Origin of the sequence: Nocardia sp. NPDC005998 (assembly GCF_040614395.1) — a bacterium.
GTDB lineage: Bacteria > Actinomycetota > Actinomycetes > Mycobacteriales > Mycobacteriaceae > Nocardia.
The window spans coordinates 1-42995 of the sequence record NZ_JBEXUI010000057.1; the positions used below are offsets into that span (position 1 = coordinate 1).

38 protein-coding genes and 1 pseudogene are annotated in these 42995 nt (G+C 66.7%); 30 read left to right on the forward strand and 9 right to left on the reverse strand.

Annotation, left to right across the window (positions count from 1 at the left end; all coding sequences use genetic code 11):
- The 8 genes and pseudogenes from ABZ293_RS39275 to ABZ293_RS39310 form a co-directional block, all read left to right on the forward strand.
- Positions 1-216 (forward strand): annotated as a pseudogene (locus tag ABZ293_RS39275) (cytochrome ubiquinol oxidase subunit I); the annotation flags it as partial.
- A 136-nt stretch (positions 217-352) separates the two neighbouring features.
- Positions 353-1576 carry a phosphoserine phosphatase SerB gene (gene serB, locus ABZ293_RS39280; RefSeq protein WP_355189321.1) on the forward strand — a complete coding sequence of 408 codons (1224 nt, stop codon included), beginning with the start codon at positions 353-355 and terminating at the stop codon, positions 1574-1576.
- A gap of 108 nt (positions 1577-1684) precedes the next feature.
- Entirely contained in the window at positions 1685-2494 is an 810-nt protein-coding gene (locus ABZ293_RS39285) for a peptidyl-tRNA hydrolase (protein ID WP_355189323.1), read from the forward strand.
- 396 nt (positions 2495-2890) lie between these two features.
- The gene (locus ABZ293_RS39290) at positions 2891-3724 is read left to right on the forward strand and encodes an ABC transporter ATP-binding protein (protein ID WP_354955820.1); all 834 of its coding nucleotides are present in this window, start codon (positions 2891-2893) and stop codon (positions 3722-3724) included.
- Positions 3725-3832: 108 nt separating this feature from the next.
- Positions 3833-4603 carry an NUDIX hydrolase gene (locus ABZ293_RS39295; RefSeq protein ID WP_355189384.1) on the forward strand — a complete coding sequence of 257 codons (771 nt, stop codon included), beginning with the start codon at positions 3833-3835 and terminating at the stop codon, positions 4601-4603.
- An 18-nt stretch (positions 4604-4621) separates the two neighbouring features.
- On the forward strand, positions 4622-5398 hold the full coding sequence (locus tag ABZ293_RS39300) for an enoyl-CoA hydratase-related protein (protein WP_355189325.1): 777 nt from the start codon (positions 4622-4624) through the stop codon (positions 5396-5398).
- Between the two features lie 803 nt (positions 5399-6201).
- The gene (locus ABZ293_RS39305; protein ID WP_355189327.1) at positions 6202-7179 is read left to right on the forward strand and encodes a class I SAM-dependent methyltransferase; all 978 of its coding nucleotides are present in this window, start codon (positions 6202-6204) and stop codon (positions 7177-7179) included.
- On the forward strand, positions 7179-8339 hold the full coding sequence (locus ABZ293_RS39310) for a class I SAM-dependent methyltransferase (protein WP_355189329.1): 1161 nt from the start codon (positions 7179-7181) through the stop codon (positions 8337-8339). Before ABZ293_RS39305 ends, ABZ293_RS39310 begins: the two co-directional genes overlap by 1 nt.
- 77 nt (positions 8340-8416) lie before the next feature.
- Here ABZ293_RS39310 and ABZ293_RS39315 read toward each other — a convergent pair whose 3' ends face one another.
- Complete coding sequence (locus tag ABZ293_RS39315) at positions 8417-9778, reverse strand: PQQ-binding-like beta-propeller repeat protein (RefSeq protein ID WP_355189331.1); 1362 nt, start codon at positions 9776-9778, stop codon at positions 8417-8419.
- A gap of 298 nt (positions 9779-10076) precedes the next feature.
- Here ABZ293_RS39315 and ABZ293_RS39320 point away from each other — a divergent pair, with 298 nt between their 5' ends.
- On the forward strand, positions 10077-10826 hold the full coding sequence (locus ABZ293_RS39320) for an acyltransferase (RefSeq protein ID WP_355189333.1): 750 nt from the start codon (positions 10077-10079) through the stop codon (positions 10824-10826).
- Between the two features lie 120 nt (positions 10827-10946).
- Positions 10947-11492, forward strand: coding sequence for a DUF1697 domain-containing protein (locus ABZ293_RS39325; protein WP_355189335.1), 546 nt, complete (start codon positions 10947-10949; stop codon positions 11490-11492).
- Between the two features lie 211 nt (positions 11493-11703).
- On the opposite strand, the gene ABZ293_RS39330 is transcribed toward ABZ293_RS39325, so the two are convergent.
- From ABZ293_RS39330 to ABZ293_RS39340, 3 genes are read right to left on the reverse strand one after another with little or no spacing between them, the layout of a single operon-like run.
- The gene (locus tag ABZ293_RS39330) at positions 11704-12957 is read right to left on the reverse strand and encodes a glycosyltransferase family 4 protein (RefSeq protein WP_355189337.1); all 1254 of its coding nucleotides are present in this window, start codon (positions 12955-12957) and stop codon (positions 11704-11706) included.
- Positions 12954-14501, reverse strand: a complete 1548-nt coding sequence (locus ABZ293_RS39335) for a glycoside hydrolase family 57 protein (protein WP_355189339.1) — start codon at positions 14499-14501, stop codon at positions 12954-12956. Before ABZ293_RS39335 ends, ABZ293_RS39330 begins: the two co-directional genes overlap by 4 nt.
- Positions 14498-15301: a class I SAM-dependent methyltransferase gene (locus ABZ293_RS39340; protein ID WP_355189341.1), complete on the reverse strand. Its 804-nt coding sequence runs from the start codon at positions 15299-15301 to the stop codon at positions 14498-14500. Before ABZ293_RS39340 ends, ABZ293_RS39335 begins: the two co-directional genes overlap by 4 nt.
- A gap of 192 nt (positions 15302-15493) precedes the next feature.
- Here ABZ293_RS39340 and ABZ293_RS39345 point away from each other — a divergent pair, with 192 nt between their 5' ends.
- The 5 genes from ABZ293_RS39345 to ABZ293_RS39365 all read left to right on the forward strand — a co-directional run bounded on the left by ABZ293_RS39345 (position 15494) and on the right by ABZ293_RS39365 (position 19943).
- Positions 15494-16279 (forward strand): electron transfer flavoprotein subunit beta/FixA family protein, encoded by a 786-nt coding sequence (locus ABZ293_RS39345; protein WP_355189343.1) that lies wholly within the window; start codon positions 15494-15496, stop codon positions 16277-16279.
- Between the two features lie 32 nt (positions 16280-16311).
- Positions 16312-17268, forward strand: a complete 957-nt coding sequence (locus ABZ293_RS39350) for an electron transfer flavoprotein subunit alpha/FixB family protein (protein WP_355189345.1) — start codon at positions 16312-16314, stop codon at positions 17266-17268.
- A 217-nt stretch (positions 17269-17485) separates the two neighbouring features.
- On the forward strand, positions 17486-18106 hold the full coding sequence (locus tag ABZ293_RS39355) for a PadR family transcriptional regulator (protein WP_355189347.1): 621 nt from the start codon (positions 17486-17488) through the stop codon (positions 18104-18106).
- Between the two features lie 56 nt (positions 18107-18162).
- Complete coding sequence (locus tag ABZ293_RS39360) at positions 18163-19185, forward strand: ATP-binding cassette domain-containing protein (RefSeq protein WP_355189349.1); 1023 nt, start codon at positions 18163-18165, stop codon at positions 19183-19185.
- Complete coding sequence (locus tag ABZ293_RS39365) at positions 19182-19943, forward strand: ABC transporter permease (protein WP_355189351.1); 762 nt, start codon at positions 19182-19184, stop codon at positions 19941-19943. The genes ABZ293_RS39360 and ABZ293_RS39365 overlap by 4 nt, the downstream gene beginning before the upstream one ends.
- A 60-nt stretch (positions 19944-20003) precedes the next feature.
- Here the strand turns inward: ABZ293_RS39365 and ABZ293_RS39370 are convergent, their stop codons facing one another.
- Positions 20004-20861 carry a LysR family transcriptional regulator gene (locus ABZ293_RS39370; protein ID WP_354955793.1) on the reverse strand — a complete coding sequence of 286 codons (858 nt, stop codon included), beginning with the start codon at positions 20859-20861 and terminating at the stop codon, positions 20004-20006.
- Positions 20862-20972: 111 nt separating this feature from the next.
- Between ABZ293_RS39370 and ABZ293_RS39375 the strand changes: the two genes are divergently transcribed.
- The 4 genes from ABZ293_RS39375 to ABZ293_RS39390 all read left to right on the forward strand — a co-directional run bounded on the left by ABZ293_RS39375 (position 20973) and on the right by ABZ293_RS39390 (position 25338).
- Positions 20973-22244 (forward strand): NAD(P)/FAD-dependent oxidoreductase, encoded by a 1272-nt coding sequence (locus ABZ293_RS39375; protein WP_355189353.1) that lies wholly within the window; start codon positions 20973-20975, stop codon positions 22242-22244.
- A 24-nt stretch (positions 22245-22268) separates the two neighbouring features.
- On the forward strand, positions 22269-22769 hold the full coding sequence (locus ABZ293_RS39380) for a hypothetical protein (RefSeq protein ID WP_355189355.1): 501 nt from the start codon (positions 22269-22271) through the stop codon (positions 22767-22769).
- Positions 22770-23011: 242 nt separating this feature from the next.
- Positions 23012-24550 (forward strand): FAD-dependent monooxygenase, encoded by a 1539-nt coding sequence (locus tag ABZ293_RS39385; RefSeq protein WP_355189357.1) that lies wholly within the window; start codon positions 23012-23014, stop codon positions 24548-24550.
- A gap of 146 nt (positions 24551-24696) precedes the next feature.
- Entirely contained in the window at positions 24697-25338 is a 642-nt protein-coding gene (locus ABZ293_RS39390; RefSeq protein WP_355189359.1) for a TetR/AcrR family transcriptional regulator C-terminal domain-containing protein, read from the forward strand.
- A gap of 51 nt (positions 25339-25389) precedes the next feature.
- Here the strand turns inward: ABZ293_RS39390 and ABZ293_RS39395 are convergent, their stop codons facing one another.
- Positions 25390-26163 carry an alpha/beta fold hydrolase gene (locus tag ABZ293_RS39395; protein ID WP_355189361.1) on the reverse strand — a complete coding sequence of 258 codons (774 nt, stop codon included), beginning with the start codon at positions 26161-26163 and terminating at the stop codon, positions 25390-25392.
- Positions 26164-26173: 10 nt separating this feature from the next.
- Entirely contained in the window at positions 26174-26938 is a 765-nt protein-coding gene (locus ABZ293_RS39400; RefSeq protein ID WP_355189363.1) for an aldolase, read from the reverse strand.
- A gap of 124 nt (positions 26939-27062) precedes the next feature.
- Between ABZ293_RS39400 and ABZ293_RS39405 the strand changes: the two genes are divergently transcribed.
- The gene (locus ABZ293_RS39405) at positions 27063-27983 is read left to right on the forward strand and encodes an acetamidase/formamidase family protein (RefSeq protein WP_355189364.1); all 921 of its coding nucleotides are present in this window, start codon (positions 27063-27065) and stop codon (positions 27981-27983) included.
- Between the two features lie 6 nt (positions 27984-27989).
- On the opposite strand, the gene ABZ293_RS39410 is transcribed toward ABZ293_RS39405, so the two are convergent.
- The gene (locus ABZ293_RS39410; RefSeq protein WP_355189366.1) at positions 27990-28550 is read right to left on the reverse strand and encodes an XRE family transcriptional regulator; all 561 of its coding nucleotides are present in this window, start codon (positions 28548-28550) and stop codon (positions 27990-27992) included.
- Positions 28551-29007: 457 nt separating this feature from the next.
- Between ABZ293_RS39410 and ABZ293_RS39415 the strand changes: the two genes are divergently transcribed.
- The 9 genes from ABZ293_RS39415 to ABZ293_RS39455 all read left to right on the forward strand — a co-directional run bounded on the left by ABZ293_RS39415 (position 29008) and on the right by ABZ293_RS39455 (position 40709).
- Complete coding sequence (locus ABZ293_RS39415; RefSeq protein ID WP_354955789.1) at positions 29008-29835, forward strand: GNAT family N-acyltransferase; 828 nt, start codon at positions 29008-29010, stop codon at positions 29833-29835.
- A gap of 5 nt (positions 29836-29840) precedes the next feature.
- Positions 29841-30887, forward strand: a complete 1047-nt coding sequence (locus ABZ293_RS39420) for a lysophospholipid acyltransferase family protein (RefSeq protein ID WP_355189368.1) — start codon at positions 29841-29843, stop codon at positions 30885-30887.
- A 524-nt stretch (positions 30888-31411) separates the two neighbouring features.
- Positions 31412-32875 (forward strand): MDR family MFS transporter, encoded by a 1464-nt coding sequence (locus tag ABZ293_RS39425; RefSeq protein WP_355189370.1) that lies wholly within the window; start codon positions 31412-31414, stop codon positions 32873-32875.
- Between the two features lie 182 nt (positions 32876-33057).
- Positions 33058-34284: a cysteine desulfurase family protein gene (locus ABZ293_RS39430; RefSeq protein WP_355189372.1), complete on the forward strand. Its 1227-nt coding sequence runs from the start codon at positions 33058-33060 to the stop codon at positions 34282-34284.
- Positions 34284-35402 (forward strand): tRNA 2-thiouridine(34) synthase MnmA, encoded by a 1119-nt coding sequence (mnmA, locus tag ABZ293_RS39435; RefSeq protein WP_355189374.1) that lies wholly within the window; start codon positions 34284-34286, stop codon positions 35400-35402. Before ABZ293_RS39430 ends, mnmA begins: the two co-directional genes overlap by 1 nt.
- Positions 35403-35589: 187 nt before the next feature.
- Positions 35590-36588: a methionine synthase gene (locus ABZ293_RS39440; RefSeq protein WP_355189386.1), complete on the forward strand. Its 999-nt coding sequence runs from the start codon at positions 35590-35592 to the stop codon at positions 36586-36588.
- A 105-nt stretch (positions 36589-36693) separates the two neighbouring features.
- Positions 36694-38793 (forward strand): NAD-dependent DNA ligase LigA, encoded by a 2100-nt coding sequence (gene ligA / locus ABZ293_RS39445; protein ID WP_355189388.1) that lies wholly within the window; start codon positions 36694-36696, stop codon positions 38791-38793.
- 105 nt (positions 38794-38898) lie between these two features.
- Entirely contained in the window at positions 38899-39597 is a 699-nt protein-coding gene (locus ABZ293_RS39450) for an SDR family oxidoreductase (protein WP_355189376.1), read from the forward strand.
- A complete protein-coding gene (locus ABZ293_RS39455; protein ID WP_355189378.1) occupies positions 39594-40709 on the forward strand; it encodes an S-adenosylmethionine:tRNA ribosyltransferase-isomerase in 1116 nt (371 codons plus the stop codon). The genes ABZ293_RS39450 and ABZ293_RS39455 overlap by 4 nt, the downstream gene beginning before the upstream one ends.
- Here the strand turns inward: ABZ293_RS39455 and ABZ293_RS39460 are convergent.
- The gene (locus ABZ293_RS39460; RefSeq protein WP_355189380.1) at positions 40696-41061 is read right to left on the reverse strand and encodes a hypothetical protein; all 366 of its coding nucleotides are present in this window, start codon (positions 41059-41061) and stop codon (positions 40696-40698) included. The two genes, ABZ293_RS39455 and ABZ293_RS39460, sit on opposite strands and share 14 nt — an antisense overlap.
- A 201-nt stretch (positions 41062-41262) precedes the next feature.
- Here ABZ293_RS39460 and ABZ293_RS39465 point away from each other — a divergent pair, with 201 nt between their 5' ends.
- Positions 41263-42486 (forward strand): ATP-binding protein, encoded by a 1224-nt coding sequence (locus tag ABZ293_RS39465; RefSeq protein WP_355189382.1) that lies wholly within the window; start codon positions 41263-41265, stop codon positions 42484-42486.
- The last annotated feature ends 509 nt before the right edge of the window (positions 42487-42995 follow it).

Below are 42995 nucleotides of genomic sequence, written 5' to 3' on the forward strand. Positions count from 1 at the left end.
GATCCGTGGGGTTACGGCAACTCGCTGGAGTGGGCCACCAGCTGCCCGCCGCCGCGGCACAACTTCTACGAGCTGCCGCGGATCCGTTCCGAGCGACCCGCCTTCGAGCTGCACTACCCGCACATGGTCGAGCGGATGCGGGCCGAGGCGCATGTGGGCTGGGGCTCGGGCAAACATGCCACCGAGGTGCACGAAGGCGCCTTGGCAAAGCACTAGCATTTTCGATCGCCGAGTGTGCACCTGCTGGTCATCAGCGGGTGCACACTCGTTTGTGCAGCAGTACATCGACCGAAGTGTTGCGACATCGGGGTCCAGCACAGTAACGGCAAACGACTAGCTTGGAGCACCTCAGTTGGCCGACACCACCGTCCTCGTCACCGTCACCGGACCCGACCGGCCCGGTGTGACGTCTGTGCTGCTCGCGGCCATGTCGCGACACCAAGTGAGCCTGCTGGATGTGGAGCAGGTGGTCATTCGCGGCCGATTGACCCTCGGCGTGCTGGTCACCTGCCCGAGTGACCCCGAGGCGCTGCAGGACGAGCTCGAAGAGGCGATGAACACCGTCGGCATGCACGTCGACGTCGAGGTCGACGCGCAGATCGGCAGGCAGCCGATGTCCACCCACGCGGTGGTCATCCTGGGCGCCCCGGTGACCGCGCGGGCATTCAGTGCGGTCTCGCGTCAGCTCGCCACGCTCGGCGCCAATATCGACACCATTCGCGGTATCGCCGACTATCCGGTGACCGGCATGGAACTCTCGGTCACCGCGACCGATACCGGACCCGATTCGGATGCGCGGCTGCGCACGGCGCTGGCCGAGGTCGCGGTTGCCGAACAGGTGGATGTCGCGGTGGAGCGGGCCGGGCTGGCCCGGCGGGCCAAGCGGCTGATCGTCTTCGACGTGGACTCGACCCTGATCCAGGGTGAGGTCATCGAGATGTTGGCCGCACACGCGGGGGTTGAAGATCAGGTCCGTGAGGTCACCGAGGCGGCCATGCGCGGCGAAATCGACTTCGCCGAGTCACTGCGCCAGCGGGTGGCCACCCTGGCGGGGCTGGACGAGTCGGTGATCGAGGAGGTCGCCGACCGGATCGAGCTGACCCCGGGCGCGCGCACCACGATTCGGACGCTGCGGCGCATCGGATTCCGATGTGGCGTGGTGTCGGGCGGATTCCGTCAGGTGATCGAACCGCTCGCGCACGAACTGGAGCTGGACTTCGTCCAGGCCAACACCCTGGAGGTCGAGGACGGCAAGCTGACCGGCCGCGTGGTCGGCGAGATCGTCGACCGGGCGTTCAAGGCCACGGCGCTGCGGAAGTTCGCGGCCGAGGCCGGGGTGCCGATGGAGCAGACCGTGGCCGTCGGCGACGGTGCCAATGACATCGACATGCTCAATGCCGCCGGACTCGGCGTCGCCTTCAACGCCAAGCCGGCGCTGCGCGAGGTCGCCGACGCGGCCCTGTCCCACCCCTATCTCGACGCGGTGCTGTTCATCCTCGGCGTGACCCGCGATGAGGTGGAAGCCGCTGACGCGCGTGATGGCGGCATCCGCCGCGTGCCGCTCATCGGCAACTGAGTCGGGAATGCGGCGGGCCTCTCGAAGCTTGCACTCGAGTGCGTCCGGTCGTGGGAGGCCGGTGTCGAGCCCGCACAGCAGTTTTCGTTGACGATCGAGGTGGAATTGATGTCGAGTATCCCGGACAGCGCCGCCGGACTGCGGGACGGTGGTTCCGCGGAGCCCGAATTGTCCACGGACATCGAGGGTTTCCGCATCCGGCACGCGGAACTCGCCCGCGGTTACGGCGGCCTCGGCGATCCCGAGGATCCCGCATTGGTACAAGCCATGCAGATGGTGCTGCACATTCCCAAGACCGATCCGCCGCGGCGCAGTGCGCTGCTGGAGGCCGCGGCGGCGGCCACGGTGGCGCTGTGCCTGGACGAGCGGGTCGGGCCCGCTGGGGAGTGGGCGCAGCGATTCCTGGACTGGAAGCGGTCGCGGATCCGCAAGGTGGCGCGGCGGGCGCGCGGCGCGCAATGGCTGGCCGCCAATGCTGTCGACGGGGTGACCGTCGAGGTGGACGGTGCGCAGGCGCGGGCATTTGTGCCGGGACCGGTGGGCGCGGTCGATCCGCGGATCAAGCGATTGCAGATCAACGGCACCGACTTGGAGCACGACGATCCCGGGCCGGTGGATCCCGAACTACCGGTGCTGTGGGTGAATGCGAAGCTCGGCATGACGCTCGGCAAGGCTGCCGCGCAGGTCGGTCACGCCAGCATGTTGCTCGCCGGTGCGCTGCCGGTGGACCAGGCCCGGTTGTGGTCGGAGCGGGAGTTCCGTTGCGCGGTACGCGAATCCACACCGGAACACTGGGCGACGCTGTGCGAGAAGGTATCTCGCGGCAATGCGGTCGCGGTGCGCGATGCGGGTTTCACCGAGGTCGCGCCCGGCTCGATAACTGTGATTGCGGTACCCGGACAATCGGGACAATACTGACCGCCCCATCGATGCACCCCGGTGAATTCGCCTACTACACGATTCACATTTCAGGCCCGACCAACGATTCATTTCGTAGATATTTCGATGTTCGGCATCAGGGGGATTCACCCAGGGCTGATCTGGGTACGTTCGACGCAACAGGACCGCCCGCACGCTACTCGCTGGAGGCCATGATCATGACGACGCTATTGGTGATACTCGCCGTTTGGGTCGGGTGCTCGATGCCACTGGCACTGATCGTCGCGCGGATGTTCCGCTCCACCGATGAGCCGCCGAACAATCCACCCGGTGCGGTACGCGCGCGGTCCGTTTCCCGCCGTCGTCGCGGTCGAATGATTCAATTCTGGCGGCCAGCATGGGCCGGTCGTACAAGCACCGCACATTTGAGCCAAGATGGAGCCCGTGCCGCAACCGGATCCCGATCTGCTCATTGATTTCACCGACGTGACCATCCGACGCTCGGGTCACACCCTCGTCGGCCCGGTCACCTGGCAGGTCGAGCTCGACGAACGCTGGGTGGTCCTCGGACCGAACGGCGCGGGCAAGACCTCGCTGCTCCGCATGGCCGCCGCCGAAGTGCATCCGACCTCGGGCATTGCCCATCTGCTCGGTGAGGTGATCGGCAAAACCGATGTCAGCGAGCTGCGCCCGCGCATCGGATTGTCCTCGGCCGCGGTGGCCAGCCGGATTCCGCGCGACGAGAAGGTCAGCGATCTGGTGATCTCCGCTGGCTATGCGGTACTCGGCCGCTGGCGCGAGCGCTACGACGATGTCGATACCGACCGTGCCATCGACATGCTGGAAAGCCTGGGTGCCGAACATCTTTCCGATCGCACCTACGGGACATTGTCCGAGGGCGAGCGCAAGCGAGTCCTCATCGCCCGCGCGATGATGACCGATCCGGAGCTGCTGCTGCTCGATGAGCCCGCTGCCGGTTTGGATCTGGGTGGGCGTGAGGAGTTGGTGGAACGCCTCGGCGATCTGGCCGCGGATCCCGATTCGCCCGCAATGGTTCTGGTGACACACCATGTCGAGGAGATTCCGCCGGGGTTCACCCACGGTCTGCTGCTGAACGAGGGCGCGGTCGTCGCGCAGGGTCTGCTGCCCGATGTGCTGACCGCCGAGAACCTCAGTGAGGCGTTCCGGCAGTCGATCGCGCTCGATCGCGTCGATGGTCGCTATTTCGCGCGTCGCGCGCGTCGGCTGGGGCGGCACCGGTCGCGCTGACGGTGGTGTGGATTACGCCGTAAAACAAGCGAGCGTTAGTGTGCAGTTGTGAGTGAGACGAACACTGCTTCTCAGCCGGTACCGTCGCTTAAGGACGCGTCGACGGTGATGTTGGTGCGTGACGGCGCCGCCGGGCCCGAGGTGTTCCTGCAGCGCCGGGTCGGCGCCATGGCCTTCGCCGCCGGGATGACGGTATTCCCCGGCGGTGGCGTCGACCCCTCGGACGGGACCGCCGATATCGAGTGGACCGGACCCGAACCTGCGTGGTGGGCCGAGAAATTCGGCACCACCGAACCGCGGGCCAAGGCGCTGGTTGCCGCCGCCGTGCGCGAAACCTTCGAGGAATGCGGTGTGCTGCTGGCCGGTCCGACCGCCGATACCGTGGTCTCCGACACCACCGGCTACCACGATGCCAGGGGCAGGCTGGAGCGGCGCGAGCTATCCCTCGCGGCCTTCCTCGCCGAGGAGAAGCTGGTGCTGCGCGCGGACCTGCTACGGCCGTGGGCGAATTGGATCACCCCGGTCATCGAGCAGCGGCGCTATGACACCCGGTTCTTCGTCGCGGTGCTGCCGCAGGGGCAGCTTGCCGACGGTGCCACCTCCGAGGCGGCCGAGGTGCAGTGGCGCACCCCGGCAGACGCGCTGGCGCGCTGGCGCGCGGGCACCGACATTCTGCTGCCGCCGACCTGGGCACAGCTGGACGCCATCGGCGAATTCGGTTCCACCGTGCAAATTCTGGCCGTCGACAAGGTGATCGAACCGATCATGCCGGTGCTCTCCGGCCCCGACGGGCAGCAGCTGCTCGACTTCCCGAATAACCAGCGGTACTTCGCCGATCTTCCGGATACCAGCAGGCTCAAGGGATCCGCGCGTCCGTGAGGCAGTAGGTTTCCTGCCATGGCCGAATTCGTCACCCTGGAGCTGCCCGAGGATCCCGCCGTGCGCGGCGTCGCTGTCCTCCGGATCGACCGCCCGCCGCTGAATCTGCTGAACGCGCAGGTGGTGCGGGAGGTGGCCGAGGCGGCCGCGGTCGTCGCCGCGCATCCCGGGGTCGCTGCGCTCGTCGTTTACGGCGACGAGCGGGTCTTCTCGGCGGGTGACGATCTCGCCGAACTGTCCGGTCTCACTCGGGATCAGGCCGATGCGATGGCCGCCGATCTGCAGGCGGCGCTGGGCTGCCTAGCCGCGGTGCCCCAGCCGACCGTCGCCGCGATCAGTGGCTACTGCCTGGGCGGCGGTCTGGAACTCGCCTTGGCCGCCGACCGGCGCATCATCGGCGATAACGTCAAACTCGGCCTGCCCCAGATCAAGGCGGGCCTCATCCCGCTGGCGGGCATCCGCCGTCTGTCGCTGCTGATCGGCCCCGGCCCCGCCAAAGATCTCGTCTACACCGGCCGCTTCGTGTCGCCAGACGAGGCGCGTACCCTCGGCCTGGTCGACGAGGTCGTCGCCCCCGACGATGTCTACACCGCCGCCGTGCGCTGGGCCCAGCAGTTCACCGACGGCCCCGCCCGAGCCCTCGCCGCCGCCAAATCGGTCTTCGAAGCAGGCCCACACGGCCTCGACCGCGCCCGCACCGAATGGACCGCTCTCTTCGCCACCGAAGACCGCCGGATCGGCACCGAGTCCTACCTCGCCGACGGTCCGGGCTCGGCGGCGTTCGTCGGTCGCTGACTGGGGCCGAACGGTCTCGTTCGCGTGCTGGATGGACCGGCGATACGCCGCACCGGCACCAGGTCGTGCCCGGCCGACGGTTGCGGTCGGCGGCGTTCGCGGGAGGCGATCCAGCAGGTGGCCAGGGCGGGCTCGATCGTGCGTGTATCCGAGTGGGTCGCCCTATTCGCCGTGCAGGACCGCGGCATCTGCGATCGAAGGCAGTCCTGTCCGGCGACGGTACGGGTTCGGCTGCGTTTGTCCGGTGTGGATGCGACCCGGACGGTCTCGCCCAGACCGGACCGGCGGATACCGCAGCGTCGGAATTGGGCGATATCCGACAGACGATTGTGGTCGGCGGCATCCCTCGGGCGCTTGGGCGATCTGCCGCAAGGTCCGAGTCGGCAGTGTTCGTTGGTCGCTGACACGGCGGGCTTGATCTTGCTCAGACCGAATCGATATGTAGTTGTGTCCGGACGGTTCGGAATTGGGCCGTGTACTCGCCTTGGCGGCATTCCGGGGACCTGGGCTGGCCGCAAGGGGCGGGGTGGGATCTGGTCGATCCGGGCGCCCGCGAGGACCATAAATGGGAACACGTTCCTGTTCGTCGGACGGCGCGGGTGCGGTGGCGTCCGGTGGTCGTGCGGGCCGCTCGAGCCCCAGCTTGCTGGGCGCATCCAGGGTTCCCAGCGGTGCGTGGCGAGATCATCGGGCGGGTTCAGAACCAGAACGAGTCCCGGGGGACCGGGTGGCAATGTGAAATCAGGCCGTACTCACTGGTCCGCTGGAGACCTGCGGCGGCGGGTTGGCTAGGCTAGCCCACCATGACGGTCCACCCCGATGACCCGGCGCCGAACCCGCATGCCACCGAGGCCGAGGTCGAAGCTGCGCTGAAGGATACGAAGCTCGCCCAGGTGCTCTACCACGACTGGGAAGCCGAGACCTATGACGACAAATGGTCGATTTCCTATGACGAGCGCTGTATCGACTATGCCCGCGGCCGCTTCGACGCCGCGGTCGGTCCCGCGCCGCTGCCGTACGAGCGGGCGCTGGAACTGGGCTGTGGCACCGGCTTCTTCCTGCTGAACCTCATGCAGGGTGGCATCGCGAAGTCCGGGTCGGTCACCGACCTGTCGCCGGGCATGGTGAAGGTCGCACTACGCAATGCCGAGAACCTCGGACTCGATGTCGACGGCCGGGTCGCCGACGCCGAGACCATCCCGTATGACGACGACACCTTCGACCTCGTCGTCGGCCACGCGGTGCTGCACCACATCCCGGATGTGGAGTTGGCGCTCAAGGAGTGCCTGCGCGTACTCAAGCCGGGCGGGCGTTTCGTCTTCGCCGGTGAACCGACCACCGCGGGCAACTTCTACGCGCGCTGGCTCGGCCGCATCACCTGGAAGGTCACCACCACCGTGACCAAGCTGCCCGCACTGTCGGGGTGGCGGCGTCCGCAGGCCGAATTGGACGAATCCTCGCGCGCCGCGGCGCTGGAGGCGGTCGTCGACCTGCACACCTTCGATCCCAGCGAACTCGAGGCGATGGCCCGCCGCGCGGGTGCCGCCGAGGTCAAGGCGAGCACCGAGGAGTTCGCGGCGGCGCTGTGGGGCTGGCCGGTGCGCACCTTCGAGGCGGCCGTGCCGGATGAGAAGCTGACCATGGGCTACCGGATGGCGATGTACCGCGCGTGGCTGCGACTGAGCTGGCTGGACGAGAACGTCATGCGTCGGGTGGTGCCGCGTCAGTTCTTCTACAACGCCATGATCACCGGCGTGAAGCCGGGCTCTGCTGCCAAATAGTGGGCTATTCCTTCAGCCGCGAGGACGTCGCCTTCCTCGGCAGCGCGGCGGGAAATGCCGCGCTGGCCGAGGTGGACCGGCTGGAGCTGACCACTGCGACGCACCTGCGCGATCTGGAGCGGGTGCGTCGCGAGTTCGGCGCGTGGTCGGGCGCGCTGATCGAAACCGTGCGGCTGCGTCGTCGCGCAACGGCCAAGCTGGTCGACACCGCACGGTGGCTGTTCACCGACGACGCCCTGCAACAGGCAACCCCGACGCTGGTGGCGCGCCACCGCGCCGAAAAGCTGTCCGGGCGCAATGTGCACGACGTGACGTGCTCGATCGGTGCCGAGCTCGCCGAACTGAGCAGGACCTGCCCATCGGTAATCGGCAGCGATCTCGATGACGTGCGCCTGTCGATGGCCGCGCACAACCTCGCCGAATCCCGGAATGTCCTGCTGGCCAAGGCCGATGCGCTGGTTCCGTGCAGCACCGGCACCGTCGTCATCGCCGATCCGGCCCGCCGCGCGGACGGCCGCCGCACCCACGATCCGGCCAAACTGCAGCCCCCGTTGCCGGATCTGCTCGCCGCCTACCCCGGCCGCGATCTCGCCGTAAAGTGCGCTCCCGGACTGGATTTCGACCGCCTGGACTGGTCCGGCGAGATCGAGGTCGTTTCCCTCGACGGCGCGGTCCGCGAGGCCTGCCTGTGGTCGGCGGGTCTGTCCGAACCCGGCGTCAGTCGCCGCGCCACCATCCTGTCCACCCGGGCCGAACCCGTCACCTTCACCGACGCCGACCCCGACGACATCCCCGAACGCGACCCCGGCGAGTGGATCATCGACCCCGACGGCGCCATCGTGCGCGCCGGTCTGGTCCGCCACTACGCCGCGAAACACGGCCTCTGGCAACTGGATCCGAAAATCGCCTACCTAACCGGCAACAGCGTCCCCGAGGGCGTCCGCGGCTTCCGCATCATCGACCGCCTCGACCTGCGCGAAAAAACCCTCCGCCAAGAACTCACCCGCCGCAACTGTGGCCCCCTGGAAATCCTCACCCGCGGCGTCGACATAGACCCCGACACCCTCCGCAAACGCCTCAAACCCCGAGGCACCCACCCCTACACCCTCATCCTCACCCGCCTGTCCCGCAGCACCGCTGCCTTCCTCTGCACCACCTGATCCCACGAGAATGCGCTGATGCAGGACCGCTCTCGACGTTTGCCTGCGTCAGCGCATGGTGATCGGATGTCCAGTGGTTACTGTTCGGGTTTGAAGGTGAAGATTTCGCCTATTCGGGTGGCGAGGATTACTTCGCCGTTGGCGCCTATGGCGGTGCCGGTGGTGGTGCCTTTGGCGTTGGGGAGGACGTCGGAGTCCACGGTCGTGCCGGATTTGGTGTCGAAGGTGATGAGGTTGATGCCTTCGCCGATGGCGGCGGCGGTGTAGCCGGTGTCGCCAGCGGATTGGACGGGGGTGCCGCGCAGGGTGAGGTCCTTGCGCTCCCAGATGATCTCGGCGGCGTCGCCCTTATCGCGGAGGGCGAGCAGATAGCCGTCGTCGCCGGAGGGGATGATCAGGCCGTCGCTGGAGACCGAAATGCCGCCGCGCGGAGCCCATTCCAGCGGCTGGACCCATTTGGTGCGACCGTCGGCGGCGTCGACCGCGATCAGGCGCTGGCTGTTGTCGCCGACGTAGACGGTGCGGCCGTCGGCGGACAGGGTGGGGCTGGTTGCACTGCCCTCGGTGAGCATATCCGCGCTCCACTGCTGCTGGATCTTATTGTCGGCGTAGCGCAATGCGACGAGGGCGGCGGTCGGCTTGCCGGGCTTCCAGAGCGTGACGAAGAAGCGGCCGGTGGACGTATCGATCGGCGAGATATTGGCGACCGGGCACTGCGGTCCGCCGATGGTGCAGTCGTCGAGACCCTGACCCGATGCGGGTCGGGTGAGATCCGGGTAGTCCAGGAGATCGGGCTCGCCGAGCAGTTGGATGGTGGGGACGATGCGTCCGCCGGTCTGGCGGCTCAGCACGTCCACCTGACCGGACTGGGTGATCGTCAGGATATTCCCGTCGCCGGTGAACTGCGCCGAAACCGGTACGCCCGCAACGGGAGTCCGCCAGCGCGGCTGTCCGATCGAGTTGAACGCACTGAATCCGCCATCGTCGCCGACATATACGTTGGTGCCGCTGTCGACCACCGTCGGCGCCGAGATCGCATTCGGTCCGAGCGGATTGCAGAAGCGCTTGCGGCCGGTGGGCAGCTGCAGCGCGAGAATTGCGCAGTTGCCCGAGGTCACGGTGGTCACGAAGAGCTGTCCGTCCGGACCGAGGGTTACGCCCTGCTCGATCGGCCCACCGACCGGTCGTGACCAGCTCAGCGATAGCTTGCGCGATCCGGTGACCGGGCTGACGCCGGTATTGCGGCCGTCGTGGTGCGCGGATGTCCAGCCCTTGCCCGACCCGACGGTGATGTCATCGACATCGGTGCCGCAGCCCGCCAATGCCAGCGTGCCGACCGCGGCCAGCGCCGCCGCCGTCCGCAGCCTGGACAAGATCAGCCCGCGCGCCGGGTTTGCCAGTACGCCGCCGCTTCGCACCTGGTGCACTCCTGTCGTCATCGGCCGCTCGGACGAAACCAAAGTGTGTCGACCCCCGGTACACGCACCACTCAGCTGGAGTCGCCCGTGTGGAGGCTCGGGCCGCCGTCGGCGGCGCAGCGATCACTGTACGGGAGGGCCATCCAACGGTGTACGGGTCCCGGCGCTGTTTTCTGAGCGAGTCGATAGGCGGGTGGGTGTGGCGGCCGCTCGATGGGGTGCGGACGCTGGCCGGACTCGGTCCGGCCGCGCCGGATAAGCTCAATCGATCGTGACCGGGTCGGGTCACGACCGAAGAACCACGACAGGAGATGACTTCGTGACGAGCATGTGGGGCGCACCGTTGCGCTCGCGGTGGCGTGGCTCGCGCCGCCGGGATCCGCAGCAGGCGCGATTTCTGACGCTGGCGTCGCTGCGCTGGGTGCTCGCGAACAAGGCGTACACGCCTTGGTATCTGGTGCGGTATTACCGGCTGTTCAAGTTCAAAGCGGCCAATCCGCATATCGTGCTGCGTGGCATGGTCTTCCTCGGCAAGCGCGTCGAGATCCACGCGACCCCCGAACTGGGCCGGATGGAGATCGGCCGCTGGGTGCATATCGGCGACGGCAATGCCATTCGCTGCCACGAGGGTTCGCTGCGCATCGGCGACAAGGTCGTATTCGGCAAGGACAACGTGGTCAACACCTATCTCGATATCGAGATCGGCGAGTCCACCCTGGTCGCGGACTGGTGCTACATCTGCGATTTCGACCATCGCATGGATGACATCAACATGCCGATCAAGGATCAGGGCATTGTGAAGAGTCCGGTTCGCATCGGTCCGGACACCTGGATCGCCGCCAAGGTGACCGTGCTGCGCGAAACCCGCGTCGGCCGCGGCTGTGTCCTCGGCGCGCATGCGGTGGTCAAGGGCGAGATTCCGGATTACAGCATTGCCGTTGGCGCACCGGCCAAGGTCGTCAAGAACCGCAAGGCGACCTGGGAGGCGGGCGCCGAGGAGCGCGCCAAATACATTGCCGCGCTGGAAGATATCGAACGCAAGAAGAACGGCGCCACCCAGTCGGCGTAATCGCCGCCGCGTCGTGCCGCTGTCACCGAGCCCCGGGACCCCATCCGGACCCGGGGCTCGGGCGATTTCGGAAGCTGGACGTACCGATTCGCGTCGGTGCGAGTCGGTACGGTCAGCGATATGAACAGGTACGCGGCGCTACTGCGCGGGATCATGCCCACCAACCCCAATATGAAGGGGGAGAAACTGCGCGGGGTGTTCGAGGGGCTCGGGTTCGAGCAGGTCGCGACGGTATTGGCCAGCGGCAATGTGGTCTTCCGCGGCGCGGACGGCGATATCGCGAAGTTGGAGGACCGCATTCAGGACGCGCTCAACAGCGAACTCGGGATCCCGGGCGGTACCATCGTGCGCACCTACGATGAGCTGCGCGACCTGCTCGATACCGACCCGTTCCCGGGCCTGATCCACGGCCGCGGAACCTACCTCATCGCGACCTTCTTCAAGCAGGATCCATCGAACGTCGCCAAGGAGCTGCGCAAGCACGCCGAACCGGGCGTCCAGATCGTCGGCTACGACTCCGCCGCCCGCGCCGTCCTCGCGGTCATCGATAACACCGAACCCCGCACCCCGGACTTCATGGCCTGGCTGGAGAAGACCTACGGCAAGGACATCACCACCCGCACCTGGCTGACCGTGCAGAAGATCGTCAAGAAGCTGGAGTCTTGATCCACGCGCCCAGTCCTCTCGCGCCGCATCCAGCAGCGCGGGATTCTGTGCATGGCGACTCCGTACCCGGCCCGCGGTTCCGCGGGCTGGGTCGTCCGCTTCTTGACGGGATCTTCATTGCGAAGCCTGTGCGTCACCGGCAAACGCCAAGAGCCCCAATACCTTTGCGCCGGCTCGACTCGCGGCTCGATTGCCGAGGGCAGCCGGAAGCCTACTTCGGATCGCGCTCCGGGAGGGGGCGTTCGATAATGGTCGGGCGGCCGAGTGGATTGCGGACGCGGCGTTTGGCCGAGGAGTAGACCAGGGCGGTTTCGGCGGCGACCACATCCCAGGCGAAGTCGGCGGTGAGGCGTTCGCGGGCCGCGTAGGCGCGGTCCTGGGTAGCGGCCGGATCGTCGAGGGTGGCGCGCACGGCCTCGACAATGCCCTCGACATCCGCGGGTTCGAAGGATGCGCCGGTGACGCCGTCGATAACGGCCTCGCCGAGTCCGCCAGCGGTGGAGGTGATCAGCGGGGTGCCCGCTGCGGCGGCCTCGAGGGCAACGATGCCGAAGGGTTCGTAGCGGCTGGGCAGCACGATGGCGTCGGCGCCGTGCAGCCAGCCGAGCAGTTCCTCGTGACCGAGCTGCCCCACGAAGTTGACCGCGCGCGCGACCCGGTGCACGCGGGCGCGCTCGCGCAGCCATTCGAACTGGGTGCCGATGCCCGCGATGGTCAGCGTGGTGCCGGGGTGGGCGCGGCGGATGCGTGGCAGCGCGGCGATCGCGTCCTGCACACCCTTTTCGTACTCGAGCCGACCCACATAGAGCAGGCGCGGCGGACCGGTGCGCGGGGCGCGCGGCCGAAAGGTCCACGCGCCGACATCGATTCCATTGCGGATCACCGTCATCGGAATGCGCTCGGGTCCGTAGAGGCGTTCCACCTCGTCCTGCATCGAGGTCGAGCAGGTGATCAGCGCGTCGGATTCATTGGCGAGCCACCACTCGACCGAATGCACCTGCTTATTGACCCGGCCCGAGACCCAGCCGCTGTGCCGCCCGGCCTCGGTGGCGTGAATGGTCGATACGAGTGGCACATCGTAGTACTCGGCGAGTGCGATCGACGGGTGCGCGACCAGCCAGTCGTGGGCATGGACGACATCCGGAATCCAGCCGTCGCCGATACCGGGTTTGCCGAGCGCGACACCGGCACGCACCATCGCGTGGCCCATGGCCAGCGTCCAGGCCAGCATGTCCTCGCCGAAGTCGAAGCACGGCGGATCCTCCGCGACCGCGACCACCAGCACGCCTTCGGCGATGAAGGAGTGGGTGGGGTGGGTCGAGGAGTCGGTGCCGGAGGGGCGGCGGGCGAGCACGACCACTTCATGGCCCGCCGTCGCCAATTCGACCGCCAGGTGATGCACATGGCGACCCAGCCCACCGACCACTACCGGTGGGTACTCCCACGACACCATCAAGATCTTCATGAATGTCCTTCTCGAGCGGAGTCTCGGTCCGCGATCGCCAGCCGTCGTGCGTCCAAACTCGGGAAGAAGCCGTCGGCCGCCCCCCATCCTGCCGCCAACTGGTGCGCTTTGGCGACTTGACCCGCGCCGACGGCGGCCGCGATTTCCCGTACCGCATGCGCGTGCCGGTGCGCGCGATCGCGTGCGTAACCCGCCGCGGAGTCCTTGCTGACCATGAAGGCCCAGTCGCTGGAGACGGTGAGAATGGCCTCGCGCAACAGCTGATCGGCAACCGGATCGCGCAGTGCGACACCGCCGTCCGCGGCCCGCATCTTGTCCACCGTATCGAGGGCGAGGCGCACGATTTCGTCATTGAGTTCCACCAGGTCCTTGACCTGGTCACCGGCCCAGACCCGCCAGTCCTTACCCGAACCCCAGGACGAATCGGCCAATGGCACCGGTTCTCCGACGAATCCGCCCGCGCGTGCATCGGCCAAGGTCCCGACCGTGACGCCCGCATCGGGCAGGGCCCGCAACACCTGGGCCAGCCACTGCGGACCCTCATGCCACCAGTGCCCGAAGAGTTCGGTATCGAAGGCGGCGACCACCAGGGCCGGACGGCCGATGCGCGCGGATTCGGCGATCAGGCGCTCGCGCACGGTTTGCACGAAATCCTCGACATCGCGGACCACCGCCGCGGCTGCCAACTCCGGGTCATAGGGCGCCTTGTCCGGACCGGCCACGGTTTTGCCGGTGACCCGGGCCGGCTTGAGACCTGTCGCGTGGTCATAGTGATGAAAGTCACGGTAGGCGCTCTGGCCCGGATAGCCGGATTTGGGCGACCAAACCCGATAGCTCACATGCAGATCCCGCCCGAAGGCCACCACGTCCGATTCGCGGACCGGGCGGCCCAGGGTGGTGTCGCCGCGCAGTGCGGGGCCGTCGACCATGAAATGAGTCACACCCGCGGTGGCGTATTCGAGTTCCATGCCGGGGGTGTAACCACATTCGGGTGCCCAGATTCCGGCGGGGGTATGGCCCCAGCGATGCTGGGCGTCGGACAGGCCCTCGCTCAGCTGGAAGGCGCGCAGTCGCGGATCGAGCAGCGGCTGGAACGGGTGCGCGAGCGGACCGCCGAGCAGTTCGATGGCTTCGGCGTCGATGAGCTGACGCCATACCGGGGCCGCGCCGTGACGCCAATGCCGTTCGAATTCCGCCAGCGCCGCAGTGGCCAGCCGATGTTCGTGTCTGCCGAGTGCGATATTGCCCGCCAGCGCAGCCTCGTCGGCGCGCAACTGCCAGTTGCCGAGCCAATGGTGCATGCCGGCAAGACAGTGTGGGTCGTCCAGCTGGGCGGCCAGCACCGGCGTGATGCCGAGGCTGAGCAGATGTGAACGGCCTTCCGCGGCAAGGGTTCTCAGCGCCTCGACAACGGGAAGGTAAGAGGCGGCCCAGGATTGGTAGAGCCATTCCTCGCCGACCGGCCAGCGGCCGTGGTGCGCCAGCCAGGGCAGATGGGAATGCAGGACCAGGGTGAACTGGCCGGGAACAGCCTTACTGGTCACGGCTTCACCGCGATGGCGACCAGATCGAGGCTCGCATCGATCTCCTCGGTGCGCAGTGCGAAATCGTCGATGCTGACCGCGGCGACGTCGGCGGTCAGCTCGGCGGGCCACGGCTCACCGGCCAGCGCGCGCTCGATCTGGGCATCGATGAACGAGCCACCGTGCTTGGCGTCCAATGCTTTCAGGGTCGGGCCGTGGTGCACACCGGTCATCAGCGTGACCCGGAAACCGGCGTCGACCAGCAGTTCGGTGAGTTCGTCGGCATTGAGTTCCCGGGTGTGGAACGGGTTGAGCGGGGTATCGCGGCCGGGGGAGAAGGTGATCCGGTTGGGCGTGCTGATCAGCAGTTCGCCGCCGGGACGCAGCACCCGCAGGCATTCCCGAATGAACTGGCCCTGGTCCCAAAGGTGTTCGATCACTTGGAAATTCACCACGACATCGACCGATTCGGCATCGAGCGGCAGTTCGGCGAGATTGCCCTGGATCATCTCGACGCGCGGGTAGCGCGCGCGTACATGCGCGACGGCGCTGGTGTCGTAGTCCAAGCCGATCACCCTGGTGGCCACGTCGGCGATCATGTTCGCGCCGTAACCCTCACCGGATCCGGCCTCCAGCACCGTCTTTCCCGTGCAATGTTCGAGCAGTCGCGCGTAGACGATCTCGTGCCGACGGAACCAGTAGTTCTCCTCGGCGATGCCGGGTACGGTCCGCTCGCCGGTCAGCGGCAACGGCTCCACGGCCGACTCGGGAGTAATGCCCGGAGTGGGGCCCACTGCGGCAGGGATCACAGCCTCGCTCATCGCTCCGACGTTACTGGTACGGCGGCCGCACATTATCGCCAGGACCACCGTTGTGAGAGAGAAGCGACTAAGTTACCCATGAGTAACTTAACGTAGGGTAGTGTCACGCCCTGAGCTACAAACAAGGACGTACGGCCGAGCTCGTGCGACCACCACACACGTGTAACCAGAACAGGAGGTCGACGAAGACCGATGCCGAACATCGTCGTACTCATCAAGCAGGTTCCCGACACCTGGTCCGAGCGCAAGCTGACCGACGGTGACTTCACCCTCGACCGCGAGGCCGCCGACGCTGTCCTCGACGAGATCAACGAGCGTGCCGTCGAAGAGGCGCTGCTGATCAAGGAGGCCCAGGGCGGCGAGGTCACCGTACTGGCCGCCGGTCCGGACCGGGCCACCGAGGCCATCCGCAAGGCGCTGTCCATGGGTGCCGACAAGGCCATCCACATCAACGATCCGGCCATTCACGGCTCCGACGCCGTGCAGACCGCGTGGGTGCTGGCCAGCGCGCTCGGCCAGGTCGAGGGTGTCGAGCTGGTCATCGCGGGCAATGAGGCCACCGACGGTCGCTCCGGTGCGGTGCCCGCGATCATCGCCGAATACCTGGGCCTGCCGCAGCTGACCCACCTGCGCAAGCTGACCGTCGACGGCAGCAAGGTCACCGGCGAGCGGGAGACCGACGAGGGCGTGTTCAAGCTGGAGGCCACCCTCCCGGCCATCGTCAGCGTCACCGAGAAGATCAACGAGCCGCGCTTCCCGTCCTTCAAGGGCATCATGGCCGCGAAGAAGAAGGAAGTGCAGACCTTCACGCTGGCCGACCTGGGCGTCGACCCGTCGACCGTCGGTGTCGCCAACGCGGGCACCGCCGTCACCGCGGCCACCCCGAAGCCCCCGCGCACCGCGGGCGAGAAGATCGCGGACGAGGGCGACGGCGGCACCAAGATCGCCGCGTACCTGGTCGGTCAGAAGATCATCTGATCCCGCCCGAGACTGCTTAGGAGAGAACACAAATGGCAGAAGTACTTGTGCTCGTCGAGCACGCCGACGGTGCGATCAAGAAGGTCAGCACCGAACTGCTCACGGCCGCGAGCGCACTCGGTGAGCCCGCCGCCGTCGTGACCGGCCCGGCCGGTACCGGTGAGAAGCTGGCCGACGCACTGGCCGCCGCCGGTGCCGCGAAGATCTACATCGCCGAATCCGACGATGTGGACAACTTCCTGGTGACCCCGAAGGTCGACGTGCTCGCCGGTCTGGTCGAGTCGGTCGCCCCGGCCGCCGTGATCGTCGCCGCCACCGCCGAGGGCAAGGAGGTGTCGGGCCGCCTCGCCGCGCGCATCGGCTCCGGCCTGCTCGTCGATGTCATCGACATCAAGTCCGACGGCTCGGTCGTGCACTCCATCTTCGGTGGCGCGTTCACCGTCGATGCCAAGGCCACCGGCGACGTGCCGGTGATCTCGGTGCGCCCCGGCGCCATCGAAGCCGCGGCCGCGGCCGGTGCGGGTGAGAAGGTGACCGTCGAGGTGCCCGCGCAGGAAGACGGCGTCGTGAAGGTGATCTCCCGCGAGCCGATCGTCGGTGGCGACCGTCCGGAGCTCACCGAGGCGAGCATTGTCGTCTCCGGTGGTCGCGGTGTCGGTTCCGCCGACAACTTCGCGGTCGTCGAGGCGCTGGCCGATTCGCTCGGTGCCGCCGTCGGCGCCTCGCGTGCCGCCGTCGACTCGGGCTACTACCCGGGCCAGTTCCAGGTCGGTCAGACCGGTAAGACGGTCTCCCCGCAGCTCTACATCGCCCTCGGCATCTCCGGCGCCATCCAGCACCGGGCGGGCATGCAGACCTCGAAGACCATCGTCGCGGTCAACAAGGACGAAGAGGCCCCGATCTTCGAGATCGCGGACTACGGCATCGTCGGCGACCTGTTCAATGTCGCCCCGCAGCTGACCGAGGCGGTCAAGGCGCACAAGGGCTAGGCTCCCCCGCTTCTCCGCGTATTCAGTAGGGCCGGTCGGCCGCGGTGTGAGTCGCGTTCCCGGCCTGCGGGATATCGGTTGGCTTGGTTGGCCGGTGCCCGGTGAGTTACCCCTGACTCGCCAAATCTGTTGTTGCGTAATGCAGTAACAGATTTGGCGAGTCTTTTGCGTTCTCGGGTAAACGTGGACCGCCGCGTGCATGCGATAACCTGCGGATATGGCTGTTCCTACGACTCGGATGCTGGTGCTCGCCGTGGTGCGGCTGCTGGCGCCGGTGCACGGTTATGACGTTCGGCGTGAGTTGTTGTCCTGGCGTGCGGACAATTGGGCGAATGTGAAGCCGGGGTCGGTTTACGGCGCGCTGAATACACTGCAGCGCGAGGGGCTCATCGCGGTCGAGGATGTCGGGCAGGACGGCGCGCGGCCGGAGCGCACGACGTATCGACTCACCGCCGAGGGGGAGAAGGTGTTCGCGCAGATGCTGCGTGAAGCACTGTGGGATGTCGATCAGCCGAAGCATCCGTATGCTGCGGCAGTCGCGCTGCTGCCGCAGGCGCCCCGGGACGAAGTCATAGCGGCGTTGCGTAGTCGGATCAAGAGATTCGAGGCCGAACTCGAGCAGTTCGATCGGGAGGAGCGCCGCGTCATGGCCGGTAGCGGCGATCCGGCGGAGACCGAACCGCATCATGTCGCCGACGCGATCCGGTTGGCCTCCGAACACATCCGGGCCGATCTGCGGTGGTCGCAAAAAACGTTGGAGCGCATCGAGAGTGGCGAGTTGGAGGTCTGGGAGCGGTTCCCGACGCGGGTGGACGGCCGGAGCGCCATCATCGATTGATCAAGTCTGAATAGTAAAGCTTGACTATTTGGTCGATCGTTTCTACCGTTGTTCAGGTGGAAACGATCGACTCCGTTCGCGATCGCACCCGCACCTCGGTCATCCGGGTGCGCGGGCTGGCGCGAACGTTTGAAACCAAAAGCGGCCCCGTCCAAGCGGTCACGGGCGTCGACTTCGATGTGTACGAGGGTGAGATCCTGGGTCTGCTCGGCCCCAATGGCGCGGGTAAGACCACGACGTTGCGGATGCTCAGCACCCTCATCGCCCCGACCGCGGGCGAGGCCGTCATCTCCGGCGCGGAGCTACAGGCCGAGCAGCGGACCGTGCGTTCGCGCATCGGCTACGTCGCCCAGGGCGGAATGACCAACGACGATGCCCTGGTCATCGACGAATTGGTGCTACAGGCCAGGCTTTTCGGGTTGAGCAAGGCGCAGGCCGGGCACAATGCGGAAGAGCTGCTGGTGGCGCTCGACCTGAACGGACTCGGTGGGCGCAAATGCGGCCAGCTCTCCGGGGGCCAGCGCCGCCGGGTGGATATCGCTCTCGGCCTGGTGCACGGACCGAACCTCATCTACCTCGACGAGCCGACCAGCGGCCTCGATCCGCAGAGCCGGGCCAATCTGTGGGAGCACATCGAGCGCCTGCGGACGCGGGGCACCACGGTCGTGCTCACCACCCACTACCTGGACGAGGCCGACGCGCTGTGCGACCGCCTGCTGATCATGGACCACGGCGGCATCGTCGCCGAGGGCTCGCCCGACGAACTCAAGCGGAGCATCTCCGGTGATGTGGTGAGCTTCGAAATAGCTAACGGCCATGTCGATCTCGCGCTCGAAGTCGCACAATCGGTGCTCCAGGTGCGCTCGGTGGTGCGCTCGGCGGATATCGGCGCCGACCGGATCGGTACGGGGCTGGTGCATCTCACGGTGGATCGCGGCGATACCGCCGTCGTCCCCCTACTGCGTGCCATGGACGAGCGCGGTCTCGTGCCCGGTGCGCTCACTGTCAAACGTCCCAGCCTCGACGATGTCTTCCTCACCATTACGGGGCGTTCGCTGCGGGAGGCGAGTCACTCATGAGGTTCATGCGCGAGACCGGGCTGATCTTCTGGTCCCAGTTGCGGGCCAATCTGCGAAATCCGGTGTGGGTCTTGATCGGTCTGTCCCAGCCGGTGTTGTATCTGGTGCTGTTCGGGCCGCTGGTCAAGGGGATCGCGCCGGCGCTGGGGTCGGATTCCGACCCGTGGGCGTTGCTCACACCGGCGCTGGTCATCCAGACCGGACTGTTCGGCGCGATCTATGTCGGGTTCGGCATCGTTGCGGAGTTGCGCGCGGGTGTCGTCGAACGACAGCGGGTCACTCCGGCGAGCCGCGGTGCACTGCTGACCGGACGGGTGCTCAAGGATATGGTCGTGCTGGTCGTGCAGGCGCTGGTACTCGTGGGAGTTGCCATGGCGGCCTTCGGAGTTCGGCCGGATCCGCTCGGACTGGTGCTGTCGGTGCTGTTGATCGCGGTGATGGCCGCCGGTCTGGCCGCGGCATCGTATGCGCTCGGGCTGTGGGCAAAGTCCGAGGACGTGCTCGCCTCGATGCTCAATAGCCTCGCGGTGCCGCTGATGCTGCTCTCGGGCATCCTGCTGCCGCTGAGCGTCGGGCCGGGCTGGCTGCGCACCATCGGGAAGGTGAATCCGTTCTCGCACACTGTCGATGCGGCCAGGGCGCTGTTCCGCGGTGACTTCGGTGCCTCCGAGGTGTACCTCGGGACCGGGCTCACCCTGGTGGTCGCGGCGGTGGCGATGGTGATCGGCGCGCGCGGCTTCACCCGCGAAAACGCTTGACCTGTGGGCAGATCGACCGGCAGGCGCACGAGATCCGCTACCGCGATGCGGCAGCGGATCTCAGCGTCGGTGCAGGCCGGACAGCAGGGTGGTCAGAATCGGGGAGCGGCGGGTGTCGCTGCGCAGCACCGCCGAGACCGGAATCCGCAGTCGGTGTTCGGCCAGTCGCAATACCACCAGGCCCTCGGTCGGGCTGTCGGCGTAGAGCACCGTCCAGGCGTCGGGTCGGTTGATCAGCTCCATGGTCGCGGTGTGGTCCGGCGGAATCGGCGGACCGAAGGTCGGGCCGGCGGCCAGATCGGCGAAGGCGGCGCGGATCACGGTGTGCAGCAGGACCTGTTCCTGCTCGGGCGGGAGCAGTAGGGGGTAGGGGCTCAGATCCGCCAGCGTCACCTGTTCCCGGATGGCCAGCGGATGGGCGGCCGAGGTAGCGATGACGAGGTCCTCGACCCACAGCTTCTCCACGGCGAGACCGGGCTCTTCGACGCTGCCGCGAATGAGTGCGAGATCGCAGTCGCCGTCGGCCACCGCGGTGATCCGCTGACGGAACGGTTTGATGACGAATTCGATTTCGGCATCCGGATGCGCGGCACGCGCACCGGCGATCGCGGACAGGGATCGGGTCGCGAAGGACATGTTGGCGGCCAGCCGGATCCGGTGACCGGAGGTGCGCACGGTCGCCCGGATGGCCGATTCCAGGCTCAGCATCTGTTTAGCCAGCGGAAGTAGCCGCATGGTCGCGTCGGTCGGCACGACGGCCCTGGTCGAACGCTCGAAGAGGGCCACCCCGAGGTCGCGTTCCAGTCGGGCGATCTGATGGCTGATCGCCGATTGCGAGATATAACAGCGGGCCGCGGCCCTGCTGAAACTCAGCTCCTCGCATACCGCGACGAAGTAGGCGAGCTGGCGAAGCTCCACGTCATCCTCAATTCATGAGCGATCCAGATAAGAGTCATCTCTATTATGCGCCTGAACACCTGAAATATCTGCGGTTCGAATGACGGTTGGTAATGAGAGAAGGAGGCTGTCATGGAAGACGCAGATGTTGTCATCATTGGATCGGGATTCGGGGGGCTTGCCGCCGCAAAGCAGCTGGCCAAATCGGGTATCAAGTACGTTCTCATCTCGAGCACTCCCGAGCATCTCTTCCAGCCATTGCTCTATCAGGTCGCGACAGGTGTGCTGGCCTCCGGCGAGATCGCGCCGCCGATCGCCTCGGTGCTGCGCAGGCATAAGGAAGCCGACGTCCGGCTCGGCAAGGTGGTCGCCATTGATGCCGACAACGCGGTGATCACCTATGAGCACGAGGGTGAGCACACCCAGATCCGCTACGGCTCGCTGATCGCCGCCACCGGCGCCTCGCAGTCGTACTTCGGCCGCGACGACTTCGCCGATAAGACGTTCTCGCTCAAGACCATCGACGACGCCAAGCTGTTGCGCGCACAGATCGAGCGCGTCTTCGCCGAGGCGGCTGGCGCGGATGAGGAGACCCGCCAGCGGCTGCTGAGCTTTGTCGTGGTCGGTGCGGGCGCGACCGGTGTCGAGGTCGCCGGGCAGCTGAAGGAACTCGCGAAACGGTATTACCACCAAGAGGTTTCGGTGACGCTGGTCGAGGGCGCCGGCGAGGTACTGCCGCCCTTCGGTGGCGGGCTGTCGGAGTACGCGAAGGGATCGCTGACCAAGAGCGGTGTCGAGGTGCTGCTCGGCACCTTCGTTACCGATATCGAACTCGGCAAGGTGACCGTCAAGGGTAAGGACGGCGTCGAGCGCCGGATCGCCGCCGAGACCGTCGTATGGTCGGCGGGTGTGCAGGCGGGCGGGTTCGCGAAGCTCTTGGCGGAGGCCACCGGCTGCGAAACCGACCGGGCCGGAAGGCTTTTGATCAATCCCGACCTGACCGTAGGCGGGCACGCCGATATCTACGCCATCGGCGATATGACCTCGCTCAACGGCTACCCGGGACAGTCGCCGGTCGCCATGCAGGAGGGCAGGCACGCCGCCGACATCATTCGCCGCAAGAAGTTGCCCGGCACCGCCTTCCGATACTGGGACAAGGGCAGCATGGCGGTGATCAGCCGCTTCAGCGCGGTGGTGAAGCTCAACGAGCACATCACCTTCCGTGGGGTGATCGCCTGGACCATGTGGCTCGCGGTGCATCTGCTGTACCTGGTCGGATTCCGCAATCGCTTCGCCGCGGTGGCCTCGTGGTTGGTCGCCTTCATCGGCAGCGGACGTCCCGGCTTCGATGAGGTGGATGCGGCGCGGGAGCCGGCGCGTCTGCCCGAACGCGACGCCGCCTGATCTGCTCGAAACCGCGCCGGGTCGATGCGGCCCGGCGCGGTTCTGCGTCTTCGGGGTGGCACCGTAACGAAGTTCCATTTGCTTTGCGGCCAGGCTCGGACCGGTCCGTTTTTGCTCGACGACGGGACATTCAAGCCGACGGTACCCATCGCAGCCGGCATCGGCATTACACCGATGCGTGCCATGCTGCAAGATCATCTCACTCGTGGCGAATCCGCACCTCCACTCTGGCTGTTCTACTGTGCGAAAAGTAGTGCGAACCAGGCTTTTCGCGCCGCCCATGACGATCTGTTCGCCACCCGTGACGGTCTGCAGATCAGGCGCTTCTTCAGCCGTCCCGGCCAGGCCGACCCCCTCGGGACCGACTACCACCATCCCGGTCGGATCTCCGCGGAAGCGGTGATCGAGACGGTCGCCGGTCGTGGCCGATTGGGTTGCCGCAGAAGCCGACTCGACCCTCGACCTCGTCGGGGATGCGGTGTCACCCTACCCAGCGATTGCCGCTCCGGCGTGCGCTCCACCTGACGAACGGCGGTCATCCGCGTCGGCTCACTCACCAGACATCCGCAGCGACAGGCCACGATACGGCTCTGCTGTGCGTGGCCAAGCCGTGTACCTCTGAAGTGGTCGTCGATGCCTGACCGGATCCTCCGGCCGCGCTGCACCGAAGAATCTTGATCATTGATCAACGCCCCTGATGTGATGTAGCGTAGTCCGCAGTTCACTTGATCATTGATCAAGTGAGTAAACGCACGAGGGAGAGTCCTATGTCGGATGTTGTTGTCGTCGGTGCCGGTCCGGTCGGGCTCTGGGTGGCCGCCGAACTCAAACTCAACGGGGTGGACGTCGAGGTGCTGGAGGCGGCATCCGCGCGTGATCCGCGGTCGCGGGCTGTCGGTATGTCCGCGGGAACGGTCGAGACTTTGGCGACTCGCGGTATTGCCCAACGATTCATCGATGCGGGAGTCCCGATCGGCACCGTTCACTTCGGAGCCTCATCCACCCGCCTGCAGCTCGACGTGCTCGGAATCCGTCACCCGTTTTCGCTGTGCATCCCGCAGGCGGCGACCGAATCGCTGCTGGAGGACTATTGCACGCAGTTGGGAGTGCCCATCCGGCATGGGCAGGAGGTCATCGGACTCGACCAAGACGACGAGTCCGTGGTTCTGCGTACGACCGATATTGCGGGATTCAGTAGCGAATTCGTTGTCCCGTGGGTGATCGGCTGCGACGGCACCCGGTCCGTGACACGGCGAGCGGCCGGCATCGAGTTCCCCGGTAGCGATGGCACTCACACCGGCTGGTTGGCCGATGTACAGGTCGAGCGTGAACCTGCCGGTCCCTTGGGGTGTGTCACGGCGAACGGATCGTGCCTGATGCAGGCGATCGGTGACGGGCTCTACCGGATCGCAGGGATGGACACCGCCACCATGCATCTGCCGCCCGAGCACCCGCCCACCCTGGACCAGGTTCGTAACTGGGCGGTCGAAGCGTTCGGTGACGACTATGGCATGCACTCGCCACTGTGGATCTCCCGCTACGGCAACGCGACCCGGCTCGCCGACAACTATCGCAAGGGACGCGTTCTGGTCGCAGGTGATGCCGCTCACCAGTTCTTCCCCGCTGGCGGCCAAGGCATGAATACCGGTATTCAGGACGCCACCAATCTCGGCTGGAAACTGGCTGCCACCATTTCCGGCGACGCAGCCGCCGGACTGCTGGATACGTATAATGACGAACGCCGTTTCGCCGCAACGGAAATCATCCGCAACACCAACGCGCAGCTGGCGCTGTTCTCGGCCCGCATCCCGTCGGAGATCGCGCTGCGTGAAGTGTTCTCCGAAGCGATCGCGCATCCCGACATCAATGCGCGCTGGGCGCATCGGGTCACTGGGTTCGCCGATCCGGTCCCGATCGATAGCCGTTACCACGGTCACGAATTGCTCGGTACCCGAGTTACTCACCTGGTGTTGGACAACAATCCCGACACCCTACACACGATGATGGCCGCCAACCGGTTCCTGCTCATCGACCTGGAGACAGACCGACGGCGGGGATCGGGGGACGCACTCGCGGTGGCACATCCACGGCTCGACATCTACCGCGGCCCCGTCGAAATCATGCATCCGAAGTGGAACAACGTCGCAGCGGTTCTCGTGCGTCCTGATGCCCGCGTGGCCTGGGTGGGGCCGATCGGGCACTCACCTGCGGATCTCCGATCGGGAGTCGAACAAGCAATGGCCACCTGGATCGCCGACCACACCGCTACGGGCACTGTCGATTCGGCGTCTGCGGCGCACACCTGAATGCAGTGCATTACCTTTTGGCCCGTCGACAGTATCCTGCGGAAAACTGTCACCACACCCCGATCAGCCTCTGGTTTTGCGGCGGCGGTTTCATCTGCGGCACAGGTATTCTCTAACGGTGATGGTCCAATTCGGCGGTCGAGCCGATGACTGAATCGAGGCAGTCGACCCAGGCGAAGCAGCTGACCCATACGGAGGTCGTACAGGCGGGCCTGGATACGCTCGACGCCGTAGGCCTGGACAGCTGGACCATGCGGCGCGTGGCCGATCGCCTCGGGGTGCAGCTGAATACGGTGTACTGGCATGCGAAGAACAAATCGGCGCTACTGGACCTGATGGCCGATGAGCTGCTCGCCGGGTGTGCCGATGGACGATTACCACGCCCTTGGCGTAAGCGGGTGATTACCCTCGCCGCGCGGTATCGCGCAGCCTTGTTGTCCCGACGAGACGGCGGCCGGTTGTCGATCGCGCGATTCCATGCCCTCCCGAACACCATTCGTTTGTCCGAAGCCCTGCACAAAGCATTTGTCGATGGCGGCCTGCCACCAGCAGTGGTGTCTCATGCCGCGTGGAGCGTTTCTTACCTTACTTTGGCCAGCGTGATCGAGGAGCAGGGAGAGCCAGCAGACTGGGCTGGGGAGTGGGAGCGATCGTCGCCCACTCTGCGACAAAACAACGATCTTGCCGAGGCTCTCCGCTATTCGGTGTCGGCTGATTATCGAGTGCGTTTCGAATTCAGTATCGATCTGCTATTGGCAGGGTTGGATACCACCCGCGGTGAGTCATAGCGATACATCGATCGAGATCGCTTTACTACCCGACACCACGCTCGAGCCGGCCTACGGCAAGCCGGTGCCTGCGTCCACCGATGCCCGCGTGGCCGCCGACCACCGGTCGATGAAGGTGATCGTGTGTGCGATCACGAGTTCGCGGTCGAGGTCGAGTGTGATCTCATGCGCGGAATGGTCGAGAACGATCAGTGACGAATCCGCCGCCGCAGCCGCGGCGCGTCGGCCGCAGGCCACGTCGACCAGTGGATCGTGGGCACCGTAGAGGAACAGCGACGGTGTTCGGAGCTCGGGCAGTCTGGCCCCGACCTGTTCGGCGAAATCCAGCGCGGGGGCGAAGGCGGCGACCGGGAATTCGTCGTAACACACGATGCCGGATGCCTTGTCCAGCACCGCGTCCCGGGAGTCGACCGGAATACGGTCGGCGTCGGTCAGATTGGTCAGCACGGCTTGTAGTCCGTCGAGCCGGAACAGCGGTGCGGCCATCACGACCAGGCCGTCCACCTGGCGTTCCAGCGCTAGGTGGGTCGCCAGTGCGCCACCGAAGGAGATGCCTGCGACGAAGACCTTGTCACACGTGCGGGACAGGTGCTCGAATGCCGCATCGAGGGCACCGGTCCATTCCGCGGGACGGGTTCCGGCCAGGTCGTCCACCGCGGTTCCGTGCCCGGGCAGTCTCGGCGCGGAAACCGTGAAACCCCTGCGCCACAATGCTTCTGCCAGCGGCCACATGTTCTGTGGGGCACCGGCGAAGCCATGGACGAGCAGCACGCCCACGGCGTTGCCCTCGATGGTGAATCCTCCGCTGTAGGGTTGCAGACCCATGACTGTGCTCCTAGAGAATTTGCGGGTCGGCGCGCAGGGCGCGGTCGGCGAACGAACGGTACGTGGCGTCGATGATGCTGGGCTGCAGTAGAAACTCCTGCGCCTCACGGGCGAGCGGCTCGGGGATCGGGGCGATCGTCGAACCGGTCGATTCGGCTCGGATCTGCAGCATCGCGGCATGTTCCAGCAGGAGCGCGAGGACGGTGGCCTCCTCGATGGTGCGACCGGTGGTCAGCATGCCGTGATGGGCCAGCAGGATCGCCTTCTTTGCGCCCAGGGCTCCGGAGATCAATTCGCCCTCGCGGTCGGCCACCGGCACACCGGGCCAGTCCGCCAGGAACGCGACCTCGTCGTACAGCGGAGTCGCGTCCATGTGCGAGACGACCAGCGGTTTTCCGAGCATCGACAGCGCCGACACGTTCGGCGGATGAGTGTGGACGATGCAGCCGACGTCCGGGCGCGCCCGGTACACCCAGTAATGGAATCGGGTCGCCGGATTGGGCTGGACGCTGCCCTGCACCGGGTTCAGATCGTCGTCGACTCGGATCACATCGGTCACGGTGACCGCGTCGAAGGCCGGGCTCCAGGGCACAGTCCAGAAGGTGCCGTCGCCGACTCGCGCGGTCACCTGCCCGGCCAGTGCGAAGCAATGGTCCTGCGCGGCCAGGATCCTGCAGGTCAGTGCGATCTTCTCGGGATCAGACCAGGGCAGACCCAGTAACTGCTGGGTCAGCGCGGGGCGGATCACCCGGATCGGTGATTGATGGGTGGTCATCGCCACAATGTACCTCATAGGCAAATTTTTCTACAGAAATTCGCCTCTCAGGCATCGCGGTTCGCTAGTGTGTCCGACAACGCCCGGCGGGATCGGGCGCGAACGAAAGGTTGGATTTCGCCTCATGATTCATTCGCTCACCGGGGCACCGCATCGGATGTGGACTCCGCAGCACCCACCGACGGCCGAGATCGGCAGCGGCGACGTGGTCGAGTTCGAACTACAGGAAGCCACGGGCGGCCAGTTCGACCCGACCTCCACGGTCGCGGCGGTGGACACATTCGACTGGGACCGGGTGTATCCGCTGATGGGCCCAGTCCGGGTCCACGATGCCGAACCCGGCGACACCCTCGCCATCGAATTCCTGGACATGCGCACTGTCGAATGGGGATGGACCGCCGTACTTCCCGGCCTGGGGCTGCTGACCGATCAGTTCCCCGAGGCGCACCTGCACATCTGGGATCTCGCCGGCGGCCACGCCGAATTCGGCGATGTCGCAACGATTCCGGTGCGCCCCTTCTGCGGCGTGGTCGGCGTCTGCCCGAACGTCGCCGAACCGCAGCCGGTCCTGCCGCCGGGCAACTTCGGCGGTAACCTCGACTGCCGCGACCTCACCGCCGGAACCACCCTGTACCTCCCGGTACAGGTCCCCGGCGCGCTGCTCAGCTTCGGTGATCCCCACGCGGCCCAGGGGGACGGCGAATTATGCGTCAGCGCGATCGAGGCGTCGATGTCCGGCGCGGCGCGGGTGACCCTGCACAAGAACCGCGCGATCACCGCACCACAGTTCGCGACCGCAGGCCCGTTGCGGCCGGGCATAGAGGACCGGGGGTATTACGCCACCACCGGAGTGGCGCCCGATCTGATGGCCGCGGCCCGGGCTGCGACGTCCGCGATGATCGACCACCTCGGTGCCCGGTACGGCCTGGCACCCATCGACGCCTACATCTTGTGCAGCGTGGCCGTCGATCTCAGGATCATCGAAATCGTCGACGCACCCAACTGGGTGGTCGGCGCCTACCTCCCGCTCGCACTGATGCACTAACTCGCTTCAGTGTGTGAGCGGCACATTACCGCTGGAAATCAGCAGAATCGTGGCCGCGGCCTTCGACGTCGCCCGAATATGATGCGGCAGTGCAGCATCGAATTGGATAGCGTCACCCTTCCGCAGGTGAACCACCTCGGTGCCCAGTGTCAATTCGATGCCGCCCGAGACTATCTGCATCCATTCCTGGCCCTCATGCGAGACCGCGGACGTGGTCCGGCCCGGCGGAAATGTTGCCTCGACGATATTGGTGGCCGCCCCGGGCCCGCTGAGTATCCGATAGGACGCGTCCGCATTCCGATGGACCGGCCCGGCATCGGCGGCTACCAGATGATACGGCCGCGAATCCCCCTCTTCGACCAGTTGACTCAGGCTCATCTCGTAGGCACGGGCTATCTGCAACAGCGCACCGATGGACGGTTTCCGCTCGAATTTCTCGATGCGCGAAAGATGCGCCGCCGAAATACCCGTCAACCTCGCCAACGTCGTCAACGTGATCTGCCTGTCCTGGCGCAACGTCAAAAGGCGTTGCGCCAGCCGCCGCTCGATCAACTCGTCCTCGCCCACGCACCGAAACTACAAGACATCGAGCACCGCGATGGCAGCACACCCACCACCAGAGCGTGGCTGGCTGCCACCGCAACAGGCCGACGATCAGTCTCGTGATCCAGCGTCCGAGCGAACGATCGAGGCGAGAACGCGACAGGGACGGGTGCGCTCGGACCGGGTGCTGCGCCGCGCCACACCATTACGGCTGCCAAGCACCGACGGGCGTCCGTGGCGGCACGGAGGTGAATTCGTTTTCGCCGACCCGGCCACCTGGGGCGAGCCCGCAGATGAGCGGTGAGTGAGCTAATTCAGCTATCGCGCTACCGTCAGCCGCCAACGTTACGGTTACACGCGCCTGAATCCGGCCTGAAGACTCAGGGAGGCGGACGAGCTCATCATCTCGTTCACCGAACCGGCATCGCGGCGACACTTCGAGGTCGCTCCGGCGCTGTTTCGGGCTGGCTTCATCACGGATATGACTATTTCGTCCGTGTTGACAGCCCCGGCTCGACCGACGGACTCCGGGGCGGAACGGTCTCGGTATTCCCTGGTCGTTTCCTCCGATGCAGAGCACCGGCTGGCCGCCCAGCGGCTGCGCTACGGCGTCTTCGCCACCGAGCCCGGCTTCCAGATCGCCGATAACGGAACCGGTCTGGACGCGGACCGGTTCGACGAGCATTGCGATCACCTGCTGGTCCGCGATGACCGCACCGAGGAGTTCGTCGGCTGCTACCGAATGTTGCCGCCGGACAAGGTGAACGCCGCGGGCGGCTACTACACGGCCACCGAATTCGATCTGGCCCAACTGGATCCGGTGGGCAACCGGATCGTGGAGATGGGGCGCGCCTGCGTGGTGCCCGACCACCGCAATGGCTCGGTACTCACTCTTATGTGGGCGGGCATCCTGCACTACATCCAGCTCACCGGATACGAGTGGGTGATGGGATGCGTCTCGGTGCCCATGCAGGACACCCCCGCCGACCCGGCCGGGGTGAACGTGCGCGGGGTGCGGGATATGCTGCTCGGCCGCCACGGATCCGATCCCGAGCGGCGGGTGCACCCTTATAACCCGGTGGTCGTCGACGGACTGACGCTGGACGAAATGACCCCGCCCGCCCGCCCGAAGCTGCCGCCGCTGCTGCGCGGCTATCTGCGCCTCGGCGCGGAGATCTGCGGCGAACCGGCGCATGATCCGGATTTCGCGGTCGCCGACTTCGTCGCACTGCTCGGTCTGGACACCATCAACACCCGCTACCTCAACCGATTACAGGACGCCGCAAACACACTCGACGGGGGACGGTGAGGTAGATGGTGTTCGACGCGCCGCCCGCACAGAGCACCGCGCACTCGTGGATGCCGTCGAGTCCCTGTGGGCCCGGCTGCATCGATCCGGTGGATGAGATCGGTACCGCACGGGTCATCGGCCGACTACTCGGCGTGGCCGGGCTGCTGGTCAGCTTTCCGGTCGTCAATATCGTCACACCGCGTGGTCGGCGCGAACAGCTGCAGCGGCGCTATGCGCGAACTGTGCTGAGCTGTCTTGGGATTCGGTTGCGTGTGGTGGACAACCGGGGCGTCGGTCGACCCGATGCCGGGCAGTCGGCCGATGCGCGCTTCAGCGAACCGGGCGAAGGTCTGCTGATCGTGGCCGGACATATCGGCTGGACCGATGTCGTCGTCATGGCCGCAGTGCAGCCGCTCGGCTTCGTGGCGCGTGCCGATATGGTCGATTGGCCGCTGCTCGGCGGTTTGGCGAAGCTGATGCGGGTCATCCCGATCGAACGCGAACGGCTGCGCGAACTGCCCGGTGTGGTGGCGACCATCGGTGAACGGCTGGCATCGGGCGATCGGATCGCGGTCTTCCCCGAGGGCACCACCTGGTGCGGCCGCGCCTACGGCACCATGCGGCCCGCGCTCTTCCAAGCCGCCGTGGACACCGCGACGTCGGTGCAGCCGGTGCGGCTGCGCTACCTGGACGCGCACGGTACGCAGTCGACGATTCCGGGATTCGTCGGCGACGATTCCTTCGGCACCTCGGCGAAGCGGGTGCTGCGCTCGCGCGGCATGGTGGCCGAAGTGGTGCTCGCGCCGGTTGAATATCCGGGACTCGACCGGCGCGACCTGGCTCGCCGCTGTGAACAGGCCGTACGTGGTGCGGACCGGTCGCGCCACGGCGCCATCGAGGCCTCGGAGTGGATCGAGGCAACGGCCACCCGAGTGCAGGATCCGGAGTCGGCCGAGACGCGGGCCACACCGGCCGTGCGGCGGCCGTCGCGGCTGCGACCGTTCCGTCGCTCCGGCCGCCGAGCCACGGGTCACCAGGAGATCGAAGGGACGGCGGCAGCCCCGGCCTGATCGCGGTTTCTCTGACATCGACCTGCTTCGACGGTGCGGGAACGGACCCGTGCCTGACCGAGGCGATCGAGCTCATCCAGGCGGCACCTGGCGCCAAGCCGGCAGGCACCCGGGGCGCGTGTGGTTCGAGGTCGACGCACTGGCTGGTGAGCCATCGAAGTGGCTGACGTTGTTCGGTACCCGAGTCCTGTCCTAGTGGGACTCCCGGATGTCCGATTAGTTCGGCCTTCGTTGCCAGCTGCGATATCGGGAAGCACAGTCGGACCTTCGGCCTCGCAGACGTCACCCATCCGGGCGACACGGCCAGCGAAAAACATGATGAAGATTCGCGGATGCAATGGGACACTACGGCTTCCAACCCGACGATCTGGACGGCCGGTGGGGCAACTCGCGACCGTCGAAGTGTCGCGGTAGCCGTTGAGAATTGGCGGGACCGATTAATTAGGCGAAGTGGTCCCGTCTGATCTCATGTGGCGCCGCTCTCGGCCCGCATATCGTCCCGATCGAAAGCCCGGAGGTATCCGATGCCCGCAGACAGACCCGTCCGTCCGACCGGACGGGGAACCCCGACCGTAGTCCGGCTGCTGGTGCTCGCGACCTTCGTGGTGATTCTGAACGAAACCATCATGATCAACGCGATTCCGCGGCTGATGGCCGACCTCGAGGTGACCGAACGCACCGCGCAGTGGGTGTCGACCGCGTTCATGCTCACCATGGCGGCGGTCATCCCGGTCACCGGATGGTTCCTGCAGCGGGTCACCACTCGCCGGGCCTATACGATCGCGATGGGTGTGTTCATCGCGGGCACAGCGCTTTCCGCCGTGGCCCCGTCGTTCACGGTGCTGCTGCTCGGGCGGATCGTCCAGGCGGGTGGTACCGCGGTGATGATGCCGTTGCTGATGACCACCCTGATGACGGTGGTCCCCGAACAGGACCGCGGCCGGGTCATGGGCAATGTCACCCTCGCCATCTCGGTCGCCCCGGCCATGGGGCCGGTCCTGTCCGGTGTGGTACTCCAAGTCGGTTCGTGGCGTTGGCTTTTCGGGCTGGTGCTGCCGATTGCCGCGGTGGTCACCTGGCTGGGCCTGCGCAAACTGGACAATATCGGCGAACCGCAGACCGGCGCGCTCGACTGGTCCAGCGTGGCATTCGCCGCGGTCGGATTCGGTGGCCTGGTGTACGGGCTCAGCCGGTTCGAGACTCACAATGTCGCGACACCCGCGGTGATCGTCGGCACCGGATTGGCGCTCATCGGTGTCTTCGCGGCCCGTCAGCTGCGACTGCAGCGCACTGGAGCCCCGCTGCTGGATCTGCGCATCCTGCTGTTCGGCACCTACACCAAGGCGCTGATCCTGATGTCGGTCGCGTTCATGGCGATGCTCGGATCGATGATCCTGCTGCCGCTGTACCTGCAGAATCTGCGCGGCTTGTCGGCACTGCAGACCGGACTGCTCGTCATGCCGGGCGGACTGGCGATGGGGCTGCTCGGCCCGACTGTCGGGCGGCTGTTCGACCGGTTCGGCGGGCGAGTACTGGTGATTCCCGGTTCGATCGGTGTCGCGGCCGCACTCGCCGGGTTCACCCGGATATCGATGACCATGCCGTACTGGCAGCTGTTGATCCTGCACATCCTGATGATGGTGTCGCTGGCCGCGGCGTTCACCCCGGTCTTCACGCTCGGGCTCGGGGCGCTCCCGCAGCACCTGTACTCACATGGCAGCTCCATGCTCGGCACACTGCAGCAGGTGGCCGCGGCCTTCGGTACCGCCCTGGTGGTGACGGTGATGTCCGCCCGCAGCAGTGCGCTAGTAGCGGACGGAGCGGATCCGATCACCGCACACCTCGACGGCATGCGCCTGGCATTCGCCATCTCCGCCGCCATGGCCCTGATCGTCATCGTGATGGCAGTGCTGCTGCCGAGCCGATCCAGCGCCCCACAGGACGCGGATGGCGCCGAGACGCCGACCCCCGAGCTGGTGGAGAGCTGATCGTCCCGGCGGGCCGCACGCGTCGCTGCTCACACCGCTGCCGACAGTGCGTCGGCAGCGGTGTCGGCCACGGCGAACACGCCGATGGCACAGCTTGTTACGCCGGGCGCGCCGTCGGCTCGCCGGTCACTGCGATCGGGCGGGAATAACGGCGAAACCCCGACGGCTATCCTTTACTGGTCATGAAGTCGGCTTTTTCGGGTCCGGTCCACGGTGCGCCCAAGACGGTCTACCTCGATCATGCGGCGACCACCCCGATGGTGCCTGCCGCGATCGAGGCGATGACGGCTGCCCTCGGGATGACGGGCAATGCCTCCTCACTGCACGGTTCCGGGCGCACGGCACGGCGGATGCTGGAGGAGGCGCGCGAATCGATTGCCGCCGATCTGGGCGCCCGGCCGTCGGAGGTGATCTTCACCTCGGGTGGGACCGAGAGCGACAATCTGGCGATCAAGGGCATCTACTGGGCGCGCCGCGCCGCCGAGCCGCGCCGGACCAGGATCATCGCGGGGTCGACCGAACATCACGCGGTCATCGACACGGTCGAGTGGCTGGAGCAGCATGAGGGCGCCCAGGTGACCTGGCTGCCGGTGGACGCCGACGGTGTCGTATCGCCGCGGGTATTGCGTGCGGCGCTGGCCGAGTATGCCGACGAGGTCGCGCTGGTGAGCATCATGTGGGCCAATAACGAGGTGGGCACCATCGCCCCGATCGTCGAATTGGCCATGGTGGCACAGGAATTCGGCGTGCCGATGCACAGCGACGCGATCCAGGCCGCTGCCCAGCTGCCGATCGACTTCGCGGCGAGTGCGCTGTCGGCCGCGAGTTTCGCCGGGCACAAGGTCGGTGGACCGCACGGTGTCGGTGTCCTGCTGCTCGGCCGGCAGGTGCCGTGTGTGCCGCTGCTGCACGGCGGCGGGCACGAACGCGATCTGCGCTCGGGGACCTCCGATACCGCCGCGGCCGTCGGACTGGCCACCGCATTGCGTCATACCGTGGCCGAGTTGCCCACGCGCACACCGGAATTGACTGTGCTGCGGGATGATTTGATCGCGGGTATCCGCACGGCCGTTCCGGATGCGGTATTGAGCGGTCCGGTCGGGGAGCGGCGACTGCCGGGCAATGTGCACTTCACCTTTCCCGGCTGCGAAGGTGATTCGCTGCTGATGCTGCTGGACGCAGCCGGAATCGAATGTTCGACCGGATCGGCCTGCAACGCGGGCGTGGCCGCCCCCAGCCATGTGCTGATCGCCATGGGCGTCGAACCGTGGCAGGCGCGCGGTTCGCTGCGCTTCTCGCTGGGGCACACCTCGACGCGCGCCGATGTGGACGCGGTGCTGAATGTATTGCCCCGGATTGTGGAAAGGGCCAGGGCCGCGGGTCTGGCCGGTGCGAAGGGAGGTGTCTGATGCGGGTACTCGCCGCGATGAGTGGTGGTGTGGACTCGGCAGTGGCGGCGGCACGTGCCGTCGACGCGGGTCATGAGGTGGTCGGCGTGCATCTAGCGCTGTCGGCGACGCCGGGCACGCTGCGCACCGGTTCGCGCGGTTGCTGCTCCAAGGAGGACGCCGGTGACGCCCGGCGGGCCGCCGATGTGCTCGGCATCCCCTTCTATGTCTGGGATTTCGCCGATCGCTTCAAGGAAGACGTGATCGACGATTTCGTCGCCGCGTACGCGGCCGGTGAGACGCCGAATCCGTGTCTGCGCTGCAACGAGAAGATCAAGTTCTCGGCCCTCGCCGATCGCGCGGTGGCACTCGGCTTCGACGCCGTGGTCACCGGACATTACGCGCGGCTCGAGGACGGTGTACTGCGCCGGGCCGTCGACGCCGATAAGGACCAGTCCTATGTGCTCGCGGTGCTGACCGCGCAGCAGCTGTCGCGGGCCATGTTCCCGGTGGGCGACACCCCGAAGCCGCAGATCCGCGCGGAGGCCGCCGACCGCGGGCTCGCGGTGGCGAATAAGCCCGACAGCCATGACATCTGCTTCATCCCCTCCGGTGATACCCGCGCCTTCCTCGGCGCGAAGATCGGCATTCGGCCGGGTGCGGTGGTCGACGCCGACGGCCAGGTGCTCGGGAATCACGAAGGCGTGCACGGATTCACGATCGGCCAGCGCAAGGGGCTCGGCCTGCCCGGTCCCGGCGCCGACGGCAAACCGCGCTATGTCACCGACATCGATCCCGACTCCGGCACCGTTCGCGTCGGCTCCGTCGAGGATCTGCAGGTGTGGACCGTGCAGGCCGACCGTGCGATCTGGACCTCCGGCTCCGCACCCGAGGGGTCGATCGAATGCGTTGCGCAGGTGCGCGCACACGGCGGCACCGCACCGGCCATTGCCGAGGCGGACGGCGACGGACTGATCGTGCGGCTGCGCGAGCCGCTGACCGGTGTGGCCCGTGGTCAGGCCGTGGTGCTGTATCGCCCGGATGTCCTGGGGGATGAGGTGATCGGCAGCGGCACCATCACCGACACCTCGCGTGCGGTGCCCGACTCGGTCAGCGCGGGCGTGAGCACTGCCAAGTGAGCGGTGCCTACATCGGGCGGCGCGGCAAGCGAGATCGGTCCACCCTCCTCGTCATTTCGGCGCAGACCGGGATCCACCACACAATGGGGTGTACACCCCGCATAGGGGCAGCGCAGTGAGCGAAATTGCCAGGGAATCGGGCGAACTCGAGGCGAAGGCACCCGTCCGTATCCCCGGTGGGATCGCGATGGCCGTCGGGTCCTGGCCGGGTACCGATCCGCGCGAGGCCGCGGCCACCATCATCGGTGAGTTGCCGGAACTGCCGCATCTGGTCGAACTGCCCAGGCGCGGTACGGGTTCGGACATGATCGGCCGCGTCTCCGCGCTGCTGGTCGATATGCGGTTCGACACCACGACGCGTGGCTATCGGCTGGTGTCCCGGCCCGGTGCGGTATCGCGGCGCGCTCGCGATCTGCTCAGGTCGGACCTCGACGCGCTCGAAGAGGCGTGGGAGACAGCGGGTTCGGCCGGTGCCGGGCGCACGGTCAAACTGCAGGCCGCCGGTCCGCTCACCCTCGCGGCCCAGCTGGAACTGCCCGGCGGTCACCGCGTACTCACCGATTCCGGGGCGGTGCGCGATATTTCGGAATCCCTTGCCGAAGGCCTGGACCGGCACGTGAGCGAGGTGCGCAAGCGCCTCGGCGCGGAAGTCGTTCTGCAACTGGATGAACCGTCGCTGGCCGAGGTACTGAACGGCTCGCTCCGCGGCGTCAGCGTCCTCGATACCGTGCGCGCGGTACCCGAACCGGAAGCACTTGCCGTCCTGGATGCGGTCATCACCGCACAATCGGCTCCGGTCCTTGTTCACAGCTGCGCCGAGTCGGCCGCACTGTCCTTCCTGCGCGGCAGCGCGGCCGCCGCCGTCGGCTTCGATATGTCCACCATCGCCACCCGCGATCTGGACGATATCGGTGAAATCCTCGATACCGGAAAACAAGTGGCGCTCGGCCTGGTCCCGACCACTCGGCCCGCCAAACCACCGACCTGGCGCGATATTGCCGAGCCAGGCGTCCGCCTGATCGACCGCCTCGGCCTGCGCCGCTCGACCCTCGCCACCCAGATCCTCGTCGCCCCCGCCTGCGGTCTGGCCGGTGCTCCACTGGACTGGGCCCGCGCGGCCCTGCGCCTGTCCACCGAGGTGGCCCGCGCCTACGCCGAAGAACCCGAATCGCTCGACTTCACCTGACGCCGGGCGCCGCGATCCGTGCGATGAGTCCGCCGCGACGTGCGGGAATGTGGCGGCTGGATGTCAGTGGGCTCGGCTAATGTGCGATGGGTGAGTGACAGCGACATTGTGGCGGAGCCAGCGACCGCGGAGCAGCGAGTGGAGTGGCAGCGGCTCGCGGATGAGGTTCGTGAGCATCAGTTCCGGTACTACGTCCGGGACGCGCCGATCATCTCCGACGGCGAGTTCGACAAGCTGCTGCGGCAACTGCAGGCACTGGAGGACGCGCACCCGGATCTGCGCACACCCGATTCGCCGACGCAGCTGGTCGGCGGCGGATTCGCGACGGATTTCACCGCCGTGGACCACCTGGAGCGGATGCTGTCGCTGGACAATGTGTTCGACTTCGACGAGCTGCGCACCTGGGCGAGCCGGGTGGAGGCGGAGACCGGATCGAATCTGCACTATCTGTGCGAGGTGAAGATCGATGGCGTCGCGCTGAACCTCGTCTATGAGAACGGGCGGCTGGTGCGCGGCGCGACGCGCGGCGACGGGCGCACCGGCGAGGACGTCACGCTCAACGCGCGCACCATCGAGGACATCCCGGGCGAGCTCACGCCGTCGGCGGAGTTCCCGATCCCCGAGCTGCTCGAGGTGCGCGGCGAGGTCTATTTCCGCCTGGAGGATTTCGAGACGCTCAATGCCGCGATCGTGGCCGAGGGCAAACCGCCGTACGCGAATCCGCGCAATACCGCGGCGGGTTCGCTGCGGCAGAAGGATCCCGCGGTCACCGCGCGGCGTCGGCTGCGGATGATCTGCCACGGCTTCGGTCGCATCGAGGGCTACACCCCGACCTCACAGCACGAGGCCTACCGCGCCCTAGCCGCCTGGGGTCTGCCGGTCTCCGAACATACGAAGCTGGTACAGGGCATCGACGCGGTGATCGAGCGCGTCAACTACTGGGGCGAGCACCGCCACGATATCGAGCACGAGATCGATGGTCAGGTGATCAAGGTCGACGAGATGTCGCTGCAACGGCGTCTCGGTTCCACCTCTCGCGCTCCGCGCTGGGCGATCGCGTATAAGTACCCGCCGGAGGAGGCGACGACCAAGCTGCTCGGCATCGAGGTGAATGTCGGCCGCACCGGCCGGGTCACCCCGTTCGCGGTAATGGAGCCGGTCTCCATCGCGGGTTCCACGGTCGCGCGGGCCACTTTGCACAATGCCTCCGAGGTGAAGCGCAAGGGTGTGCTGATCGGTGACACTGTCACCATCCGCAAGGCGGGCGACGTCATCCCCGAGGTGCTCGGCCCGGTGGTGGATGCGCGCACCGGCGACGAGCGTGAATTCGTCATGCCGACGCAGTGTCCCGAATGCGGTGCGGAGCTGGCGCCGGAAAAGGAGAGCGACGTCGATATCCGCTGCCCGAATGGGCAGTTCTGCCCGGGGCAGCGGCGGGAGCGATTGTTCTACATCGCGAGCCGTCGGGTCTTCGATATCGAGGCGCTCGGCTATGAGGGCGCGGTGGACCTGCTGCGCTCGGGCGCGATCACCGATGAGGGCGATCTGTTCGACCTCGATGAGGCGCGACTGCTGACCACCTCGCTGTACGCGAATATGGACGGCACCCTGTCCGCGAACGGCAAGCGACTATTGGAGAACCTGCAGGCCGCCAAGGACCGCCCGCTGTGGCGAGCGTTGGTCGGCCTGTCCATCCGGCACGTCGGTCCGACCGCCGCCCGTGCGCTCGCCGCGGAATTCGCCAGCATGGACCGCATCGAACAAGCATCGGCCGAGGAACTCGGCGCCGCCGACGGGGTCGGTCCGACCATTGCGAACGCGGTGGTGGACTGGTTCACCGTCGACTGGCATCGCGCGATTGTCGACAAGTGGTGCGCGGCCGGCGTGCGCATGGCCGATGAGCGCGACGAGTCCATCGAGCGGACGCTCGAGGGCCTATCGATCGTGGTGACCGGTTCGCTGGAAGGGTTTTCCCGCGACGGTGCCAAGGAGGCGATCCTGGTGCGTGGCGGCAAGGCCGCGGGCTCGGTATCCAAGAAGACCGCGTTCGTGGTGATCGGAGAGTCGCCGGGATCCAAGGCCGCGAAGGCGGAGGAACTGGGCGTGCCGATCCTCGACGAGGCCGGATTCCGCCTCCTGCTCGAGCAGGGCCCAGAGGCGGTAGCACCGGATACCGCCGAGGGAGACGTCGAAGCGGAGGAATAGGGCGGCTCCTCGGAAGGGGGGATACGCCGTCGGCGAACGGCGCTTGACCTGAACCTAGCTCGAGGTATCACGATCGACTGGTAGGCAACTATCAGGAGATTCGATATGACTCACCGCTCTACCGCTCTGATCACCGGTGCTTCGGCGGGATTCGGTCTGGCTCTTGCGCGTTCGCTCATCGCGCGCGGCTGGCGGGTGATCGGCACCGCCCGCCGCGCCGATCGCCTCGAACAAGTGGAGTCCGAACTCGGCGAAGCCTTTCTCGCGGTGCCCGGCGATATCACCGATCCGGCGCATCGTGCCGAACTGGCCGAGATCGCCGCTGGGTTCGGACATCTCGACCTGCTCGTGAACAATGCGAGCAGGCTCGGGCCGAGTCCGATGCCGCGGCTGGCCGACTATCCGCTCAACGAGCTCGAGTTGGTGTACCGCACCAATGTCATTGCCCCGCTCGCGGTTCTGCAATTCGCGCTGCCGCTGCTCGGCGCCGACGGTGTCGCGGTGAACATCAGCTCCGACGCGGGCGTCGAACCGTATCCGAATTGGGGCGGTTACGGCTCCTCGAAGGCGGCGCTCGACCAGCTCACCGCCATTCTGGGCGCTGAATATCCGGACCAGTCGATCTACGCCTTCGATCCCGGCGATATGCGCACCGAAATGCACCAGGCCGCATTTCCCGGCGACGATATCTCCGATCGCCCGGAGCCCGAGACCGTGGTGCCCGCGCTCCTGCGACTGATCGAGCAGCGACCGAAGAACGGCCGCTACACCGTGGCCGATTTCACCGCGGGAGTCGCCAGATGAACTCGGCATCGACGGGTGGGCCAGCGGCGCTGAACGAATGGCCCGACATACTGCCGCCCGAGCGCAATGCCATCGCCCCGCCGGAGGCACGCGGTCTGGCCCGCGACGAGGTCCGGATGCTGGTGGCGGCGGATCGCCTCACCCACACCATATTCCGTGAGCTGCCACAGCAGTTGAATGCGGGTGACCTGGTGGTGGTGAACAATTCGTCGACCCTGGCCGCCGCGGTCGACGGCGTACTCGACGGCACGCCGGTCACGCTGCATCTGTCCACCTGGCTCAACGCGCTGGTCGAGGCGGAGACGGAGGCCAGCGTTCCACCGGATACCTTCGGCGGCTGCGACGGACTCTGGGTGGTGGAGGTGCGCACCCGCGAACGTACGCCGTACGGGGGTGATCTATACGCAGGCAATGAGATCCAAATGCCGGACGGCGCCACGGCCACTCTCCGCGAACCCTGGCTACCGGGTGCGCGCCGACTCTGGATCGCCGAACTCAGCGCGGATCCCACCTGGCTGCTGGCCACCCACGGCTATCCGATCACCTATTCATATGTGCCACAGCGTTGGTCGCCGTCCTACTACACGACAGTATTCGGCCGGATTCCGGGCAGTGCCGAAATGCCGAGTGCGGGACGCCCGTTCACCCAAGCGCTGGTGCTCGATCTGGTGACCGCCGGTGTGGCGGTCGCGCCGATCACCCTGCACACCGGGGTCTCCTCGCCCGAGGCGGGCGAACCGCCGAGTCCGGAGCGCTTCGCGGTACCGGCGACGACCGCACGTCTGGTGAACGACACCAGGGCGGCGGGCGGCCGCATTATCGCCGTCGGCACGACGGTGACCCGAGCATTGGAGTCGACCGCCGATCACAACGGGATCGTGCACCCGGCCCGAGGATGGACCGAACTGGTCCTGGGACCGCAACGGCCCGCCCGGGTGGTCGACGGCATCATTACCGGATGGCACGCTCCCGGCGCGTCACATCTGGATCTGCTCGTCGCGGTCGCGGGCGAGACAAGCGTGCACGAGGCCTACGCCACCGCTCTCGATACCGGCTATCTCTGGCACGAGTTCGGCGACAGCGCGCTGTTGTTCGGACCTAGGAGGGCGTAATGGTCACGGTGGAGTCGAGCTGGCCGCCGACCGTGACCCGGCCGCACTGACCATTGCTGAGATCGAGATGGTCGGTCCTGGTCTTGGTCCGGGTCTTCTGGATGGTGGTGTCGACAGTGACGTCGACCTTGCCCACCGAGCAGACCTTCACGAGCGCCGGTGACCCGGTGAAGCTGTAGGTGCCGCCACCCTGGCAGGTATTGGTCTCATCGTGGAAGAAGATCCGCGCCGAACCGTCCGGACACGGTGCCTCGGCGGCGGCCTGCGGCGGGCCGAGTACGACCAGCGGGCCGAGTGCGAGAGCGGCAGCGACGGAGCTGCGGGCCACAAGACGACGAACCGTCAGTTCCATCGTTAACCATCCTCATCAGGGTCCAGCGAGTGCCAGCGGATAGCCGCGGCGCCAGCATGATAACGCGTGACATGCGCATTTGTCCGGTCGAAGCCCGTGCGAAGGCGTCGAGCGGCGGCTATCGTGGCGCGCCGCGCGGGTGGCGGTGTCGCGGATGGGCGGGCGAACCGACAGGATGGCGGGATGCTGCGCAGTTTTCAGGTGACGAATCACAGATCGCTGGCCGAACGGCAGGACTTGCGATTGAGCCGGGGGAGTGGTCCGGTCGCGGTGCCGGTGACGGCGGTGCACGGTGCGAGTGCCGCCGGCAAGACGAACCTGATCGATGCCCTAGGGCAGATGCGCGACGCGGTGCTGAATTCGGTGACCGGCTGGGATCCGTACGCCGGGCCGGTGCGCGCGCCGCATCGCGGATTCCCGAATCGCCCTTCGGAATTCGTGGCCGGCTTCGTCGCCGAAGGGGTGCCGTACACCTACGGGTTCCGGTTGGACAATGCCGATGTGACGGCCGAATGGCTCTACACCCATCCCCGCTCGCGCAAGCGAATCATCTTCGAGCGCAATGGCGAACAGACCAAGATCGGCCCGATGTTCGAGGCCGCGCGCTACGGTATCGCGGCACTGCTACCGCTGGTGCGCCCGAATGCGTTGCTGCTCAGTCTCGCCGGGCAGATGTATGCCGAGGCGCTGGTGCCCGCGTATCGGTGGTTCTCCGCGATGCTCGAGGTGCAGCACGGTGCCGTCGATGCCGCGGCGGTGGCGCATCGGCTCGGCAGTCATCTCTCCGCCGCACCGGATCATGCGGTTCGACTGCTCATGCTGTTGCGCACCGCCGAACTCGGTATTACCGATCTGCTGATCGCCGAACCCGATCCGATGTACGCGGACTATCTGCGCGAACTCGACGCCGATATCGCGGGGACGGCCAAACAGGTGGAACTCTGCGCCACCTCGCCGGGGCACGCCGACCTGCTGCGGGATAACGGCATCACCGAGGTCATGCTCGAGCGCGAGCTCGGCAATCTCGAGGCCGCGCGCGATGCCCTCTACACCAGGATGGTCGAGCGCCGCGGCGTCGGGCTCGGCCTGGTACACGCCGGGATTGATGCCGCCTTCGATATCACCGAAGAATCTGCCGCGACACTGTCGATGCTGCGGCTGCTGCCGACCATGCTCGATGCGCTCGACTCCGGTCGAGTCCTCGCGATCGACGATATCGGCGCGCAGCTGCCGGTCGAGGAGACCGACCGGCTGATCCAGCTCTTCCAGAATCCGGAGACGAATTCCCGTGGTGCGCAATTGATCTTCACAACGAACAATCGCGCGCTGATCGATCGGGCGAATGGACGCTCACAGCGCACCCGCACCGCCGTCTGGCAGATCCGTCGCACCGAAGACGGCGCCAGCGAGCTAGCCGCGCTGTAGTCCGGCGAAACACGTCGTCGGTCGCGGCTGGTGCTGCGACTACGTGATGGTGCTGTGAGCGCGTGCTGTGTTGTGTGGTCGCGTGATGGTGCTGCGAGCGTGTGCTGTGTGGTGGGCGTGTGCCCTGTGGGTGGGTGATGGTGCTGTGAGCGCCAGGCGTGCTGTGAGCGCGTGACGTGCTGCGAGTGGGTGACATGCTGCGAGTAGGTGATGGTGCTGTGGGCGCCAGGCGTGCGGTGGGCGCCAGGCGTGCTGCGAGCGCCAGGCGTGCTGCGAGCGCCAGGCGTGCTGCGAGTGGGTGACGTGCTGCGAGTGGGTGACGTGCTGCGAGTGGGTGATGGTGCTGTGGGCGCCAGGCGTGCGGTGGGCGCCAGGCGTGCTGCGAGCGCCAGGCGTGCTGCGAGCGCCAGGCGCGCTGCGAGTGGGTGACGTGCTGCGAGTGGGTGATGGTGCTGTGGGCGCCAGGCGTGCGGTGGGCGCCAGGCGTGCTGCGAGCGCCAGGCGTGCTG

What these genes read in the sequence shown, in the direction of transcription:
- ABZ293_RS39285 (WP_355189323.1), top strand. Translation starts at nt 1,685, where the DNA reads ATGTCGAGTATCCCGGACAGCGCCGCCGGACTGCGGGACGGTGGTTCC.
- ABZ293_RS39290 (WP_354955820.1), top strand. Translation starts at nt 2,891, where the DNA reads ATGGAGCCCGTGCCGCAACCGGATCCCGATCTGCTCATTGATTTCACC.
- ABZ293_RS39295 (WP_355189384.1), top strand. Translation starts at nt 3,833, where the DNA reads ATGTTGGTGCGTGACGGCGCCGCCGGGCCCGAGGTGTTCCTGCAGCGC.
- ABZ293_RS39300 (WP_355189325.1), top strand. Translation starts at nt 4,622, where the DNA reads ATGGCCGAATTCGTCACCCTGGAGCTGCCCGAGGATCCCGCCGTGCGC.
- ABZ293_RS39305 (WP_355189327.1), top strand. Translation starts at nt 6,202, where the DNA reads ATGACGGTCCACCCCGATGACCCGGCGCCGAACCCGCATGCCACCGAG.
- ABZ293_RS39315 (WP_355189331.1), bottom strand. Translation starts at nt 9,778, where the DNA reads ATGACGACAGGAGTGCACCAGGTGCGAAGCGGCGGCGTACTGGCAAAC.
- ABZ293_RS39325 (WP_355189335.1), top strand. Translation starts at nt 10,947, where the DNA reads ATGAACAGGTACGCGGCGCTACTGCGCGGGATCATGCCCACCAACCCC.
- ABZ293_RS39330 (WP_355189337.1), bottom strand. Translation starts at nt 12,957, where the DNA reads ATGAAGATCTTGATGGTGTCGTGGGAGTACCCACCGGTAGTGGTCGGT.
- ABZ293_RS39340 (WP_355189341.1), bottom strand. Translation starts at nt 15,301, where the DNA reads ATGAGCGAGGCTGTGATCCCTGCCGCAGTGGGCCCCACTCCGGGCATT.
- ABZ293_RS39345 (WP_355189343.1), top strand. Translation starts at nt 15,494, where the DNA reads ATGCCGAACATCGTCGTACTCATCAAGCAGGTTCCCGACACCTGGTCC.
- ABZ293_RS39350 (WP_355189345.1), top strand. Translation starts at nt 16,312, where the DNA reads ATGGCAGAAGTACTTGTGCTCGTCGAGCACGCCGACGGTGCGATCAAG.
- ABZ293_RS39355 (WP_355189347.1), top strand. Translation starts at nt 17,486, where the DNA reads ATGGCTGTTCCTACGACTCGGATGCTGGTGCTCGCCGTGGTGCGGCTG.
- ABZ293_RS39365 (WP_355189351.1), top strand. Translation starts at nt 19,182, where the DNA reads ATGAGGTTCATGCGCGAGACCGGGCTGATCTTCTGGTCCCAGTTGCGG.
- ABZ293_RS39375 (WP_355189353.1), top strand. Translation starts at nt 20,973, where the DNA reads ATGGAAGACGCAGATGTTGTCATCATTGGATCGGGATTCGGGGGGCTT.
- ABZ293_RS39380 (WP_355189355.1), top strand. Translation starts at nt 22,269, where the DNA reads ATGCGGCCCGGCGCGGTTCTGCGTCTTCGGGGTGGCACCGTAACGAAG.
- ABZ293_RS39385 (WP_355189357.1), top strand. Translation starts at nt 23,012, where the DNA reads ATGTCGGATGTTGTTGTCGTCGGTGCCGGTCCGGTCGGGCTCTGGGTG.
- ABZ293_RS39390 (WP_355189359.1), top strand. Translation starts at nt 24,697, where the DNA reads ATGACTGAATCGAGGCAGTCGACCCAGGCGAAGCAGCTGACCCATACG.
- ABZ293_RS39395 (WP_355189361.1), bottom strand. Translation starts at nt 26,163, where the DNA reads ATGGGTCTGCAACCCTACAGCGGAGGATTCACCATCGAGGGCAACGCC.
- ABZ293_RS39400 (WP_355189363.1), bottom strand. Translation starts at nt 26,938, where the DNA reads ATGACCACCCATCAATCACCGATCCGGGTGATCCGCCCCGCGCTGACC.
- ABZ293_RS39405 (WP_355189364.1), top strand. Translation starts at nt 27,063, where the DNA reads ATGATTCATTCGCTCACCGGGGCACCGCATCGGATGTGGACTCCGCAG.
- ABZ293_RS39415 (WP_354955789.1), top strand. Translation starts at nt 29,008, where the DNA reads ATGACTATTTCGTCCGTGTTGACAGCCCCGGCTCGACCGACGGACTCC.
- ABZ293_RS39420 (WP_355189368.1), top strand. Translation starts at nt 29,841, where the DNA reads ATGGTGTTCGACGCGCCGCCCGCACAGAGCACCGCGCACTCGTGGATG.
- ABZ293_RS39425 (WP_355189370.1), top strand. Translation starts at nt 31,412, where the DNA reads ATGCCCGCAGACAGACCCGTCCGTCCGACCGGACGGGGAACCCCGACC.
- ABZ293_RS39430 (WP_355189372.1), top strand. Translation starts at nt 33,058, where the DNA reads ATGAAGTCGGCTTTTTCGGGTCCGGTCCACGGTGCGCCCAAGACGGTC.
- mnmA (WP_355189374.1), top strand. Translation starts at nt 34,284, where the DNA reads ATGCGGGTACTCGCCGCGATGAGTGGTGGTGTGGACTCGGCAGTGGCG.
- ABZ293_RS39440 (WP_355189386.1), top strand. Translation starts at nt 35,590, where the DNA reads ATGGCCGTCGGGTCCTGGCCGGGTACCGATCCGCGCGAGGCCGCGGCC.
- ABZ293_RS39450 (WP_355189376.1), top strand. Translation starts at nt 38,899, where the DNA reads ATGACTCACCGCTCTACCGCTCTGATCACCGGTGCTTCGGCGGGATTC.
- ABZ293_RS39455 (WP_355189378.1), top strand. Translation starts at nt 39,594, where the DNA reads ATGAACTCGGCATCGACGGGTGGGCCAGCGGCGCTGAACGAATGGCCC.
- ABZ293_RS39460 (WP_355189380.1), bottom strand. Translation starts at nt 41,061, where the DNA reads ATGGAACTGACGGTTCGTCGTCTTGTGGCCCGCAGCTCCGTCGCTGCC.